The 57,671-nt window shown below is 42.5% G+C and carries 58 protein-coding genes and 4 tRNA genes (2 of these 62 cut by a window edge); 25 read left to right on the forward strand and 37 right to left on the reverse strand.

Features of this window, described 5'->3' with window-relative positions; all coding sequences use genetic code 11:
- On the forward strand, nucleotides 1-166 hold the 3' end of the coding sequence (gene rpoH, locus OPS28_RS11030; protein ID WP_265609507.1) for an RNA polymerase sigma factor RpoH. 728 nt of this gene lie to the left of the window's left edge; the window shows 166 of its 894 coding nt (coding positions 729-894); its start codon lies off the left edge, out of view; its stop codon occupies nucleotides 164-166.
- A gap of 519 nt (nucleotides 167-685) precedes the next feature.
- Here the strand turns inward: rpoH and OPS28_RS11035 are convergent.
- Nucleotides 686-2,749, reverse strand: coding sequence for an NAD(+) synthase (locus OPS28_RS11035; RefSeq protein ID WP_265609508.1), 2,064 nt, complete (start codon nucleotides 2,747-2,749; stop codon nucleotides 686-688).
- Complete coding sequence (locus OPS28_RS11040) at nucleotides 2,746-3,327, reverse strand: cysteine hydrolase family protein (protein WP_265609509.1); 582 nt, start codon at nucleotides 3,325-3,327, stop codon at nucleotides 2,746-2,748. The genes OPS28_RS11035 and OPS28_RS11040 overlap by 4 nt, the downstream gene beginning before the upstream one ends.
- Nucleotides 3,328-3,630: 303 nt before the next feature.
- On the opposite strand from OPS28_RS11040, the gene OPS28_RS11045 reads away from it, so the two are divergent.
- On the forward strand, nucleotides 3,631-4,059 hold the full coding sequence (locus tag OPS28_RS11045) for a DUF892 family protein (protein ID WP_265609510.1): 429 nt from the start codon (nucleotides 3,631-3,633) through the stop codon (nucleotides 4,057-4,059).
- A gap of 602 nt (nucleotides 4,060-4,661) precedes the next feature.
- Here the strand turns inward: OPS28_RS11045 and OPS28_RS11050 are convergent.
- Nucleotides 4,662-5,141, reverse strand: a complete 480-nt coding sequence (locus OPS28_RS11050; RefSeq protein ID WP_265609511.1) for an Hsp20 family protein — start codon at nucleotides 5,139-5,141, stop codon at nucleotides 4,662-4,664.
- A 2,211-nt stretch (nucleotides 5,142-7,352) separates the two neighbouring features.
- Here OPS28_RS11050 and OPS28_RS11055 point away from each other — a divergent pair.
- Nucleotides 7,353-9,311 (forward strand): hypothetical protein, encoded by a 1,959-nt coding sequence (locus OPS28_RS11055; RefSeq protein WP_265609512.1) that lies wholly within the window; start codon nucleotides 7,353-7,355, stop codon nucleotides 9,309-9,311.
- A gap of 84 nt (nucleotides 9,312-9,395) precedes the next feature.
- On the opposite strand, the gene OPS28_RS11060 is transcribed toward OPS28_RS11055, so the two are convergent.
- From OPS28_RS11060 to egtB, 3 genes are all read right to left on the reverse strand, one after another.
- On the reverse strand, nucleotides 9,396-10,388 hold the full coding sequence (locus tag OPS28_RS11060) for a YihY/virulence factor BrkB family protein (RefSeq protein ID WP_265609513.1): 993 nt from the start codon (nucleotides 10,386-10,388) through the stop codon (nucleotides 9,396-9,398).
- A gap of 98 nt (nucleotides 10,389-10,486) precedes the next feature.
- Entirely contained in the window at nucleotides 10,487-11,461 is a 975-nt protein-coding gene (gene egtD, locus OPS28_RS11065) for an L-histidine N(alpha)-methyltransferase (RefSeq protein WP_265609514.1), read from the reverse strand.
- Nucleotides 11,462-11,485: 24 nt separating this feature from the next.
- On the reverse strand, nucleotides 11,486-12,766 hold the full coding sequence (gene egtB, locus OPS28_RS11070; RefSeq protein ID WP_265609515.1) for an ergothioneine biosynthesis protein EgtB: 1,281 nt from the start codon (nucleotides 12,764-12,766) through the stop codon (nucleotides 11,486-11,488).
- Between the two features lie 256 nt (nucleotides 12,767-13,022).
- On the opposite strand from egtB, the gene OPS28_RS11075 reads away from it, so the two are divergent.
- Entirely contained in the window at nucleotides 13,023-13,379 is a 357-nt protein-coding gene (locus OPS28_RS11075) for a hypothetical protein (protein ID WP_265609516.1), read from the forward strand.
- A 34-nt stretch (nucleotides 13,380-13,413) separates the two neighbouring features.
- Here OPS28_RS11075 and OPS28_RS11080 read toward each other — a convergent pair whose 3' ends face one another.
- From OPS28_RS11080 to OPS28_RS11100, 5 genes are all read right to left on the reverse strand, one after another.
- The gene (locus OPS28_RS11080) at nucleotides 13,414-13,770 is read right to left on the reverse strand and encodes a diacylglycerol kinase (protein ID WP_265609517.1); all 357 of its coding nucleotides are present in this window, start codon (nucleotides 13,768-13,770) and stop codon (nucleotides 13,414-13,416) included.
- A gap of 172 nt (nucleotides 13,771-13,942) precedes the next feature.
- A complete protein-coding gene (gene asnB, locus OPS28_RS11085; RefSeq protein ID WP_265609518.1) occupies nucleotides 13,943-15,952 on the reverse strand; it encodes an asparagine synthase (glutamine-hydrolyzing) in 2,010 nt (669 codons plus the stop codon).
- A 30-nt stretch (nucleotides 15,953-15,982) separates the two neighbouring features.
- Nucleotides 15,983-17,056: an aspartate/ornithine carbamoyltransferase family protein gene (locus tag OPS28_RS11090; protein ID WP_265609519.1), complete on the reverse strand. Its 1,074-nt coding sequence runs from the start codon at nucleotides 17,054-17,056 to the stop codon at nucleotides 15,983-15,985.
- A 119-nt stretch (nucleotides 17,057-17,175) separates the two neighbouring features.
- Nucleotides 17,176-18,588: a sodium:solute symporter family transporter gene (locus OPS28_RS11095; protein ID WP_265609520.1), complete on the reverse strand. Its 1,413-nt coding sequence runs from the start codon at nucleotides 18,586-18,588 to the stop codon at nucleotides 17,176-17,178.
- Between the two features lies 1 nt (nucleotide 18,589).
- Nucleotides 18,590-19,009 carry a hypothetical protein gene (locus tag OPS28_RS11100; protein WP_265609521.1) on the reverse strand — a complete coding sequence of 140 codons (420 nt, stop codon included), beginning with the start codon at nucleotides 19,007-19,009 and terminating at the stop codon, nucleotides 18,590-18,592.
- Between the two features lie 141 nt (nucleotides 19,010-19,150).
- Between OPS28_RS11100 and OPS28_RS11105 the strand changes: the two genes are divergently transcribed.
- Nucleotides 19,151-20,389 (forward strand): Zn-dependent hydrolase, encoded by a 1,239-nt coding sequence (locus OPS28_RS11105; protein ID WP_265609522.1) that lies wholly within the window; start codon nucleotides 19,151-19,153, stop codon nucleotides 20,387-20,389.
- 2 nt (nucleotides 20,390-20,391) lie between these two features.
- Here OPS28_RS11105 and OPS28_RS11110 read toward each other — a convergent pair whose 3' ends face one another.
- On the reverse strand, nucleotides 20,392-22,050 hold the full coding sequence (locus OPS28_RS11110) for an FMN-binding glutamate synthase family protein (RefSeq protein ID WP_265609523.1): 1,659 nt from the start codon (nucleotides 22,048-22,050) through the stop codon (nucleotides 20,392-20,394).
- Between the two features lie 318 nt (nucleotides 22,051-22,368).
- Between OPS28_RS11110 and OPS28_RS11115 the strand changes: the two genes are divergently transcribed.
- The 3 genes from OPS28_RS11115 (at nucleotide 22,369) to bfr (OPS28_RS11125) (ending at nucleotide 25,035) form a co-directional block, all read left to right on the forward strand.
- Nucleotides 22,369-23,952: a cation:proton antiporter family protein gene (locus OPS28_RS11115; RefSeq protein WP_265609524.1), complete on the forward strand. Its 1,584-nt coding sequence runs from the start codon at nucleotides 22,369-22,371 to the stop codon at nucleotides 23,950-23,952.
- A 139-nt stretch (nucleotides 23,953-24,091) separates the two neighbouring features.
- Nucleotides 24,092-24,568, forward strand: coding sequence for a bacterioferritin (gene bfr, locus OPS28_RS11120; protein WP_265609525.1), 477 nt, complete (start codon nucleotides 24,092-24,094; stop codon nucleotides 24,566-24,568).
- Nucleotides 24,568-25,035, forward strand: coding sequence for a bacterioferritin (gene bfr / locus OPS28_RS11125; protein ID WP_265609526.1), 468 nt, complete (start codon nucleotides 24,568-24,570; stop codon nucleotides 25,033-25,035). The genes bfr (OPS28_RS11120) and bfr (OPS28_RS11125) overlap by 1 nt, the downstream gene beginning before the upstream one ends.
- Here the strand turns inward: bfr (OPS28_RS11125) and OPS28_RS11130 are convergent.
- Nucleotides 25,032-25,430, reverse strand: coding sequence for a hypothetical protein (locus OPS28_RS11130; protein WP_265609527.1), 399 nt, complete (start codon nucleotides 25,428-25,430; stop codon nucleotides 25,032-25,034). The two genes, bfr (OPS28_RS11125) and OPS28_RS11130, sit on opposite strands and share 4 nt — an antisense overlap.
- A 299-nt stretch (nucleotides 25,431-25,729) precedes the next feature.
- Between OPS28_RS11130 and ccoN the strand changes: the two genes are divergently transcribed.
- From ccoN to rssA, 10 genes are all read left to right on the forward strand, one after another.
- Nucleotides 25,730-27,163, forward strand: a complete 1,434-nt coding sequence (gene ccoN, locus OPS28_RS11135) for a cytochrome-c oxidase, cbb3-type subunit I (protein ID WP_265609528.1) — start codon at nucleotides 25,730-25,732, stop codon at nucleotides 27,161-27,163.
- An 11-nt stretch (nucleotides 27,164-27,174) separates the two neighbouring features.
- Entirely contained in the window at nucleotides 27,175-27,780 is a 606-nt protein-coding gene (gene ccoO, locus OPS28_RS11140) for a cytochrome-c oxidase, cbb3-type subunit II (protein ID WP_265609529.1), read from the forward strand.
- A gap of 1 nt (nucleotide 27,781) precedes the next feature.
- A complete protein-coding gene (locus OPS28_RS11145; protein ID WP_169211595.1) occupies nucleotides 27,782-27,955 on the forward strand; it encodes a cbb3-type cytochrome oxidase subunit 3 in 174 nt (57 codons plus the stop codon).
- 4 nt (nucleotides 27,956-27,959) lie between these two features.
- Nucleotides 27,960-28,916, forward strand: a complete 957-nt coding sequence (gene ccoP / locus OPS28_RS11150; RefSeq protein ID WP_265609530.1) for a cytochrome-c oxidase, cbb3-type subunit III — start codon at nucleotides 27,960-27,962, stop codon at nucleotides 28,914-28,916.
- Nucleotides 28,917-29,004: 88 nt separating this feature from the next.
- Nucleotides 29,005-29,484, forward strand: a complete 480-nt coding sequence (locus OPS28_RS11155) for a FixH family protein (RefSeq protein ID WP_265609531.1) — start codon at nucleotides 29,005-29,007, stop codon at nucleotides 29,482-29,484.
- Between the two features lie 6 nt (nucleotides 29,485-29,490).
- Nucleotides 29,491-31,857, forward strand: a complete 2,367-nt coding sequence (locus OPS28_RS11160) for a heavy metal translocating P-type ATPase (RefSeq protein WP_265609532.1) — start codon at nucleotides 29,491-29,493, stop codon at nucleotides 31,855-31,857.
- Between the two features lie 9 nt (nucleotides 31,858-31,866).
- Nucleotides 31,867-32,058, forward strand: coding sequence for a cbb3-type cytochrome oxidase assembly protein CcoS (gene ccoS / locus OPS28_RS11165; RefSeq protein ID WP_265609533.1), 192 nt, complete (start codon nucleotides 31,867-31,869; stop codon nucleotides 32,056-32,058).
- Nucleotides 32,051-32,716, forward strand: coding sequence for a sulfite exporter TauE/SafE family protein (locus OPS28_RS11170; protein ID WP_265609534.1), 666 nt, complete (start codon nucleotides 32,051-32,053; stop codon nucleotides 32,714-32,716). The genes ccoS and OPS28_RS11170 overlap by 8 nt, the downstream gene beginning before the upstream one ends.
- A 268-nt stretch (nucleotides 32,717-32,984) precedes the next feature.
- Entirely contained in the window at nucleotides 32,985-33,911 is a 927-nt protein-coding gene (gene ttcA / locus OPS28_RS11175; protein ID WP_265609535.1) for a tRNA 2-thiocytidine(32) synthetase TtcA, read from the forward strand.
- A gap of 2 nt (nucleotides 33,912-33,913) precedes the next feature.
- Nucleotides 33,914-34,816 (forward strand): patatin-like phospholipase RssA, encoded by a 903-nt coding sequence (rssA, locus tag OPS28_RS11180; protein ID WP_265609536.1) that lies wholly within the window; start codon nucleotides 33,914-33,916, stop codon nucleotides 34,814-34,816.
- A gap of 4 nt (nucleotides 34,817-34,820) precedes the next feature.
- On the opposite strand, the gene OPS28_RS11185 is transcribed toward rssA, so the two are convergent.
- The 14 genes from OPS28_RS11185 to uvrY all read right to left on the reverse strand — a co-directional run bounded on the left by OPS28_RS11185 (nucleotide 34,821) and on the right by uvrY (nucleotide 44,486).
- Nucleotides 34,821-35,453 (reverse strand): DUF2987 domain-containing protein, encoded by a 633-nt coding sequence (locus OPS28_RS11185; protein ID WP_265609537.1) that lies wholly within the window; start codon nucleotides 35,451-35,453, stop codon nucleotides 34,821-34,823.
- Nucleotides 35,450-36,241, reverse strand: a complete 792-nt coding sequence (locus OPS28_RS11190; protein WP_265609538.1) for a glucosaminidase domain-containing protein — start codon at nucleotides 36,239-36,241, stop codon at nucleotides 35,450-35,452. The genes OPS28_RS11185 and OPS28_RS11190 overlap by 4 nt, the downstream gene beginning before the upstream one ends.
- Nucleotides 36,234-36,989, reverse strand: coding sequence for a hypothetical protein (locus OPS28_RS11195; RefSeq protein ID WP_265609539.1), 756 nt, complete (start codon nucleotides 36,987-36,989; stop codon nucleotides 36,234-36,236). The genes OPS28_RS11190 and OPS28_RS11195 overlap by 8 nt, the downstream gene beginning before the upstream one ends.
- A gap of 103 nt (nucleotides 36,990-37,092) precedes the next feature.
- Nucleotides 37,093-37,731, reverse strand: a complete 639-nt coding sequence (locus OPS28_RS11200; RefSeq protein WP_265609540.1) for a LysE family translocator — start codon at nucleotides 37,729-37,731, stop codon at nucleotides 37,093-37,095.
- 3 nt (nucleotides 37,732-37,734) lie between these two features.
- Nucleotides 37,735-38,511, reverse strand: coding sequence for a Sir2 family NAD+-dependent deacetylase (gene cobB / locus OPS28_RS11205; RefSeq protein WP_269468670.1), 777 nt, complete (start codon nucleotides 38,509-38,511; stop codon nucleotides 37,735-37,737).
- Entirely contained in the window at nucleotides 38,450-39,289 is an 840-nt protein-coding gene (locus OPS28_RS11210) for a sulfurtransferase (protein ID WP_265609542.1), read from the reverse strand. Before OPS28_RS11210 ends, cobB begins: the two co-directional genes overlap by 62 nt.
- 67 nt (nucleotides 39,290-39,356) lie before the next feature.
- Nucleotides 39,357-40,004 (reverse strand): MarC family protein, encoded by a 648-nt coding sequence (locus OPS28_RS11215; RefSeq protein ID WP_265609543.1) that lies wholly within the window; start codon nucleotides 40,002-40,004, stop codon nucleotides 39,357-39,359.
- Nucleotides 40,005-40,073: 69 nt separating this feature from the next.
- Entirely contained in the window at nucleotides 40,074-40,739 is a 666-nt protein-coding gene (locus OPS28_RS11220) for a hypothetical protein (protein ID WP_265609544.1), read from the reverse strand.
- Nucleotides 40,740-40,859: 120 nt separating this feature from the next.
- Nucleotides 40,860-40,946, reverse strand: a tRNA-Leu gene (locus OPS28_RS11225).
- A 60-nt stretch (nucleotides 40,947-41,006) separates the two neighbouring features.
- Nucleotides 41,007-41,080: transfer RNA gene (locus OPS28_RS11230), tRNA-Cys, on the reverse strand.
- 4 nt (nucleotides 41,081-41,084) lie between these two features.
- Nucleotides 41,085-41,160, reverse strand: a tRNA-Gly gene (locus tag OPS28_RS11235).
- A gap of 193 nt (nucleotides 41,161-41,353) precedes the next feature.
- Nucleotides 41,354-41,932 (reverse strand): CDP-diacylglycerol--glycerol-3-phosphate 3-phosphatidyltransferase, encoded by a 579-nt coding sequence (pgsA, locus tag OPS28_RS11240; protein WP_265609545.1) that lies wholly within the window; start codon nucleotides 41,930-41,932, stop codon nucleotides 41,354-41,356.
- A gap of 85 nt (nucleotides 41,933-42,017) precedes the next feature.
- Nucleotides 42,018-43,835 carry an excinuclease ABC subunit UvrC gene (gene uvrC / locus OPS28_RS11245; protein ID WP_265609546.1) on the reverse strand — a complete coding sequence of 606 codons (1,818 nt, stop codon included), beginning with the start codon at nucleotides 43,833-43,835 and terminating at the stop codon, nucleotides 42,018-42,020.
- A 6-nt stretch (nucleotides 43,836-43,841) separates the two neighbouring features.
- Entirely contained in the window at nucleotides 43,842-44,486 is a 645-nt protein-coding gene (uvrY, locus tag OPS28_RS11250; protein WP_265609547.1) for a UvrY/SirA/GacA family response regulator transcription factor, read from the reverse strand.
- A gap of 171 nt (nucleotides 44,487-44,657) precedes the next feature.
- Between uvrY and chaB the strand changes: the two genes are divergently transcribed.
- Entirely contained in the window at nucleotides 44,658-44,885 is a 228-nt protein-coding gene (gene chaB / locus OPS28_RS11255) for a putative cation transport regulator ChaB (RefSeq protein ID WP_265609548.1), read from the forward strand.
- A gap of 23 nt (nucleotides 44,886-44,908) precedes the next feature.
- Here chaB and OPS28_RS11260 read toward each other — a convergent pair whose 3' ends face one another.
- The gene (locus OPS28_RS11260) at nucleotides 44,909-45,367 is read right to left on the reverse strand and encodes a hypothetical protein (RefSeq protein ID WP_265609549.1); all 459 of its coding nucleotides are present in this window, start codon (nucleotides 45,365-45,367) and stop codon (nucleotides 44,909-44,911) included.
- A 531-nt stretch (nucleotides 45,368-45,898) separates the two neighbouring features.
- Nucleotides 45,899-45,990 (reverse strand) — tRNA-Ser (locus OPS28_RS11265).
- Between the two features lie 242 nt (nucleotides 45,991-46,232).
- Here OPS28_RS11265 and OPS28_RS11270 point away from each other — a divergent pair.
- Genes OPS28_RS11270 through OPS28_RS11290 form a run of 5 tightly spaced genes read left to right on the forward strand, consistent with a single transcriptional unit; the run spans nucleotide 46,233 to nucleotide 48,302 of the window.
- On the forward strand, nucleotides 46,233-46,898 hold the full coding sequence (locus OPS28_RS11270; protein ID WP_265609550.1) for a Bax inhibitor-1/YccA family protein: 666 nt from the start codon (nucleotides 46,233-46,235) through the stop codon (nucleotides 46,896-46,898).
- 57 nt (nucleotides 46,899-46,955) lie between these two features.
- Nucleotides 46,956-47,348, forward strand: a complete 393-nt coding sequence (gene tusD, locus OPS28_RS11275; RefSeq protein ID WP_265609551.1) for a sulfurtransferase complex subunit TusD — start codon at nucleotides 46,956-46,958, stop codon at nucleotides 47,346-47,348.
- A complete protein-coding gene (gene tusC / locus OPS28_RS11280; protein WP_265609552.1) occupies nucleotides 47,348-47,698 on the forward strand; it encodes a sulfurtransferase complex subunit TusC in 351 nt (116 codons plus the stop codon). The genes tusD and tusC overlap by 1 nt, the downstream gene beginning before the upstream one ends.
- A complete protein-coding gene (locus OPS28_RS11285; protein WP_265609553.1) occupies nucleotides 47,698-47,958 on the forward strand; it encodes a DsrH/TusB family sulfur metabolism protein in 261 nt (86 codons plus the stop codon). The genes tusC and OPS28_RS11285 overlap by 1 nt, the downstream gene beginning before the upstream one ends.
- The gene (locus OPS28_RS11290; RefSeq protein ID WP_265609554.1) at nucleotides 47,958-48,302 is read left to right on the forward strand and encodes a TusE/DsrC/DsvC family sulfur relay protein; all 345 of its coding nucleotides are present in this window, start codon (nucleotides 47,958-47,960) and stop codon (nucleotides 48,300-48,302) included. Before OPS28_RS11285 ends, OPS28_RS11290 begins: the two co-directional genes overlap by 1 nt.
- Nucleotides 48,303-48,304: 2 nt before the next feature.
- Here OPS28_RS11290 and serS read toward each other — a convergent pair whose 3' ends face one another.
- The 6 genes from serS to lrp form a co-directional block, all read right to left on the reverse strand.
- A complete protein-coding gene (gene serS / locus OPS28_RS11295; RefSeq protein ID WP_265609555.1) occupies nucleotides 48,305-49,606 on the reverse strand; it encodes a serine--tRNA ligase in 1,302 nt (433 codons plus the stop codon).
- Nucleotides 49,607-49,616: 10 nt separating this feature from the next.
- Nucleotides 49,617-50,000: a fluoride efflux transporter CrcB gene (gene crcB, locus OPS28_RS11300; RefSeq protein WP_265609556.1), complete on the reverse strand. Its 384-nt coding sequence runs from the start codon at nucleotides 49,998-50,000 to the stop codon at nucleotides 49,617-49,619.
- 1 nt (nucleotide 50,001) lies between these two features.
- The gene (locus OPS28_RS11305) at nucleotides 50,002-51,315 is read right to left on the reverse strand and encodes a replication-associated recombination protein A (RefSeq protein ID WP_265609557.1); all 1,314 of its coding nucleotides are present in this window, start codon (nucleotides 51,313-51,315) and stop codon (nucleotides 50,002-50,004) included.
- Nucleotides 51,312-51,929 (reverse strand): outer membrane lipoprotein chaperone LolA, encoded by a 618-nt coding sequence (gene lolA, locus OPS28_RS11310; RefSeq protein ID WP_265609558.1) that lies wholly within the window; start codon nucleotides 51,927-51,929, stop codon nucleotides 51,312-51,314. Before lolA ends, OPS28_RS11305 begins: the two co-directional genes overlap by 4 nt.
- 46 nt (nucleotides 51,930-51,975) lie before the next feature.
- Nucleotides 51,976-54,423 (reverse strand): DNA translocase FtsK, encoded by a 2,448-nt coding sequence (locus tag OPS28_RS17080; protein WP_332017798.1) that lies wholly within the window; start codon nucleotides 54,421-54,423, stop codon nucleotides 51,976-51,978.
- Nucleotides 54,424-54,630: 207 nt separating this feature from the next.
- Nucleotides 54,631-55,116, reverse strand: coding sequence for a leucine-responsive transcriptional regulator Lrp (gene lrp, locus OPS28_RS11325; RefSeq protein WP_265609559.1), 486 nt, complete (start codon nucleotides 55,114-55,116; stop codon nucleotides 54,631-54,633).
- A 130-nt stretch (nucleotides 55,117-55,246) separates the two neighbouring features.
- Here lrp and ald point away from each other — a divergent pair, with 130 nt between their 5' ends.
- Nucleotides 55,247-56,374, forward strand: coding sequence for an alanine dehydrogenase (gene ald, locus OPS28_RS11330; RefSeq protein ID WP_265609560.1), 1,128 nt, complete (start codon nucleotides 55,247-55,249; stop codon nucleotides 56,372-56,374).
- A 40-nt stretch (nucleotides 56,375-56,414) separates the two neighbouring features.
- Here ald and pyrF read toward each other — a convergent pair whose 3' ends face one another.
- Nucleotides 56,415-57,113, reverse strand: a complete 699-nt coding sequence (pyrF, locus tag OPS28_RS11335) for an orotidine-5'-phosphate decarboxylase (RefSeq protein WP_265609561.1) — start codon at nucleotides 57,111-57,113, stop codon at nucleotides 56,415-56,417.
- Between the two features lie 3 nt (nucleotides 57,114-57,116).
- Nucleotides 57,117-57,671, reverse strand: partial view of a lipopolysaccharide assembly protein LapB gene (lapB, locus tag OPS28_RS11340; RefSeq protein ID WP_265609562.1) — the 3' end only. 615 nt of this gene lie beyond the right edge of the window; 555 of the gene's 1,170 nt are visible here — the last part of the coding sequence; its start codon lies off the right edge, out of view; it ends in the stop codon at nucleotides 57,117-57,119.

Below are 57,671 nucleotides of genomic sequence, written 5' to 3' on the forward strand. Positions count from 1 at the left end.
GATAATTCGACGCCGCTTTTTAGTCGATAGTGCACAACAGGCAACGCTACAGGAGTTAGCTCAAGACTTTAATATCTCCCAAGAGCGCGTTCGACAAATTGAAGTTAAGGCTCTACAGAAGTTGAAGACGGCATTGGCCGAAGATAGCTTGTTTACTGCGTTCTAGGCTAAGCATGCCCGTTTAACAAGAGCCCTGTTTTAGTTTGAATCAAGCTTTTATGCTATGCCCAGCTGTGCCACAACATACGCAGTAGCAAATGACGCTGCTTTGTCGAGTGCATCATCTGGTGGATTTTTCGTCTAGTGGGTGCTACCCCTCTTTCGGGGCGGTTTAATAAAGGGGTAAACTTCTTATCTTGGTTCGCTTCTCGACGTTGCATTCTAGGATTATGCAATCGTTCATTGATTCAAATAAACCTGCTCTTGCTTGGTCTCTTGGCCGCTGGGGTCGGTGTTTGTCACGCTCGCGCTATTAAACCTCGAAGAATTCCTTACAGGAAGCATTATCTCCACAATGACCAACCGCACTCATACCACTAATGAGTTTGTGTTTTTTAGCTGAGGCTGATAATCACTCCTGGTACTATGAACTGCGCCAAGTCACCGTTCAATTGACATAGAACGTTTAAGGTCGCGAATAAAGGACAATGAGTTATTCAAAGCCCTTAGATTCGGGAGAGAAATATCATAGCTTAGATGGGATGTTTTCAATATCAGCCAGCCACACTTTGGCTTCCGCGTCACTGGGTGCGCGCCAGTCCCCCCGTGGAGACAACGAACCGCCAGACCCCACTTTCGGCCCATCCGGTAGCGCAGACCGTTTGAATTGACTTATTTTGAAAAACCGGTAACAAAAGATCTCTAACCAATGTTTTATCTCATCTAGCGTATATTCTTTTCGGTTTTCCACCGGAACGGTATTAGGCCAATCGCCCTTATCTTTATCATGCCACGCATGATATGCCAGGAATGCTACCTTTGATGGCCTGACTCCGAAGCGGGTTATCCAGTATAAGTTGAAGTCCTGTAACTCGTAAGGACCTACTTTGTCCTCAGTCTTTTGTGCGGGCTCATTCGATTCTTCTTTTCCAGGGACAAGCTCAGGTGAAATCTCAGTATTGACGATATCGGTCAATACGTCCCTCGTTGCGGTACTAAATTCGTCTTTACTGGCTATCCATCGAATTAGGTGCTGGATAAGTGTTTTGGGAACACTACTATTAACATTATAGTGCGACATATGGTCACCTACACCGTAGGTCATCCAGCCCAAACCAATTTCTGACAAATCACCTGTCCCGAGCACTAACGCATGGTTTTGGCCGGCGAGCCTGAATAGGTGAGAGGTGCGCTCCCCAGCCTGAACGTTTTCAAAACTTACATCAAATTGCTCTTCCCCTTCTGCATAGGGGTGTTGGATGTCTTTTAACATCTGGTCGCATGATGGCGTAATATCTATTTCTCTTGAAGTGACTCCCAAACTTTCCATCAAAATGTGGGCATTGTCCTTCGTTTTTTTGCTGGTTGCATAGGCAGGCATGGTATACGCTAAAATATTTGAGCGAGGCAGTTCCAGCCTGTCCATTGTCTTCGCTGCCACTATTAATGCATGGGTCGAATCAAGACCTCCGGACACTCCAATCACCAGTTTAGTAAACCCGGTTGCTTTTAAACGCTTTGCTAAACCATGGATCTGAATGTTATATGTTTCATAACATCTTACATCTAAATCGTCAGGTTTAGAGGGAACAAAGGGATAACGATTTGCTTTACGAATAAGTGGTAGATCGGCTTTCGGTGGATTAAGCGTGAAATCTACTCTTCGTATAGTAGAAACTGCATCTTTGTAAGCGGTAACCGAATCATGAAAGCTGGTTAATCGCATGCGATCTTGTGCGAGTCGTTCTAAATCTATATCAGCACAGAGCAGATCTGCTTTTGGCGTAAATCGTCCGGACTCGACTAACAATTCGTCGTTTTCAAAAATAAGTCCATGCCCATCCCAGGCCAAGTCAGTAGTTGACTCACCCGGCCCGGCAGCAGCGTAAAGGTAAGCAGAAATGCACGCACCTGACTGACGAGCGCATAAATCTCTCCGATAGCGTGCTTTATCAACAGTAATGTTACTGGCAGACAAATTAGTTAATACCGTTGCCCCAGCCAAAGCCGCATAAGTGCTGGGTGGGATAGGGGTCCACAAGTCTTCGCAAATTTCTGTATGGATTCGTAGATGCTCCACATCTACCGCGTTGTAAATAATATCTGCACCAAAAGGAACTTTCTTACCCAGCAGGTTTATCTCTTTGAGTAAACAATCGCGGCCCGAACAAAACTGCCGTTTCTCATAAAATTCGCGATAATTGGGTAAGAAAGTCTTAGGGACAACTCCTAGTATTTTCCCCTGATGAACTGTTATCGCACAATTATAAAGCGCCCCTTCAATTTTAAGCGGAGCACCTATAAGTAACAAAGAGGGAATAGACGTAGAACGTTTTACGATTTTTCTCAATGCAGTTAAGCACGCATCGAGTAAAGCGTCCTGGTGAAATAAGTCGCCGCAAGAATAAGCGCTTATTCCTAACTCTGGGAAAAGACATATTGCTGCGTTCGCGTCAGCCGCTTGTTTTGCTAAATCAAGGGTTTGCTCACTATTGAATTCAGGATCGGCCACTTTAACTTCAGGTATGCATACAGCTACACGAACGAAGCCGTGACTATAAATATTATTGAAGGATTGGTCTTTTTTCACAGATAATCGTCCAGTTCAATGTTGGTAGAAAGCGGTATTTCAGCTTTGCAGGTTCGGGTGAGTTGGTTAAGTGCGGTATTTTTAATTTCATCATCCTTACATACCACTAAGTCCGGTGGGATAATGAGATTAAATCGTCTCATGTATGCATCTTGCGCTGTAAATTGAACACATATATCGCCTGTTATTCCCGCTAGTATCAGGGTATCCGCCTCTAGGTGCTCCAGTAAAATTTCGAGTGTAGTACCGTAAAAGCCAGAATGGCGGGTTTTAATAACGAAGTAATCTTCCTCATCGGGGGTTAACATTTCGACAACTTCTTTGCCCCTGACATTGTCTTCAAGTGAATGCGCCACAAGTTGACGAAAGTCTGATCGCCATTTACCAAAATTATCATTTACATATATTGTAGGTATGCCGTTTTCGGCAAGGCGCTTCTTTAACGTCGAGATATGGCGGGCAGCTTCAATGGCCGGCTGCAACATTTGTTCACCATCGTCAAATTCTAAATCATTTATCATGTCGATAATGATAAGTACAAGCCTGCTTTTGTCTGGAAAGTCCGCAGGTTTATTCATACAAGATTTCTCCTTGTGAAGCTATGCATCTCCCTGAGTTAATGAAGAAGGTGACGTCAGGATTTAAACGGAAAGTGTTCGATTTATGTATGGGTAAATAATTGCTATGGATCATCACTATATTTTATGGCTTTAGAAAAAATGAAATACTCCCTTAGCAGCGAGATGGTGCATTCCATCGTCAAAGAACTTAGAAATTGACCATAAATGGCAACATTAAATTTGTGAAAACGTTAAACCTAGACTAGTGATTTGGGTATAGAAAATAGAAAGTAAAATCCCATTGAACATTAGGAAATTAACATGTCTAGTAAAACAAAACTATTATCTGAGTTATGTCATCTTGATTATGATGCGGTTGCGGCGTACGAAGCCACATTAGATAGGATTGAAGACGACAATCTTAAAGTAAAGATAAGAGAATTTTGCAACGACCATAGAGATCATATTAAAAGTTTAAACGAATTGCTTATACAAAACGGTGAAGAAAAAGTAACTGGCACCGATATGAAAAAGATATTAACGAAAGGTAAGGTGGTCATTGCTGATCTAATGGGAGACAGCGCTATTCTTAAAGCGATGGTGGCTAACGAAAAAGTAACCTCGGAAGCGTATGAGAAAGCCCTGGAGAAGGACGACTTGACGCCGAATGAACGCTCAGTTATTGAGATACATTGGCAAGATGAGAAACGCCACAAACAGTGGTTCGAGGAAATGGCGTCCGCCTATTGATACTTCCTAAACGTTAATAATACCCCATACTTTGGGGGGAACAAGGGGAGTAGAATACTCCCCTTGTTAATGACTATTTCACCAAAGATACTTCAATAAAATCCCTTTGCCCGCCTAACCTAAGATGTTATTAATTCAAGTTGCGCTAAAGGGAGACGAGCTTTACGTGAAGTTTCAGGGGATAAGGTAGAGCAGGGGGACAATCGGGGTTCTCGTAACGTATCCTATTGTCTAGTATTAACCCATTTTTGTTGAGAATATTTTTACTAACCTTTTGTAATAGGCCTAAATTCCACCTAATTCTATATAGGGTAAGCGCAGCGCTTCCTACTCAACTTTAACACCCACCATACCGCTGACAGTATTACTAGCCGTTACCAGTAGCCGAACCTGGCGCTCTGGTATTTTGCTGTCATTATTACTCCATTGATGAAAAAAGGGCGAGGGGTAGGGTATGAATAATTATCAATGTAAAACAGTTAGTTAATAATCTAAATGTTATATACAAGACCATTCTTTTTAATAAAGACTAGCAAAGTTTGGTAGATAAACCGTGATGCAAATAAGGAAGGGGCGAATTCATGTCGCCCCTTTTAGCTAAGTTACGAATCCTTTTTGGATTTATCTTTACTATCTTCAGACTTGTGCTGAAGGATATTACTGTCACCGTTTATCGAGATAGTTCTAGGCTTCATGGCCTCGGGGATTTCTTTAATTAGCTCTATTGTGAGTAGACCGTTGGATAGTTCTGCACCGGTTACTTCTACATAGTCAGCTAAGTTAAACTTACGCTCGAAAGAACGGTTTGCAATGCCTTGATAGAGATAAGTACTTTCGTCTTTCGCCTCCTTATTGCCTTTTACAGTAAGGACACCTTTTTCTACTTGCAATTGAAGGTCGTCCTGCGAAAACCCAGCTACTGCCACAGTTATCGCATACTTGTTTTCATCTAGCACCTCGATGTTATAGGGGGGGTAGCCACCAGAAGTGCTATCACCGGTAAGCGCACTATTTACCAGTGACGCAAAACGGTCAAAACCTACACTGTTGCGATAAAGTGGTGATAAATCAATTGTATTCATGATTATATCCTCCATAGAAGCAATATAAATAAAAAACAATTAATGGTGAAAGGCTCTAGTTAGACATCCTTTCACATAATTTTTTAGGGGCGTTTTAATCATTTTTCAAGAGCTAGGTTGAATATTTTTTCAACATATTTTTCGCTTTTAAAGTCTGTCAAAGGTCGTGGGTAGAAAGTAGAAAGTAGAAAGTAGAAAGTAGAAACACCGTTATCTAGAAAAGCGAGGAACTGCTTTGGTTTATCAATGGTAATTCAGAGTCACCGCAACTAGGCAGTTACAATTCATATCGCAAAGCATTTAAACCGAAACTTTGGACCAGCAATTTAGTTTAGTCAGGCTGTGCAGTCCCGATGCAATCACTTCGATATGTTTGGTTCGTCTATCGTAAACGGTAAAGATAATGATTCTCGCAAAGTTCGGTTAGCGAACATACAAACTAGATTCTGGAGAAAGATACCCAGGAAACTAAAGCTGCATTCTTAGCATTTCGCCATCTCCACGTTTACGCTAACTTCTTAAACAAACATCGGGTGATGTTTTTGTTGTCGGTCCTTAAAAAGCCACAGTTACTATTGTTATTTGTTATAAGACCAGACGAAGAGCACGGTAGTGCTGTAGCCATAATATAGGAATAAGTGCTGTAGCCATAATATAGGAATAAACACCGGTGAATGCGCCCTCATCTGCCTAATAGTTAATTGCGCATAATGTATATTATGTTAAATAAAGCGTTGGGTTAGTTGTAGTCTGTGTTATACCGTTCTTGTGGTTTGTCCCTTGTCCGTTGCCCGTTTTCACCTTTTCGCTTTAATGTTTATAAGACATAAACCAGATCACCTGCGCATTTGCAAAGTTCGTTATTGCGTTTAACTTTCACCCCGCAGATTTTAGTGTCTTTGCGAACTGCTGCGCTCGTTTAAGCAAGAGTAAAGTGTCGATGGCAAGAGGTCATGTCGGCGGTGTTCTCACAATGCTAATAAATCTATGTTACTTTTACCTAAGGCACCCAGTTTTTAGTATCTTTATGCTGATCGATAGTCGCTCGCTAAGCCCACGTAAGTTGCTGTCACTACATATTTTTTCACTTCCAAACCACGTACAAAACTTGATAGACCTGTTTGATACTACCTACCATCCTTACCTTATTAATGCGTTCGTGGCGCCTACTTATGAGATAACGGCATAGTATTAGACAAAATCAACGAGCGTCGGCGTCAATGAGTTGAAGCACGCTACTATTTCTAGCTGAAATAAAATTGGGTGAACGTGTGTGCTTATTCGGTAAAAAGTAATCATACGCAGGAGATGCTCCACAACGATAAACGTAAATAATGCCTACCCTTGACGGTATGACTTTACAATGGTCAGAATCGCATTATGAATTCATGGTTTCGATGTATTGGTTATCTCCACTTCGTAGAACTACTGAACCGTTAGAGACAAAGTTTATTCTGTGAAAAGCCAAGCTGAGATTTACCTAGACCTATTTATTGTACGGTAGCAGCTTGTTTATGTGATTGCTCGATGCTGACATTGCCAAAAATGGCAACAAAGTCGATGTGCACTCGGTAATTTCTGAAGGATTGATTTATAAACAACGCTCGTTAGCGGAGGTAACTACCCTCACCTTTTCACCTTCTCACCTTTTCACCTTTTCACCTTTTGCATGGTCTAAGTTGATTACGTTCTTGTTAAGGCCGTAGTTGCTGATGTGACACAAACCTCCGAAAATACCGGCACACAAACCCGAAAATAGGTGGTCCGTGACACCTACTCTCCAAATACCCCTTAGTTGGTGGCCCCTTGGATATTCTAGTTATACGGTAGAAAGGTATCATAGCGGTTGATTGTATTGGCGTGCAAAATAAGTCAAGGATTGGCTTATGGAAAATTCACTGTCAGCTTGAAAGTTCACTAATTCTTAATTACCGCGCCCCAAACAAAATCTGTTACGCAATTGAGCGAGGGTAAAGTTATAGATTCTCTTTCGTGTGATAACAATAATCATGATGTAGCTACAAGCCATATGGGCCTTCAGATGTTTAAAACAAAAGAATACAACTTGACTGGTTACGCGTAACCAAAACAACAGAGGATGAATTATTATGCAGCTGATTTAATCCGGATACTTTTGTCTCATGTAACTATGCTTAAGCTATCACTTATCACTTATCACTTATCACTTTAATAACTTGGAGCTTTAAGGCCATGGAAAGTAAACTGTTAACGCCTTTATCTATCATCTTTTTTGTTAGCGCATGTGGCGGAGGTGGTTCAGATAGTTCCTCTTCCCCCGAACCCGAGCCTGGAAATTATACTGTGAGTACAGAGGTGCAGGAGGGTGGAAGTATTTCGCCAACGTCTGCGATCGTTTTACCCAGTGCCTCCACTTCTTTTACAATTACCCCCAGTGACGGCTTTATAATACGGAGTGTGTCGGGCTGTAGAGGAACGCTTACTGGTAATACTTATACTACAGCGGGCATAAATAGTAATTGTACGGTCAAAGCAATGTTCGACCCTATACAGATTAGCGTCTCAGGATCGGTTTCAGGATTAAATGGTGAATTAGTAATAAAGTTGAATGATACAAAAAATCAAACTGTTTCAGAAGATGGTACGTTTGAATTTACGGTAGATCAAAACTCAGAAGTGAACATAACCTTAGGCCGAACGCCCGAAAGTCAGAATTGTGCTGTTGAAAATGGCACCCAAACGGCCTCTGAGCCTATTACAAACGTTGAAGTAACGTGCGAGAATCGGGTTACTGTAGCTGATGTTATTGAAACTATTTCTGACGTAGCTTTTAAAGCATGTTTACGCGAAACGATTGAAGAAACCTATGCATCTGAAGTAACGACAATAGAATGTGCGGGTCGCAACATCTCAAGTCTAGATGGGCTTGAGGGGTTTGAATTTCTTACAGAACTGAATATTGAGTCGAATCAATTAACTACGTTAGATCTATCGAAAAATCGTCGTCTACTCGTGGTCAACGCATGGTCCAATCAAATTGAACAAGTAGACGTTACTCGGAATCGAGGGCTGGAGACGTTAAGACTAAATGAAAATCAACTGACAACCATAGATCTTTCATCGAATAGCCAATTAGAAATTTTAAATTTGTCAGATAACCTTTTTGCTGAAACCCCAGTCGATTTCCTCCTTAATAATGTTAACTTGAAAGAATTATCTCTTTCGAAAAATCAGTTTACCGACTTAGATTTATCTGCCAATACTGAACTTACTTTCCTTCACATCGGCGCAAATTTATTATCAGCAATTAATGTAACACAGAACACTTCATTGAGTACATTATATGTTTCTGGAAACCAGTTAACTGAACTAGATGTTTCTGCTAACACTGAGCTAACCAACTTAAGCGCTAGTTCCAATCAGCTTACTTCTCTTTCTTTGTCAGCAAACCCAAAATTACAAGGGCTTAAATTAGCAGGCAATAACCTAAGTTTGATTAATTTAGCAGAAAATGTGGCCCTTAACACTGTCGAGATCCCTGATAACAATCTAACCAGTATCGATTTATCTTCTAAGCCTGGTTTAGCGATGGTGAATTTAGAAGGTAATCAGCTGACTTCATTAAATGTTCAAGGGAGCAGCGCATTAACGAGTCTAAATGCTGGTGAAAATAGACTTTCGGGTATGGACTTGTCTTCAAACATAGCTTTGAGAGATTTACAGCTCGCTAATAACAGCATTAGCAGTCTTGATTTGGCGGCTAATACAGCACTTGAAACGCTCAATTTATCAGGTAATTCTTTATCTGGGGTTAATACTACATTAAATACTTCATTAATTAATTTGGACGTAAGCTCAAATTCTATTTCTGCTATCGATGTATCTAATAATTCAGCTTTATTAACACTTAATTTATCGAATAACGCGTTAACGGGAATTGATATCCTTGGCAATAACCAACTTACAGAACTTGATGCAAGTGCAAATGCGCTCACCAACATCGATGTATCTAGTAATACCAAACTAAGTTTGCTAAACCTTCAAAGCAATCAGCTAACGGAAGTGCCCGTCGGCATAGTTAATATTGCCGACGCAGAGGCTGCGATAGATTTAACCAGCAATAATTTCTCAACCTCAGCTCAAAATGAACTTACCGATTTGCAAACAGATTATCCAAACCTCGTTTTCTAATTCGCGTAAGTTTTACTTTTAATAAAAAGACCCCCAGTAATTGATTAGTTCAACTATTGGGGGTCACTTTACAATAGCCCTTTTTTATTGTGCTTTTTGAATCTTATTATCTTCAGACGGCGGCGCTTCGCTGTCGTTGGGCGAGTGGTCAGCAACGTACGCTCCCCTCTCCCCTTTTGGTTCAGCTTCCCCTGTCGTACTGTCCTTTTCCGTCTGGTATTCCATAGCTGAGTTAAACTCCGCGCCCAATAGTATGATGTACGCACTTAAATAAAACCACATTAGCAATATTATGATCCCGCCTACAGAACCATAGGTTTTGTTATACGACGCAAACTCGCGTAGATAGTATGAAAAAGCAAATGAAAAGATAATCCAAAATATGGTTGCAACCGTTGAACCCGGCGTGACCCAGCGCCATTTAGCGTTGGCTCTATGCGGACTATAGCGATATAGTGCTGCCAGACCGGTGTTAAACATGACGAGTAAAATAGGCCATGTTATCCAGTTAGCGACGCTATCGGACAATTTATACCCTGACACTATAGTTATCAGCTTCGGTAACACCGTAATAAAAATAAGCGCTACTATCACCGCCACAATAATTGCCACCGTCAAAACTAGTCTAGCGATAATTGAGCCTAAAAAACTTCGCCCTTCTGACTCTGAATACGTTATATTACATGCTGTAATAAGTGCATTTGCCCCTTTACTGCTGCTCCAAATTGTCAGCATAAAACTTACAATGACACCTGTCCCCAATGCGCCACTGGTATTGCTGATCAAATGTTCTAGTTGTTCCTGTAGAATATAACGACTTTCTTGCGGTAAGAAGTTAATTAAGAACGTCATATGAGCGGAAAGTTGCTCCGGGGTCACGATCAATCCGTAGAGAGAAATCACACCTGCAAGGAAAGGAAATATTGCTAATAAGAAGTAAAAGCCAACACCTGCGGCAATCAAAGGCAAATTATCTTTTTGCATTTTGAAATATGTTCGCTTACCTATTCGCCACCAGGCTGAGATAGAAAATTCAGCTGCCGACTGTGCGTTAGTTCCAGACTTATTTTTACCCATAACTACATCCACGTTTGTGTATCTATTTATATGAAATCGTTACGGACCGTATGTCCAAATGGCCTTATAAAAATATTTAAATTAATGTCAAACGACGATCATCTAAATTTAAGTAAGTGAATACTGAATAGTTGATTCACATCCTGCCACACTTTTACTGAGTCGAAGTTTGCGCGAGACGCGAGCTTGGTAAATTCATCAAGCGTATATTTATAAGAATTTTCAGTATGGATAGATTCCCCCTCCAGTAAGGTAAACTCCTTCCCATCTATACTTACCGTTTGCTCGGCATCGCTAACTAAATGCATTTCAACGCGGCTTTCTGCCCTATTCCAAATAGACTCATGGTGAAACGCTTCCACGTTAAAATTAGCGTTTAACTCTCGATTCAACCGTACTAAAAGATTTTTATTAAAAGTGGCTGTGATACCTTGGGCGTCATTGTAGGCTGATTCAAGTGTCGACCTATCTTTCTTCAAATCAATACCAATGATTAATTCACCGCCCTTCCCTACTAAATGGCCTATTTGATTAAGTAATTTGATAGCAGCGTCGGGAGTAAAGTTACCCAAGCTGGAGCCAGGAAAAAAAGCCGTGCGCTTACCTTTAAGATGCATCGGCAATTGCCAGGGTAAAGAAAAATCCACACAGACAGCGTGTACTTCTAGCCATTCATAATCTTCAGCTAATACCGTAGCAGCGTTAATTAAATGTTCTTTGGAAATATCCATCGCTACATAAGCTTTCGGTTTTAAAGCACTTAATAACGTGCGGATCTTAAGGCTGCTGCCACTGCCTAATTCCATTAAAATTGAATCTTTCCCTATTAAAGAGGCGATCTCTTCTCCATGTTGTTCGAGTAAATCAATTTCTGTTCTGGTGACATAGTATTCGGGCAGTTCACATATTTGATCGAATAATTGCGAACCTTTTTGATCGTAAAAGTATTTAGGTGACAGGGCTTTCGGAGTGGAAGATAATCCAGAAATAACATCCGATTTGATATCGCCCATGGGGGGATGAAGATCGTAAAACTCTATGATCGGATTGGGTTGCAATGCTTGTGATTTCATAGTGTACTCACATCTTATGACATGTTAATCGACAAGGCGGATACCGCTGAATTGCCATCGGTCTTTTGGATAAAAAAAGTTTCTATAACTACGTCTGATATGATCGTGAGGCGTGGCGCACGATCCTCCTTTCAATACCATTTGGTTACACATAAACTTCCCATTATATTCTCCTACTGCACCGGGCAAAGGTTGATAGCCCGGATAAGGTAAATATGCTGATTGAGTCCATTCCCAGCAGCTTCCGAACAGTTGAGATACATTTTCATTGGCATTGGCTGCAGAGGGATGGAATACGTAATTATTGTGTTTGATCAATAGGTGACTTTTATCCGCCTGATTACACGATTTTGCGAACTCCCACTGGGTCTCGCTGGGCAGGGCTTTACCCGCCCAACGAGCAAAGGCGTCCGCTTCATAGTAACTGATATGGGTAACGGGCAAATTTAAGTTTAATGAGTGTAGTCCATGAAGTGTAAATTCTTTCCAGTCGCCATCGATATACCGCCAATACAGGGGTGAAGACCAGTGGTTATGGTTTTTTGCCGCCCAGCCATCAGATAGCCATAGAAGTGGGTTATTATAGCCCCCATCCTCAATAAACTGTAAAAATTCTTGATTGGTAATGAGCCTATTAGCCATTTTAAACGGATGGACAACTACTTCATGGGCCGGCGTTTCGTTATCAAAATGAAACCCTTTTCCGGCAAAGCCCTGAGTAAATTGATGTTGCTCGAAAGCGATCCATTTTAGGGGGGCAACCGGTTCGTTTGTGTCCGCGAATGTGTTTTTCGAATACCTCGGAGATAATGGATTAAATGAAAAGTTATGCTTAATATCGGTCAGCAACAACTCTTGGTGTTGCTGTTCATGGTTGATACCCAACTCTACCAACTCAACGATCGCGGGTATATCTTCGCTAGACTCTAAAAGTACTAAAATATTTGCATCTACATGCTGGCGATACACTTCTATTTGCTCCAGCGTTGGCCGGGACAGCAATCCCCGAAGAGGTCTTCCAAATTGTGGGCCTACTCCTTGATAGTAAGAATTAAATAAGTGCTCAAACTCCGGATGATATACCTGATAGTCGGGCTGGTATCTTTTTAGTATAAAGGTTTCGAAAAACCAGGTTGTATGAGCAAGATGCCACTTGGGAGGGGACACTTCTGGAACAGCCTGCAACCCATAGTCTTCAATTAATAAAGGTTTACATAGCCACAAAGATAATTCTCGCACCCCTGTGAAACGTTCCGCCAGTAATTGAATAGCAGTGGGCTTGGATGAAGAAACTGTTTCGTTCATGCTTTATATTTTTTAACTTATTGGTTATCGGGTGTGCGTGCAACTATTGGCTGATACTTCAAGAAAAGCGCATGAGCTCAATAGTCATTGAGTCCTTTAAGATGCGCGCGCTGTCACTAAGCATGGTGCATTATTTTAAAGTTGCAAATTAATCTGCAGTGTATTTCTACTTTATGACAGAATTAAGATAAGTGCCCAAACTTTTTGTATGAGCTAATCGTATGAGTTTTCATTCACGCTTATTGGAGGAACGACTATGGCTTGTGAAATCAAAGAAAAGCATGCAAAAACGTTAATTGAGGTTATGGAACAAACTAGCAGCTGGAAATTACATCCAGAAAAAAAGCCTGCGTTTGGTTCAAGTAGCGAAGCGAAAGAATATGTTGAAACACATAACGAACCCTTATGCATAGAAATACCCGTGGTGGGCGCAGATAAAAAACTATCGGTCAAAGTAACCTCTAGCGGCGAAGATATGGTATTTAGCCATATTAGCTTTGACGAACCAGTTGAAACTAAAGTCCACAGCTCGCATTTAAAGCTTATATCCAGCTCTGTGGCTGATATGCTAAATGCAAAATTACCTGAAGGGCAAAAAGTCGCTTCTTTTTAGTATAAAAAGCGCCAGTCACAAAGCGAACTGGCGCTTAAAATAATATTACTCCCCACACTATTGCCGCCAAGATCAGACTGACAAACACCGCTGCAGATCCTATATCTTTTGCTTTAGCAATAAGTAGGTGAATTTCCGTACTCACCCTATCTGCCAGCGCTTCAACCGCGCTGTTTAATAATTCTGCAATCAACACTATAAATAAGCTTAAAATAAGTAACAACCTTTCAACCGTCGTTACATCTAAATAGCAAGCTATCGGAATGAGAACCAACATAGCTGCGAGCTCTTGCCGAATCGCCGCCTCACTTTTAAACGCAGCTTTTAATCCTTTTAGGGAATAGAGAGTGGCAAAGTATAACCGAGGAAAACCAGTATGTTTTGAGGTCATTGACGTGATCAAACCGCATTATTTAGAGTGTATGAACTGGCATTAATGTTATTGCACTTTAACGCCAGTTTGTGAAAAAACTTACTTTAATCGTAGGCGTTATAGCAGGTCAACTATGTATCGCAAGATATACACGAAAAAAGGCGGGCATAGTTGACCAATAGTGTGGTCGTTATACTACCCAACCTAATGACTGAGCTTGGTCGTAAGCATACTTGGGAACGTCTCTGTCAACAAAGTAATGGTGTAATAACATTACGCCTAACGCATGATTAAGAATCGCGTCGATCTGTACTTTATCTGAAATCGGGGTATCGCTTGATGCTTGTTTAACAATCAATGACTCCAGGTAGTCGGCGTCCAATAACCCAGCCTTTTCAACTTTCTCGCGGCTGGCGAATTCGTTTAACAGCCGTTTTAGCTTCTCCCACTTCGCAGCATCGGTATGGGCTGGCGGGGCCATAAAAGCAAACTTTTCGCGTTCGTATAACGTTTGTGGCAGTACGCCTTTCATCGCCTCACGCAGCACGTACTTTTCTTTAGACCCTTTTATACGCATCTCAGGTGGAATAGTTACCGCAAACTCGGCGAGTTTGTGATCCAGGAACGGAGGACGGGCTTCCATTGAATTAGCCATATCTACCCTATCCCCCCCCCAAGTCAGAATTTGACCCTCTAACATGGTTTTAATCCACACGTATTGTGCTTTATCCAAGGGATGACGGTCAGTGAGTTGGGAAGGATCTAGTTTTTCAGCAATCGCTGCGCCGGGTTCGTAATCTTTAATGTTCTCGCGATGCTTAGCGTGAAGAAGCTGTCGTGCATGTTCAGAACACCCAAGCCACGGTTGTAAACAACTGGGTGTAAAACCTATTACATTATTTAGATCGTTCGATACGTATTCGTCTTTCGGCAACATCGCACCTTTGAACAACTCATTTGACGTTTCTAATGAGTCCTTCCATTCAGTAGCTTGGTCTGCATTTAATCCTTCCATACCATGTAAAAACATGTCCTTACGAAAAGCAGGATAACCCGCGAATAGTTCGTCTGAACCTTCCCCGGTTAACACCACCTTATAATTTACGTGACGAACTTGCTGACTCATCATTAATTTAGCCACGGCCAATGTATTGTAAATTGTGCGTTCTGTATGCCAGATGGTCCTGGCAAAATTGTTGTAGAGTAACTCGGCATTAAGGGTGAGGATTTCGTGATCTGCTTGCACCGTTTCAGCCATTTCAGTGGCTATCTCGGTTTCATCATATTCGACATTATCAAAGCTGATTGTAAACGCTTTTAACGGGTATTGAGAATAGCCTGAGGCAAGCCCCAATATAGAGCATGAATCTATCCCACCCGACAGATAACATCCAACAGGTACATCTGCATTTAGCCTTAGCTGGACCGCATTGACTAATTCTCTGCGCACGCCTTGAACATAAAAATCTTCAGTGTGCTCTTCGCGTTCACCGACCGTGGGGAATGTCATATCCCAGTATTTTTTTGTTTCAATATTTAGCTTGCCATCGTTGCGGGTGATTTTAAGCATATGACCCGGTTCAACCTGATGAATTCCTTTAAATGCTGTGGTACCTGGAACCATTACTTGTATGAGTTGGTGGAATAGTCCTTCCGAATCCAGTTCAGCTTTTACATCTGGGTGAGCAAGAATAACTTTTACTTCCGACCCAAACACCAGAGAATCATTTGTTTCAGTCCAATAAAGAGGTTTGACTCCAAAGCGATCTCTGACCAAGTACAGACAATCTTTGTGTTCATCGTATAAAGCAAACGCAAACTCGCCACGTAATTTGGTAAGTGTTTCTTCCATGCCAAAACACTCATACAAAGCGGGTAGCACTTCAGAATCACTTTTACTGGTAAATGGTTTCCCTCGTGCCAGTAAGTCGGTGCGGAGTCGTTGATAATCATAAAATTCACCATTGTGTACACACATGGTTTGTCCGCCATGCAACCAGAAGGGTTGGCGCCCACGGTTTTGGTCCAAATCTATGATAGAAAGACGCGCATGACTCATCCCTACTCCCATTTCCGCTGGATTACAGTATCCATAACTGTCGGGCCCACGGTGATGCATAATGGCAGCCATGTTCACTAAAGTTTGTGAGTCAATCGCGTGCTGCTTGGTCGCACTAAAAATTCCGGCAATACCACACATAAGTTTTTGATTCCCCTTAGTGAATTTGAGTTAAACGATATCTAATACGCGTTCAGCGCGCTGCACTAGACAGGTCAGAAGTGCTTGCCGTAAAAATACGGCCCCCCTGGCCTGAGAGAAATACCAATTATGTTCAGTGCCATCCAAGCTGGAACAAAGCTCTGCGCCTCGTGCTAACGGGTGCAATATTATGGCGCTTTTCTTTAGGGGGGAGTCGCTGGTGATATGAAAATTGTTTCCATATTGATTAAATGAATTACCTTCCCACGCTATCGCATTGATGTAGACCACGTCCGCTTCGGGTAACACATCATCTAATCGATCGCACGTTTGCAGTTCGATACCGGCTGTAATCAACTGATTCGCTTGACCTTCATCGAACATAGTTTCCCAGTTTTGATCATTAACAATAATGACTTGATTAAAGCATTCAGGAAATAGTGAAACTAATTTAAGTAGACTGCGTACTGTGCGCATTTTTGAAGGTAAACCGACGACACATAAATTGATTTTTTCTTTACCTTCTGACGTAATCAGCTTAGGCATCCACTTAAAAATGGTATAGAGATCGGCCATCGCTTGTGTGGGATGTTCGTCCGTGCCGTTACCTGCGTTGATAATGGGGATACGCAACGCACCCATCATATCGCGCACTGAGTTTGCGTTAGTATCGCGCAAGACCACGCAATCTCCATAGTTGTTGAACATTTCACCAACGTCAGTCAGACTTTCTCCTTTAGCTATACCGGTTGTAGATCGATCGGTAATTGACATAATGTCACCGCCCAGTCTATGCCAGGCGCTTTCAAACGATAAACGTGTCCGGGTACTAGGTTCATAGAATGCCGAGATCAAAATTTTTCCTTGCAAAGACGTGCCGAAGCGATCGGGGTTGGCTTCGTACTTAGCCGCCAACCGAAACAGTTGCAATAGTGAATCTCGCTCAAATTGGTCGATGGAATAAATATGGCGACTACTTAGTTTGCTTAAATGATCACCATCTTCCTGGATTGCCCGAAGTAAATTTTTGGGATGCGCATTGCCATAGACATCGGGCCGTTCCCGATTAAATTTAACCACCGCCTCTAGGTCGGCTTTTACCATAACGATTTACCTTTAATATCTTTGATAAGCCAGTACAACAGAAGTAACGGACTTACACAGCTCGTTATAAAACAAACATAAACTAGAAAAGTAAGCACAGATTCGGATAAATACATGCGTTACTCCTGAAGGCTATGCCACGTAAAAATAGATTGGCTGCGCCATATGCCAATGCGACAAATAGCTAATGAAATAGCGCATGAGGTAATGGCCGCCACGTAAAACCCAATTGTAAAATACCCGATCAACCCAGCGGCGGTGCCGAATGCCATGGCAAGTGCGGCATAACCACCGCTGAGTTTTGGCTGATAGATACCATAAACTATAGGCCAAATCGTGGCTGCGACGAATGCCCCAGTAAAGTTTAATAACGCACCTAATGTAGTGAGCTTTAGTGCAGCTACACACCATGTTGAAAGTCCCAATCCAATAACGATTAGCCTATTGATTTTGAGAAGTTGATTGGACGATGCTTTGGTCATAAACACTCGCTTGGCGATATCCTGGGTTAGGAGATCCGAAGTTGCGGCGAGTAAGGAATCCATACTGGATGCTAATGCTGAAAATACAACGATAAAAATAAACACTGCACCTATTTTGCCCAGTAGCGCAGCAGCTACCATAGGACCAACCATATCAGCGCTAGGGGGCGACACGTTTAGACTGCTCGCCGCCAATGCAATGAAACCAGTAACAATTGGAATGGGAAGCCACAGTAATCCGGCGGTTAAATAAGACTTCTTACCAATTGACGGGGCGAACGCGAATGCTCGCGACCACCAAACATTGGAGTGAAATATTTCGCCGATGCCGAAAAATACATTATTAAAGAAAAACATGATGGCCGCGGGGAAAAGCAAATTTAATAGTTCTGGCTGACTGGCAGTAAGATTGCTGTGAATGGCAGTAAACCCAACTTGGTCTATACATACCCAGGCGATAAAAACTACACCAACAATAATCACGATAGACTGTACAAAATCGGTAGCGATAACTGCTTTGAGCCCGCCCAACAGCGTATAGACCACACAAATAACTAATATAGCCGTCATGCCGGTATAATAATCCAGCTCGCTCAACGAAGATAATAACAACCCTCCAGCCATACCTAGACTGACTAGCCAACCTAGGGCGTAACACAAAGAAATCACCATAAACGCAATCCAGGATGCTTTACCGTAGCGTCGATAAATAAAGTCGCCACTGGTAAACCCGTTGGGGAGGAGCGCTTTAATCTTCGCTGCTAACGGCGCAAACAGGATTAATCCTAATGCGGCCATGCTGTATCCCAACATACCCCAGATACCAAACTGATAAGTTAGCTGAGGAGCCACCAACGTGGTATTGCTCGTGATCCATGTGGCCATAGCGGTTGCAGTCGCCATAGCGAATCCGACGTTTCTGCCGGCTAATGCGTAATCGTCAATAGTTCGATTGTTTCTGCCCAGATACCATCCCCATACGATCCAGACGATACCAAATATTATAAGGATACCCAGCGCATTTGATGAAGCCAGTGTGAATTCAGTCATCTTAGGCGCGGGTCCCATTCTGCTTGATCAAGGTTAATACGAGGTAAGCAAACATCAATGCACCGAGCGCAAATAGTATGAAGGCAATTTTTAGTGAGTAATGGCGAACTTCAACAGTTCCGATTAGATAGTTTTTATGTTGATGAGTTAGCTGCACTTTATATTGGCCGTTAGCCAAACCACTCACTACCCATCCCTGCTCTGCTATGACTGGGTAAGATACTTGAACCTGGCCATATTTATCAATAATTTGAAACTGGGTGAAATTACTGAAGTCTGATTGCCACGATATCGTAAGGGTACCGTCATTGGAGGTAAAGCTCTGGGGACCTTCAGCCGCAATTACTTGCGCTGTAAATATTAAAATCCCAGCGAAAAGTATAAAGTAATTGCTCGTAAAGCACAGGTTTTTTGGCTGCATTCGTTCCCCTTTCCGATACTTTAAATTAGCCTACTAATAATTTGCACTGAATTCAAAGTCAAACTACCTTCTATGTATTTGGTGGTCGTTCAGATCTTGTGACGAGTGAATTGTCGCTGGCTTTTTTGCTAAAGGATTATTATGTCATTACCCGCTGTAAACCTAGATAGATTGCGGTCAGACCTATTTTCTTTATTTACAATAGGCTATGACCCTAAGACTAAAGGAGTAACCCGCTTAGGCTTTACTAAAGCAGATAGCGAAGCGAAGAAATGGTTAATAAATAGATTTGAGAACGAAGGGTTTTGCGCAAGTATCGATCATGCTGGAAACGTTCGTGGTCGTATGGACAATAAAATAGTCAATCAAGTTGTCGCTACAGGATCGCATATCGACACAGTGATATCGGGTGGGATGTTTGATGGAGCGCTGGGTGTATTAGCTGGCCTGGAAGTGATGCGAGTTGTTAAAGAAAACAATATTGAGCTAAAAATACCCTTGGAGGTATTCGCGTTTGCAGAAGAAGAAGGTCGATTTGGTGGCATGATGGGAGTACAGGCTCTTATAGGCGAACTCACACCACAATGGATTTTAAAGGCACACGATGTGAACGGTGTGATGCTGGAAGAAGAGCTGAAAAAAGCAGGTCTTGATCCGTTAAGTGTACTTGATGCAAGGGTTGAATCCGACTACTTCAAAAGCTTTATTGAATTGCATATAGAGCAAGGCCCCGTGTTGGATACAATAAAAAAACCTATTGGCGTAGTGTCATCTATCTCTGGCGTATACAAATGGATAGTACGGTTAATCGGAAAATCGAACCACGCCGGAACAGCGCCAATGAATATGCGCAGCGATGCTTTTATGGGGTTGGCTAACTTTGCAAATGAGATCCCTCGAATTATTGATGAAGAAGGTTCGGATAAAAGTCGCTTAACAGTAGGAAAAGTCGATTTAAAACCAGGCCACGCCCATACGGTACCTGGCGAAGTGGAATTTACATTAGTTGGCCGCGACGTGGATACTGAAGTTATGCGCGCGCTAGCCGATAGTTGCCGAAAGGTGCTGTCTGCTATCGCCAGAAAACATAAACTCATGTTCGAGTTTGAGCAGATGAGTTGGCTTGATCCACAACCTATGTCTGACAAAGTGATCAGTTTAATCAAAACAGAAGCCCAGAATCTCGAATTGCCATTTGAGATTATGCCCAGCGGGGCTGGACATGACGCACAGCATATGGCAAAAGTTACTGAGGCGGGGATGATATTTGTTCCATCAGTAGCTGGCGTCAGTCATGCACCTGACGAATGGACACACTGGCAGGATATTGAAAAAGGCGCTAACCTGCTGCTGCGTTCTTTACTGCAACTAGCCCGCTAATTTTATGCGTGCTCCTCTTTAACGCTATGTTTATCTACTGCTTCCGTGGACTCCTCTACTTCCGCTAAATGACTGGCTGGCATAAAGGTTTCAGCAGTGGCTTCTTTAACATGAATTGCAAAGGGTTTTGGCACGTTATCACCTAGCAAACTGCCTTTGCGAATGAGAGGAAAGAGTTCATCGTAGCGTTTAATAGTGGCTTGGTCGACTCGCCTAAATATATGCGTTCGGTTTAACTGTTCAACTGATGGATGACCCGTGGATGACAGAATATCTACTAACGCATGCATGGTTTTTCGATGAAACTGGTAAACTCGTTCGTATTTGTCTTCCACACTAAGCCCTCGCGCTAACAATGGGTCTTGCGTGGCTACACCTGAAGGACAGCGGTTGGTATTACAAGAAAGCGAATGTATACATCCTAATGCCAGCATCATCCCTCTGGCACTATTGCAAATATCAGCGCCTAAGCTTAGGTTCTTAATTACGTGAAACGCAGTAATAATCTTTCCGGACGCAATAATTCTAATATCATTACGCAAGTTGAATCCTACAAGACAGTCTTCAACGAATGCTAGAGCTTCCCGAAGTGGAAAACCAATCGAATTAGTATATTCAAGAGGTGCCGCACCTGTACCCCCTTCGCCTCCATCTATTGTAATAAAGTCGGGCTTGATACCAGACTCATGCATCGCTTTACATATGGCGATAAATTCACTTTTGCGTCCCAGGGCCAGCTTTATGCCAATCGGTTTACCCCCAGAGAGTTCTCGCAACCTTTTGACAAAATTGAGTAGCTCAATTGGCGTAGTAAAAGCAGAGTGTCGCGCAGGGGAATCGACTTGAGTATAAGGCTCTACCCCTCTAATTGTGGCAATCTCTGGAGTGTTTTTATCCGCGGGTAAAATCCCTCCATGACCCGGCTTGGCGCCCTGAGATAACTTAATTTCAATCATCTTCACATTTTTAAGGTTCGCCTTTTCTTCAAATTTTTCTGCAGAAAAGGTGCCATCGTTATTCCGGCACCCAAAGTAACCTGTGCCTATCTGCCAAACTAAGTCCCCCTCGCCACTTAAATGATAAGGAGATATCCCGCCTTCCCCTGTATTATGATAAAAATTCCCTTTTTTTGCGCCGCGGTTTAAAGCTAGTACGGCATTCGCGCTTAAGCTACCGAAACTCATCGCAGAGATGTTTAAGATACTAGCACTATAGGGCTGTTTGCAGTCGGGCCCTCCCACTACAATGCGCGGGTCTTTATCCATTTCTTCAACCCCCATAGCCGAAAGCGAGTGTCCAATCCATTCATAACCATCGCGATAGGTATCCATCTGGGTTCCAAAGGGTATTGTTTCCCGAGCTTCTTTAGCCCGTTGATAAACAATCGACCGCATCATACGACTAATGGGTTTCCCGGAGGTATTATCCTCTATCAGATACTGTTGAATGTAGGGGCGCAGGCTTTCTATCGTCCAGCGAACGCGTCCTATTAAAGGAAAGTTTCTTAAAACGGTATGTTCTTTCTGAATGCTGTCAAACGTGGCTAGCAGCAAGAGATACCCTGTCAACAATAATAATATCCAAGCGGGTTCCCACAAATAGCCAAGACCAATATTGACTACAACGAGAAGGATAAGAAAAGTAAGAATTCTTAAACGCACAATTGAATCCAGTCAGGAATTTCAATTGAGTATGGCTCAAAAGACGTGTTAGATCAGACAAATACAAGTAATTATTACTTTCTCGTTAAAATTAGCCTGCTATTAACTATTTGTATCACGTTATGTCCCCCCCTTCAGACTGGTTACGCGTAACGAATTGATGCAGGGAATACTCGGGCGAACTAGCAAATGAGCGTAATTTTTAACCGATTAGCATGGAGTTTATAAAAAGTCCCGTAAAGACGTTTTACATTACCTTCAACTTGTCGCATTCTAAATCCAAACCCGATTGAATCCGTTTATGGAATTTCGTTATTTATGGAATACTCGTTTTTATTGTTTGCATTTGTTTGTGGTTTAACAGTAAAGCTTTTTGGTATTCCCCCTCTCGTTGGTTACCTCGCCGCTGGCTTTTTACTCAATTTTGCCGGATATTCGTTAACAGAACCCCTTACTGCCATAGCTAATCTTGGCATTACCATCATGCTTTTTACTATTGGCTTAAAGTTGAACTTTCGAGACCTAAGTAGATCTGAAGTGTGGGCTACCAGTGCGGCGCATACGTTACTTTGGTCTGCGATAATCGGCGTGTTATTGTTTTTCGCCACAATGGTGCTCACCGCCTATATTGGCGCAGTAGATTGGCAAAGTGCCGCTCTTATCGCTTTTGCGTTAAGTTTTAGCAGTACTGTTTGTGTCATCAAAGTACTTGAAGAAAGCGGAGAAAGTAAAACTCGTCATGGCCGTCTTGCTGTCGGTATATTGGTCATGCAGGATGTTTTTGCAGTGATATTTTTAGTGGTTGCTACAGGTAAAATTCCATCTATCTGGGCCTTGGCACTACTCACCGTGATCCCTGCATTACCGTTAATAAGCAGAATAATTAACCAATCAGGACATGGCGAATTACTCCCTCTTACTGGTTTTGTCATCGCTCTTGGGGGATATCATTTATTCGAGTTGGTTAATATAAAGGGTGATTTGGGTGCATTGATAGCCGGATTATTAATAGCTCAACACACTAAGTCCACAGAAATGGCTAAATCACTTCTCAGTTTTAAAGACTTGTTCCTGATTGGCTTCTTCTTGTCTATTGGTCTAACCGCACTACCTGATTTACCGATGTTATTACTTGCGTTAGGCTTATGCTTACTATTACCTATTAAAGCTGGTCTCTTTTTCTGGCTGTTTACAATGCTTAAACTGCGCGCACGCACGAGTTACCTAACTACGCTGGTATTAAGTAATTTCAGCGAATTTGGTCTAATCGTAGGTGCAATGGCGGTGTCGCTTAATATGTTAGCGCCTGATTGGCTGATCATTATTGCAATTGCTGTCGCTATTTCATTTGTCTTTACCAGCATTATGTACCGCTCATCGCATTCTCAGTATCACCAATTCAAAAGCGTGATCAAGCGTTTTGAACGAGATGAGCGCCTCGCCGCCGATATTTACCCTGTAATAGATAGAGCGCGATTTTTGGTTGTGGGCATGGGACGTGTGGGCTCCGGCGCATTTCAATCGTTAGACAAACTTGTTCACACGAATGTATTTGGTATGGATGCCGATCGCGCCAAGGTAAAGAAACTTCGTGAAGAAGGAATGAATGTTATTTGTGGCGATGGCGAAGACGTGGACTTGTGGGACAATCTTGATATCAGCTCAGTGAAACTAATTCTTCTTGCCCTACCCTCTATAGAAGATGTCAGCAATGTGACTAAACAGCTCAATAACGCAGGCTACAAAGGAAAAATTGCAGCCATTGCCCGGTATGAAGATGAAGTAGAATACTTATTGAATCATGGCGTAGATAAAGTCTTCAACTTCTTCACAGAAGCGGGCTTAGGTTTTGCAGAAGAAAGTCTTGCTTTCATAGGTGAAGAGTCGCGTAGTCACGCATGATCAACTGCCGCTAACTTAAATAGGAACAAAGGCTTGATTGATAACCATTACTGTTTGTATGTATATGTTTTTTCTGCATTTTTTGACATAACATAGTTCAGCTTCTATAATCTGATTATACTGTTCAAATAGGATGTTTATGAAAGGCGACAAAAAAGTGGTAGCCAGGCTAAACGAGGTGCTTACCAGTGAGCTTACGTCGATCAATCAATATTTTTTACACGCTCGCATGTTTAAAAACTGGGGGCTTAATGTTCTTAATGAGAAAAATTATAAAAAATCCATCAAAGACATGAAACAGGCCGATGTTTTGATCGAGCGCATTTTGTTTCTCGAAGGTCTTCCAAATTTGCAGGCTCTTGGCAAACTCTATATCGGCGAAGAAACTGAGGAAATGTTGAAGTGCGATGTTAAATTTCAGCTCGAACAGATACCTTTGTTAAAAGATGCCATTGAACTATGCGAACTGCAACAGGATTATGTTAGTCGTGACTTACTTGAAGATATCCTCGCATACGAGGAAGCGCATTTAGACTGGTTAGAAACTCAAGCGTATCAGATTGAAAATATGGGCATCGAAAATTATCTACAAGCACAAGTTTCAGGAGACGAATAATGAAAGGTAATAAAAATATCATCAAAGCGTTGAACGAGTTGCTTGCATACGAATTGGCAGCCATGGATCAATATTTTATTCATTCAGAAATGTACGAAGACTGGGGTTTGCGTAAACTTTATGAACGAATCAATCATGAATTTGACGACGAACGCGGGCATGCAACAAAATTAATCCAGCGCATTCTATTTCTTGAAGGCACACCGGATATGACCATACGTACCGGCTTTCAAGTCGGTAAAGAGGTTCCTGAGATGCTGGAAAGTGATTTGCGCGTAGAGTACGAAGTGGATAAGAAATTACGTGAAGTGATTGCTGTGTGCGAAACTGAGAAGGATTATGTTACCCGAGATATGCTCGTTACGCTGCTTGATGATACAGAAATGGATCACGCCTACTGGTTAGAAAAGCAGTTAGGGTTGATTAAGCGGATTGGCCTGGAAAATTATTTGCAATCTCAAGTCTAGCTTCCTGTACTAAATAATAGTAAGGCTGGCTCAGGCTGGCCTTCAAATTGAAGTGTCATTTTCCATTTCATTTTTGGCTCACTGCACGCGCCTAACATAAACCACCCCCGCCATTTCTTAGCAGTGACTTTTTCCTGTATAATAGGCAACGTTCCCATGTACATGTTAATGCCTTCTATTACAGCTCGCTCAAGCTTGAACGCCTGTTCTGAACCTATTAACAATTCAACCCGTTCTTCAATAACAGGCATTGTTGATAACGTTAGGTGAAAAGCCTGATTTCCCAGTACAATTTCGCATTCAGAATTGACAAATTGGCAGTGATTGCCTAGACCGTTAGAAGATAGATTGTTTGATACTTTTTCCTGAGGTCGGGGTTTATTAATTAGGATCAAAAGAATCACTATGAAAATGAGTACTATGAGGCTCAATATTTGTAATGACTTTGTTAACTTAAGGTGTTTCATTAGGCTTTTTCGTAAATAGCGCGTTACATTTTAAATTATAAAGAATCCGCATTACTTTTAAGGTTTCTTTTTGAGGGTAAAAACTTTATCATCCGCGTTCCGAAAAGACCGTAATTATAGCTTTTTGTGACTTTATAATAAAGTTTAAACCGTGGATTACTTTACACGAAAGAACAAGACTTTACATTTGAAAACCCTCTTATCGCTGAAGTGGAAGATTCATAAAAATGAGTGAAATTAGCCAAGCACAGCCAAACTACAATTATAAAGTGGTTAGGCAATTTACCATTATGACCATAATATGGGGCATTGTTGGTATGGGCGTTGGAGTATTTATTGCTGCGCAATTATTTGCCCCGGTGCTGAACTTCGATACTCCATGGCTGACGTTTTCGCGTCTACGTCCATTACACACTAACGCAGTTATTTTTGCTTTTGGTGGCTGCGCCCTGTTTGCTACATCTTACTACATTGTACAACGAACCTGTCAGGTGCGATTGTTCAGTGACAAACTGGCGGCCTTTACGTTCTGGGGCTGGCAGGCGGTGATTGTCGCTGCCATTTGTACGCTTCCATTCGGTATCACTTCAAGCAAAGAATACGCTGAATTGGAATGGCCTATTGATATCCTAATTGCACTGGTTTGGCTGGCTTATGTAATTAACTTTTTCGGAACGTTAATTATTCGAAAAGTTTCGCATATATACGTTGCAAACTGGTTCCTTGGTGCATTTATGCTTACCGTTTTGGTACTACATATCGGTAACAGCATGGTTATTCCCGTTTCATTTACTAAATCATATTCCCTGTATGCGGGTGCGGTAGATGCAATGATGCAATGGTGGTATGGCCATAACGCAGTAGGCTTCTTTCTAACAGCTGGCTTCCTGGGCATGATGTATTACTTTGTACCCAAGCAGGCAGGCCGCCCTGTTTACTCTTATCGTTTATCGATTGTCCATTTTTGGGCGTTGATTTCACTGTATATTTGGGCTGGTCCTCACCACCTCCATTACACTGCGCTACCTGATTGGACACAGTCGTTAGGAATGGTGATGTCAATCATTCTGTTCGTGCCCTCCTGGGGAGGCATGATAAATGGTATTATGACCTTATCTGGCGCATGGCATAAACTTCGCACAGATCCAGTTCTGCGCTTCCTTATTGTGTCACTTTCCTTCTATGGTATGTCTACCTTTGAAGGGCCCATGATGGCAATCAAAACCGTAAATGCGTTGTCGCACTACACGGACTGGACCATCGGCCACGTACATTCAGGTGCATTAGGCTGGGTTGCAATGATATCTATTGGTTCGGTATACCACCTTATTCCAATTTTGTTTGGCCAACCCGGAATGTACAGTACACGTTTAGTGAACGTTCATTTTTGGTTAGCTACCATAGGTGTAGTGCTTTATATCGTAGCAATGTGGATGTCTGGTGTTCTGCAGGGCTTGATGTGGCGCGCAGTTAATGCGGACGGTACATTGACTTATAGCTTCGTAGAGTCGCTTGAAGCATCTATTCCGTTTTACATTGTTCGCTTCATTGGCGGTCTTTTTGTGGTCACTGGTATGCTAGTAATGGCGTACAACACCTATAAAACGATTCGTGCACCCAAAGGCACGTTAGCCCCCGATCCTGCCACTCAAGCAGCATAAGGAGTCAGGACATGAAAAATACACATGAGTTAATTGAAAAGAACGTCGGCCTGCTAACTGTTTTAATTTTGGTCGCTATTAGTTTAGGTGCGATGGTGCAAATTACGCCATTAATGTTTCAACAACAAACAATGGAACCGGTTAAGGATTTACGTCCTTATACGGCTCTAGAGCTTGAGGGGCGGGATATTTACATCCGTGAAGGTTGTGTGGGTTGTCATAGCCAGATGATTCGGCCGTTCCGTGCTGAAACAGAACGTTATGGTCATTATAGCGTTGCGGGTGAGTCGGTTTGGGAGCATCCCTTCCTGTGGGGCTCAAAACGTACTGGTCCAGATCTGGCACGTGTTGGTGGCCGTTATAGTGATCAGTGGCATATCGTCCATTTGCGTAACCCGCGCGACGTTGTGCCCGAATCTAACATGCCTGGTTTTCCTTGGCTTGATGAAAACGTGTTAACTGGCGAGCTAACGGCTAAGAAAATGGAAGTTTTCAAAGGGTTTGGCGTGCCATACACCGATGAAGATATCGCCGGCGCTAAAGAGGCTGTAAGGGGTAAAACCGAAATGCAGGCTTTAGTTGCTTACCTACAGTCCCTTGGCACACATTTGAAATAATATGGATCAGGGTACTGTTGGCACAATTTTTACGTTGGTAGTTTTTGTTTGCTTTATTGGGGTAGTGCTGTGGGCCTTTAGTAGTCGTAATAAAAAGAAATACGATGAAGCCGCCAACCTGCCCTTTGCAGATGAAGAACAAGATAAGATAAAAAAAGATAATCGGGAGTCGTGAGCTCATGACCATGTTTTGGACAATCTGGATTTCAGTTATCACACTGGGTTCCATTATTGGTTGCTATGTTTTATTGCGCTGGTGCTTAAAAAATAACGCGGGAGTACCAGAAGGTGAATCGATGGGCCACGAATTTGATGGCATTGAGGAGCTAAACAATCCTCTGCCAAAATGGTGGACCTACTTATTTTATGTGTGCATAGTTTGGGGTTTCATTTACTTAGCACTATTTCCTGGGTTAGGCAGTTTTGATGGTTTACTAGGCTGGAAGAGCTCCCACCAAAACATCCAATCTTTAGAAGAGTCTCGTCAGAAAAGCCAGGCTGCGAAAGAATCTGGGGCACTAGTTAAATACGACCGAGAAATGAAGTTTGCTGAGGAAAAATATAATCCTATTTTTGAAGAATATGCGAAAGTACCAGTTGAAGAGCTAGCGAAGGATCCCAATGCATTAAAGGTTGGTCAGCGTTTATTTGCGCAAAATTGTTCTCAGTGTCATGGTTCCGATGCACGCGGCCAAAATGGCGGTTTTCCGAACCTGACTGACGACGATTGGTTATATGGTGGTAGCGGTGACAAAATTAAAGAAACGTTACTTAATGGACGAAAAGCTGCAATGCCAGGCTGGATAGATGCTATGGGCGAGCAAGGAATTAAAGAAACGGTGGCGTACGTGCTTAGTTTAAGTGGCCGGGACACTGATCAACAGCTACGTAAAGCAGGTAAAGCGCGTTTTGCAGCTTGTGCAGCATGCCACGGCCAGGATGGTAAAGGTAACCAAATGCTAGGTGCCCCTAATCTTACCGATAATATCTGGTTATACGGTGGCAGCGAGCGTGCAGTGACAGAAACGCTTACTCACGGAAGAAACGGTGTTATGCCCTCATTCAAAGACACGCTGGGTGAAAACAAGATCCATGTCGTAGCGACTTACGTGTACAGTTTGTCTAACCCGAATTAATCAGATTGACATGATTAAGTAAAAAGCCTCGTTAACCAGAGGCTTTTTTTATATATAATTCCATTGATAGTTTTACTGGATATTCGATATGCATTCCCCTTGGTACAAACAGTTCTGGCCGTGGTTTTTGATCGCCATTCCGTTAGCGTCTTTCGGTATGGGATTTTTAATCCTTCATTTGGCAACCAACACTACAGATAGCTTGGTAGTGGACGATTATTACAAAGAGGGTAAAGTAATTAATGCTCGGCTGGATAAAATAGAACAGGCGCGTAAAAAGGGAATTAAAACTACGCTTTTAATCAATGATGGATCTATTGCCTTGACCTTTACTTCAGGCATGCCCAGAGATGGTCAGGCGCTGAAACTTAGCTTTTATCATGTCACATTAAAGGCCAGAGACGTTTCATTACTATTGAGTCAAGATGCAAAAGGCGTTTATCGAGGATTTACTGAAGCACCGTTAGATGGTAAATGGAAAATTTCTGTAATGCCTGTAGATGAAAGCTGGAAAATCCAACAAACTGTCACCCTTCCCCATTCCGGCGAGTTTATTTTCAATCCATAGGTTTGTATGTCTTCTACTTGCTTTCATTGCGGTCAGGCTAACCCAGCTGATACACCTTTTACAGTTACGCTTTTAGGGCAAAAGCGCGAAGTGTGCTGTCCCGGCTGTGAAGCCGTCGCAACAGCAATCAAGGAAAATGGACTTGAAGATTATTATCAATTTCGCACTGAAAAAGCGACTAAGGGTGATGAATCTATTTTAAGTAGATTAGATAGCCTTAGTGTATACGACGATCCCGACCTTCAGGAGGATTTTGTTTATCAAACCGAAGACGTTAAACAAATACAGCTGACAATTGAAGGAATCACTTGTGCGGCTTGCGGATGGCTTATAGAAAAGCAGCTCTCTAAAGTAACGGGTATACAGCAAATAGCCGTTAACATTGCAAATCGTAGAGCATTAATTAGTTGGCATACGAAAGACATATCTTTAAGCCAGATTCTAAAAACGCTACAAAAAATTGGGTACAAAGCATTACCTTTTCAGCCTGATGAGCATGAAAAGTCGTTCAAAGCTGAAAATCATCGCTTTCTAAAGCGTCTGGGCTTAGCCGGTTTGATGACTATGCAGGTGATGATGCTCATGGCGGCCCTGTATTTTGATTGGTTTGGCAATATCGATTTAGAAACAAAACAGTATTTCTACTGGGTGGCATTAGTGTTAACCACCCCTGTAGTGTTTTATTCGGGTAGTGTTTTTTATATTGGTGCGTTAAAAGCACTTTCTGCTCGCACTGTAAATATGGACGTACCCATATCCATTGCGGTGTTAGCGACGTTTTTTGCCGGTCTCAAGTCGACTCTATTTTCCCAAGGCGAAGCCTATTTCGAGTCGATTTGTATGTTCATTTTTTTATTACTACTCAGTAGGTATCTGGAACATCGTAGTCGGTATCGAGCCGCGACCATCTCGGCCAATATGCAACAGTTTGTGCCCGTTACAGCGAACATATTAGATGAGAATGATAAACATGTTCGTGGTTTAGCAAAATCGCTTAAGATGGGTCAGCGAGTTCTAGTTAAACCTGGCGAAACAATCCCCATCGATGGCGTTATTATTGAAGGCAGCGCCGATATAGATGAATCGATGCTTACTGGTGAGTTTGAGCCCGTTCACAAACGCGTTGGCGATTCTGTGTACGGCGGCACAGTAAACCGTGTCGGCAGCGTTATCATTGAGGTAGAAAAAACCTTAAAAGAAGCGTTGGTGAATCAGATCATTCGGATTCAGGATGCAGCCATGGCAGTCAAACCTAAAGCTGCTCAGATGGCAGATACTTTTTCCCAATATTTTGTAGTGGCGGTATTGCTCATAGCCTTAGGTAGCTATTTGTATTGGTCGATCATTGGAAGTGAACAGGCGTTTTGGATTGCTATTGCAGTATTAGTTGCGACTTGTCCATGTGCGCTTGGGTTAGCGACCCCAACTGCCCTAACTTGCGCTATGGCTAAACTTAATAAGAACGGCATTTTACTCAAACGGGCCGAAGCGTTAGAACAAGTCAACTCAATTGACCTTATAGCACTTGATAAAACTGGTACGTTAACGGAAGGTAAATTCTCAATACAAAACAGTTGGGTTGAGCAAGGTATCCACGTTGAGCATGCCCTGACAATCGCAGCCACGTTGGAATCTCGCTCTGAGCATCCCATCGCCAATGCTTTTCGTGTCAATCAACTTCTCAGATTAAATGACTTTAGAGTGACGCCAGGATGTGGCGTCAGCGGAACAATCGACGGTAATAACTATAAAATAGGCTCGTATGCTTTTGTATCCGCGGAAAATGACCACCGCCCCATTCAAGCGAATGTATATTTGAGTCGCAACAATACGTGCATCGCCTGTTTTGAAGTGACAGACCAGTTAAAAGATGATGTAAAAGAAACGCTTAGCAAATTCGAGCAGCAATTAATCATTTTAAGCGGCGATCACAATCGTCAAGTAGAACAGATTGCAAAGCGAGTAGGTATTTCTGAATTTTACGGTGACCATACTCCAGAACAAAAATATCAACTGGTTCAATCACTTCAGCAACAGGGCCGTAAGGTTATGATGCTAGGTGACGGCATCAACGACACCCCCGTACTGGCAAGTGCAGACGTGTCCGTTGCGGTTGGCAACGCAACGGATATTGCTAAATCTACCGCCGATGTTATTTTGCTGAAGGACAAAATAAATTTGCTACCAACACTATTCAGTGTGTCAAAACAAACAAAACGCATAATACGACAAAATATCATGTGGGCAGTAGGCTATAATTTGTGTATCTTACCGTTTGCGGTAAGTGGAATATTAAGCCCGTGGATGGCTGTGATCGGAATGTCATTAAGCAGTATTATCGTTGTTTCAAACTCAACCAGAATCTTAAAATAGTCTTCATCAATGAGCATTATATACGTACTTATACCGCTGGCGGTCGTTATTATTGCAATTGCAATTGCGGTATTCTTTTGGGCGGTAAAATCCAATCAATTTGAAGATTTGGATCGCCAGGGTTACAACATTTTGTTCGATGATGACTTATCTCCAGAAGAAAAAAAATTAGCCGAAGAAAGAAAAAAACGGAATGAATGAGCTCAGCCTGACCTCAGCATTTCTCATAGGTTTAGCTGGCGGTGTGCATTGTTTAGGGATGTGTGGTGGTATTGTCGGCGCTTTTAGAATGCTTAGCCCCTCGAATGAAAATATTGGTTGGTATTCTCTATCCTATAATGTGGGCCGGATAAGTAGTTATACAATAGCGGGTATTATTGCAGGCACCATGAGCAGCTTATCTGTGGCCGTCATGCCAGGGTCGAAGCTGATTCTATTTATCTTAAGCGCCTTCATGTTAATAGCGATGGCGTGCTATCTTGGCCAATGGTGGAATGGATTGGTAGCTATTGAAAAAGTGGGGAGTAGAATTTGGACAATCGTGCAGCCATGGTCGAAACGATTCTTACCGTTTAAAACACCATTGCACGCCCTTCCCTACGGTTTCATCTGGGGCTGGTTACCTTGCGGATTGGTATATTCCACGCTGACCTGGGCGCTTGCTTCAGGCAGCGCGGTTTCTGGCGGCCTGATCATGTTGTTTTTTGGTTTAGGCACCTTGCCCACTATGTTTGCCGCTGCGATTGGCATAGAGTGGTTGATGAAAGGTTTAAGACACCCTATTTTAAAACAAGTAATCGCAATCAGCCTTGCCTGTTTTGGTTTGTTCCAGCTATATTTTGCCACTCAACATTTCTAATCATAATTCAGTTGATATGGTAGAGGCTATTATGATGCAACTATTATCCAATAATCTCTTATTTATAACGTTAGTCCTACCGCACGGATGAGAGAATTACGTGGCCCGATAATCGCCTAATGATAAGACGAACTAAGAAGGAAGGGTGGTAATCGATGTAAATCCTACTGAAGCTGTTTACTGAAGCTTTCTGCTATAAAATTCAACAGCAAAGATTAATACGCTCTAGTATAATACCCCTCTGAATTTTTTGAGGTACACCGTTAATATGTCTTCAGTAGTTGCAACCAACTCAGCTGCATCGCAAAGTAAAGCGAAGTATAGTTTCAACAAACTGCAAAAACGTTTGCGCAGAAATGTCGGCAAAGCGATCGATCAATTCTCTATGATCGAAGATGGCGATAAAGTCATGGTGTGTGTTTCGGGTGGTAAAGACAGTTACACATTATTGGATATATTACTCTACATGCAACGTATCGCACCAATTAGCTTCAGTATTGTCGCTGTTAATCTTGATCAAAAACAACCTGGATTTCCGGAACATGTTCTTCCGGACTACCTTTCGGCGTTGGGTGTAGCATACAAAATTGTTGAGGAAGATACATATTCAATCGTTAAAGAAAAAATTCCTGAGGGCAAAACGACCTGCTCACTCTGTTCACGCTTACGTCGCGGCATTTTGTATCGCACCGCTACGGAACTAGGCGCCACCAAAATAGCGCTAGGCCACCATCGTGATGATATGATCGAAACGTTGTTCTTAAACATGTTTCATGGCGGGAAATTAAAAGCGATGCCCCCTAAACTGGTCACGGATGATGGTAAACATATCGTAATTAGGCCTTTAGCACTTTGTTCAGAAAAAGATATTGAACGCTACTCTCACGAAGCTGATTTCCCGATTATTCCCTGTAACCTGTGCGGTTCACAGGAAAACCTGCAAAGACAGAACATCAAGCACATGCTACAAGATTGGGACAAGCGTTTTCCCGGTCGGATAGAGTCAATGTTCAGAGCAATGCAGAACGTTACGCCCTCTCACCTGGTTGACGGCAATCTTTATGATTTTAAATCAATTACTACATCAAATGGACCAGTAGTAGATGGCGATATTGGATTTGACGCGCCAGATATGCCACCCTCTAATTTGAATGACGAAGATAACATTGTACAGATAGTAAATATAACGGACTAACAATGAAAATTGGCTTAGCGCTTGGCGCTGGTGCAGCGCGTGGTTGGACACATATCGGGATAATTGAAGCACTTGAAAAAATAGGTGTGCAAATTGATGTTGTCTCTGGTTGCTCTATCGGCGCTTATGTAGGTGCCGCTTATACCAGTGGTCGATTACAAGAGTTAAAAGAATGGTCTTCCTCTTTAACTGAATGGCAAGTACTTTCGTTAATGGGTGTGGGTTGGGGCCGCGGTGGTTTAGCCACCGGAAATAAGGTGTTTAAAAAGCTCAGTGAAGATCTATGCGCACCTACATTTGAAGAGATGAATAAACCTTTAGCCGTTGTAGCGACGGACTTGTACTCGGGTCGAGAAGTGGTTTTTAAACGGGGAGAAGTGGGTAACTCTATTCAGGCTTCGTGTGCTATCCCAGGTTTATTCAGCCCAGTTGCATATGGGGATCGCTGGTTAGTGGATGGCGCGGTTGTTAATCCCGTCCCAGTAAATTTATGTCGCCAGATGGGTGCTGATTTTGTAATTGCTGTGAATTTAGATTCAGATTTTCGTCCCCAACGTTTAAAAAAAGAAGTAGAGGAACACGAAGAAGCACAGCGAAAGACCGATACTTTTTTGAATAAGGGACATAACGCTGTACGCCAATGGTTCTCTCCCGAGCCCAAAGAAGACAAACTTTTGCCTCCCAGCATTTTTAGCGTGATTAGCAGTTCCCTAGAGATCCTGCAAGCGCGAGTGACCCGATCGCGTTTAGCTGGCGAGCCCCCCGATATCCTTATCGAACCCCGCTTAATAGATGTCGGTTTGATGGAATTTCACCGCGCGGCTGAAATGTGCGAAAAAGGCGAAAAAACAATTCAACGGTTAGCTGAGCAAATCCGTTTTCAATTGATGTTGGAAGCAGACTGATTTTTTACTTTGATGCGATTGCAGTAATTCGGAGTGGTTTAACGGGTAAATTCAACCCTTTACCATGCTCAAACCAATCTTTATCAAGACGAAGCATACCATTTTGAATATGCGGCTCTTCTTTAAAAACGTGATCCATATAAGGGTCTTCAAATTGGATATTCAATCCTTGCACCGTCGGCATCATAAACGACAAAAAACTACCCATTTCGTTGAAAAACGCTGTGTATTGGTCCAACAATAGCTGTAGTTCTTCATTGCTATAACTTTTCTTTAGGTAGGCTGGCTTTGTTTCAAGCTGAACAGACATATCGCAGACATTCGCAGGTTCTGCTAATGAAATTTCTACTACCGCATCAGCCAATTTGAGCGCTTTTTCGTTTTGTACAGTAAATCTATATTCGTCAGTAATCTTTAATGGCATCGTTTGTTTAGGCGTTACGATTTGTGCCGCAGTAATATTACACAACCGGCCCTCACCTACCCTTAAAAAACCGAAAGCGAATTGCAAAGCGTTAGTGTCTTCAGAGTTGAGCTTACGGATGTGACTATAGAAGCGACTGTACTCAACCTGTAATGTCTCTGCGAAGATAGGAAATGAGAGGCATCCTAATAAATAAATTATTACTGCTTTCATTCTGCCATATACTCCTGGTTGAAGTTGATCATTGATTGTAGTTCTTCCACGTACGCAGCGCCGCGTTCAGAATAATTAAGTAACCCTTCAGCAAGCGCATAGCCGGTAATAGGCAGTTGATTTTTACGCAACCGTGCCCTTATCTGGCGAAGCTCTTTGTATGCGTAATGACGATTTAGGTTACGCATATAAGTATAGGTTGCTCGAGACAAGTTGGGGAATTTAGCAACTTCATGGGCCGCTCCCTCATTGCGTTCTGCAGGAACAAAACCACAACCACGTTTAAAACACCACAAACCAAAAAAGTTGTACCCTTGCTGAGCAAACCGTGAGGTTCCCCATGCCGATTCATTCGCTGCTTGAGCCATAACCAAATCGGCTGGCAATATGTCAATTTTAAGCAATAACGCTTCAAGTTGCTCTGGTAGCATCAGATCTTTAGTTATTCGATACTCTTTCACCAACCAAGCTACTCTCTCGCTATCTTCTTCATTTAAGGTTTTCCCGCTGCTTAGCTGTCTTTGCAATGTTTGAATATAGTGCCTAAGGGTCAACAGATACTCATTTTGTTTTTCCACTTCAGGCTTTAGATAACTAAAGAAAGCGGCTTTACGCTTTTTAACATTTTCAAAAGCTGAAAAATCCGGAACCGGTTTTTCAGCTTGTTTAGTTTGTGGTACGTCAAGTAAATCAGGCTCTTTGTCAGTAAATAACCACGCATTGAAAACGATAATTATCAATACACCGACCGCAATCAGGATAATTTTTAGGGTTTCCAATTTATGCATTAAAATTGGCCTCTTCGTTGTCGTCGATATTAATCTCATCGTCTGAAGGTGAGCCAAATAAATCGTCGTATAACAAGGCCAGTGTGACATAGTAGAAAGGCATTACTACTATCAGGGCTATACCAAAAGTCAGGATAGTTAGGAAGAAAAGGACAGTGAACAATCCGAATAACGCAAGGAAGCCTGTGAAATACTGATTTACCATTTTACAGGACAACACCAACGCGTCTGCTACCCTTAATTTTTTATCTACAATCAAAGGTAAAGTAAATGAAGTGGCAATAAACAAATAAACGCCAGGGATAATGAACAGAGCAAGTCCAATTTGCACGAAGGTAGAAATAACCAGTTGCGCCAACCCTAGTACCAATCCGAGCGAGAAATAGCTGACAATCTGAGACGGATGCGCGGCCTGACCGCGAACGCAACGAATACATATCATCCACAGTCCCGCGATTAAAGGAGAAATAACAAATATCCCAACTACATCTAGAACAGATTGTTGCACAGCAGTTAATTTTTGTACCGCTTCAATACCGACAAAATTAAGTAGTATGAACACTAAGGAAGCAATCACAGCGATTAGCATCAAGCATGCACGGAATACTGTAGAAAACCGCTTTTTACATATTGACGCAGCACGTTTAATTAGTTCGGTTAAATCGAATTTATATTGTCCTTTAAGCGACCGAGCCATATGCTCATTACTACCAGGCTTATCATCTTGTTGTTGGTTGCTTGCTGACACCAAAAACCTCATCACTACTTAACATCGCGACGCAGTATACCTTATCTAACAGATAAAACGTAAATGTTCATAGTTCTAGTCTATGCGGGTAAAAAGCAGTCGGCTAGGTCCAAACCAGCTTAGCTGCCAGGCCAATAAGTAATACGCCCATGATACGGTCAAGCCAGTAGCCTTTTGTCCCAATTAAAGTTGCTACCTTATTAGTGCTGAGCAAAAAAGAAAGAAAGCAAAACCAGGCACCAGTAGCAAATGCTAGATAAACACCATAAAATGTCTTAACCGATAGCGGTGTTTCCACACTGATAATTGCGGTGAAAAGTGACAGGAAAAATAAAGTCGCCTTGGGATTGAGCCCGTTCGTTAGAAACCCCATCCAGAGCGCTTTTTTGAGGCTTATCGCATCGTCTGATTTCCCTTGTTGCAATTCATTTTGATTAACAGATTGCCGATTATTTGGACCACTTCTTATCGCCCCATATGCCAGGTAAAGTAAATAAGCTGCAGCAAGATAACTGATTGCTGCGTATAGCCAAGGTGTCGTTTTGATTACAACGCTTAGCCCAACCAATGAATAGGCAACGTGCAGCAGTATGCCCAAACCGATACCAACGCTAGTCCACATAGCAATTTTACGTCCATATGCCACACTGTTTCGGACGACAACCGCAAAATCAGGCCCCGGGCTTGCTACCGCCACCAAATGTACTAAAGCTATTGTGATAAATTCATCAAGCCACGGCATAGGTTACTGGTCCTTAATTGGTTTTAGAAATTCTTTGACAAATTCAGGGACGACGGTCGAGGCTTTGCCGTGAATTGAGTGTTTGAAGTTTGTATGTTGATAGCTTGGCTCCAGATTCAGTTCTATCGAATCAGCGCCGAATTCGTTAGCGATATCGACGAATCCAGCTGCTGGATAAACTTGACCTGATGTACCTATAGATATAAATAAATCTGCCTGACTTAACAACTGATGGATCTCTTCCATAAACAGTGGCATTTCACCGAACCAGACGATGTCAGGCCGTAAACCATTTTTCGGCATACAGCAACCACAACGACTATTTAGGTCAAGGTCGTCGTTCCATACTACTGCCGCATGGCTTTTTAAACACCTGGCCGATCGTAATTGCCCATGCATGTGGAATACGCGCTGACTACCCGCTCGTTCATGTAAATCATCAACATTCTGTGTAATCAGCGCAAACCTATCACCTAAAACCCCTTCCAGTTCAGCGAGCGCGTTATGCGCGGCATTCGGTTGGATTTTTTCATCCCGAAGTTGCTGGCGGCGCATATTGTAAAAGTGATAAACCAAGTTAGGGTTGGCAGTAAAAGCCTCCGGGGTGGCAACGTCTTCGATCCGAAAATTTTCCCATAAGCCGCCGCTATCGCGAAAAGTTTTGAGGCCAGATTCGGCAGAAATTCCTGCACCGGTAAGTACCACAACCCTTGGAAAATTAGCCACCGACGGCCTCCACCGGGCATTCTTCGCAGCTTCCCCACTCAGTCCAAGAGCCATCATAAACACTAACTGCATTGGCGCCACACATTAATGCGGCCATACCCACGATACAGGCCGTGACTCCTGACCCGCATAACACAATCAAGGGGGAGCTTAAGTCAATTTCTGCTTTCGTAAACTCTTGTCTTAACGCCACTGTTTCTTTAAATCTATTATCTTCGAGCACTCTGCTGAAGGGTAAATTTTTAGCCCCTGGGACATGTCCGCTTACTACACCATCTCTAGGTTCCTTCGTTTTACCGAAAAACCTTTCCGAACTTCTCGCGTCAATAATTTGAATAGGTCCAGATATAGCTTCTAAAACAGTAGATTTGTCAACGAACCAATTTGGCTGTGCATTCGCTTCATAAAGGCGATTACGTCCCGGTGACGCAGGCTCCGCATTTAACGTAAGGCCTAAATCCTTCCAAGCCGGTAAACCACCATTTAAAACACGTACGGACTCATGGCCTAAAGATTTTAACATCCACCAAACACGCGCCGAGCTAAAAATACCTTTATCGTCGTAAACCACAACAGGCGTGGTTAAAGCTACTCCGAGAGAACCAAGATAATGACTCAGTTGGTCAATAGATGGCAGAGTGTGCGGCAAAGATGAATTACGATCACTACCCTGTCCATCCAGATTGAAATTTCTTGCCTGCGGCAAATAGTCGTGATTCTCTATTTTTTCAGCGTCGCCAAAAGGATCTCTCATTTCAGCGCGAAGTACCACTACACGTGTGGAAAACAGTTCATCATTTAATTGTTCTGGATCAATAAGGAATGGGTTCATAACAGTTTCAGGCTATATAGTTTTTATTCGTCAATCATACAATCGATACAACCTGGCTGTATAGTGATCAACTGGCATTAAGCTGGAGCGATATATCAAAGATGATAGGTTTGATACCGGCAATGATGAACTCTACTGCAATAACCATGATAATCAACCCCATCAAACGCATCATAACTTTGATCCCAGTATCACCTAATAATTTAATTAATGCGCTGGCGAAATACAGCACCCAATAGGTGATGAATAAAACCAGAAATACCACCGAAAACAAAATAATTTGGCGTTGTAGGTCGAAAGCGTCGTCCATTAATACTATTGCATTGGTTAACGCTCCTGGACCACAAATCATAGGTATTGCCAACGGAGTCACAGAAATATCTTCCACATAACTTTTTACGTCATCTTTACCCACTTTGACGCGAGATAAACGCGCTTGAAGCATATCCATACCCATAATTAGAAAGATAATACCGCCTACTATGCGAAAACTATCAACTGAAATGTGAAAAAAAGCGAAAAGAAGCTGCCCACCCAATGCGAAGCAGGAAATGGTGATAAAAGACACCACCAATGCCTTACGAGCAGTTTTGATTCTTTGTTGCGCGGATAATTCAGACGTTAACGTCATGAAGATAGGCATAACACCTAGTGGATTAATTAACGTAAAAAAGGACGTGAAACATAGTAATGCATAGGGCAACAAGTCTTGCATGACAACGCCTGCGAATGAATGATGACAATTATGAAGAAGTGTAGCAGTTATGCTAAATAGCTGAAATATTTATTGTAGTTGGGCGCTGAGATTCTCTTTGTAGACGACTTCCGGTACGCGAAGGTATAATCGAGGAGACCAGTTGGTACGTTCTTGTTTGGCCGAAAATACACCTTTTGGCACGACGCTGGGGGGCTGCTGTGGAACGATACTCAAAATACCTCTTTCATCACGCTTTAACGTAAACTTATTAACCTGAACTGCATCACCACCATCAGTATTTAACGCTACATATACAGCAATTAACGCGCCCTCTTCCATGACACACGTCACTTCGGGTGTTGCACTATGCTCATCATAAAAAGGAAATACATAAAGGGATTTATACAAATAATGCTTTTGAATATAGTCACTATCTACAAAAAGAGTCAGCTCTTTATTTATCTGCGTAACCTTTTTCTCATTTAGCGCATCTTGTTCATGATAGGTCGCTTGTGCAAAACGTTGTATAAAATTAACCGCATCATCAGCGGACGCATTAAAAGCACACGAGTATTTTTCTTTGACGCTAGGTCGGTGATTGACTACTTTAGATGATGAGTTTTGCTCAGGGGCTGGTACTTTATTAGCTTTCGATGTGTTAGGAACACTAGTTTCAGGCACCGCCCACTCTTTGAACTGAGTAAGCGAGCAGGAACAAATAAGTAATGCTGATAGTAAAACACAAAACCTCATTAATATCCCTTCGAATTAGCGCATAAATCTTTCTATTGCAATATCACAGGTTACGTTACGCTAACCAGCATTATTGTCAATATTCACAAATAAACTGAGGTATGAGGAAGTATAAGTAAATGGTGCCCGGGGCCGGACTTGAACCGGCACGCTGTTACCAGCGAGGGATTTTAAATCCCTTGTGTCTACCAATTTCACCACCCGGGCATGGGTTTGTCTTTCGACAATGAGGTGCGGCCTGGAAGCCGTTTATGCTCAGCAAAATATTGGAGGCGGAACCCGGAGTCGAACCGAGATCCACGGATTTGCAATCCGCTGCATAGCCATTCTGCCATTCCGCCGAATTGGAGCGGGAAACGAGACTCGAACTCGCGACCCCAACCTTGGCAAGGTTGTGCTCTACCAACTGAGCTATTCCCGCAATCCTTTTGTAGTGAAAGTCACATCGAATGTGCCTTCCTCTACATCATTTGAGCTAATTATCAATTAGGTAACCCGCTTCAAATGTGGGGTGCATTCTACCGTTACCACTTGAACTGTCAACACAAAAAAACGATTAATTTCAGCTTTCTTAACTGTTTGCTAATTTTTTATTCAGATTGATTGAAGAAGCATCAATTTTGCGCCGTTCCCCCCGACTTAAGATGTTTACCTGCAGCAGCCGAGTAAACGACCATAGACCACAACGATAAAATAGCGGCGAGATATAATAAGATGTGTCCCAATGTGACCCAGTAAATTGTAACGCCCATGAATGTTTCTAATTCAGACAACAAACCAATTAGCGCTAACATCTGCGCCATGGTTTTCGCTTTCCCTATGAATGAGACTTTTACCTGTTCACTCATGCCGATTTGCCCCATCCATTCCCGTAAAGCGGAAATATAGACTTCACGCACCATCAAAATAATGGCGGGTATGGTGATCCAAACAGATTGATAAGTGTGAGTGATCATTAGTAGGGCAGCCGCAACAATAAGTTTATCCGCAACCGGGTCTAAAAAAGCGCCAAATGGCGTACTTTGTTGGAGCTTTCTCGCCAGATAGCCATCAAACCAATCGGTTATAGCTGCTAACCAAAAAATAAACGCACCAGCTTGTTTAGCCCAATGCCAGTCTAAGAAATACACTACTACAAATACAGGTATAAGAATAACGCGAAATAATGTGATGAGATTGGGTACTGTCCACATAGTCAGATCTTCGTCAGCTTCAATGGCTGTCCTTATTTTTGTTCTCTTTTCAGATTAACGTAATTTTAATTTCATCTATAGTTATTTATAGATGCAAATGATCATAAATTGTTTCAGCGAGCTCGTTACTTATGCCTGGCACTTTTGCAATTTCCTCTCTACTCGCTTTTTTGAGGCCCTGAAGGCCCCCCATAAATTTCAGTAAGCTTTGGCGTCTTTTGGCACCAATACCCGGAATTCCTTCCAAACTGGATGTAGTTTTAACTTTTTGCCGGCGGTTACGATGTCCACTTATAGCAAACCGATGTGATTCATCACGAATATGCTGTATTAGATGGAGGCCTGGAGAATGGGAATCCAACGCTAGGGTTTCATGTGAACCAGCCAGTATTAAAGTTTCCAAACCTGGTTTCCGCGTAGTGCCCTTTGCAACCCCTATCAATAGCGGTCTAGATTCTTCAGGCCAGTCATCAAAAAAATTTTCAGCCTGAGCTAGCTGCCCCTTCCCCCCATCAATAAATAAGATATCTGGGATATTACTGACATCTTTTACATTTTTATAACGACGCTTAAGGGCCTGCGCCATGGCTGCATAATCGTCTCCCGGTGTAATTCCCTCTATATTAAAGCGTCTGTAATCGCTCTTCAGAGGGCCTTCACGGTTGAACACCACGCATGAGGCTACAGTTTGTTGTCCTGCTGTATGACTAATATCGAAACATTCCATCCTCTGAATGGGGAGATCGCGCTCTAAGGCAGACTCTAAATCAATATAGCGGGCTAATATCGACTGTTGTTTACCAAACTGTGCTTCCAGGGCAGACTCTGCATTTTTTTGCGCTAACTGAAGGTAGCGACGCTTCTCTTCTCTGGCGCCTCTAAAAATTTTCACCCTGTGTTTAGCTTCATGTGAAAGTAAGTCGATTATTGCAGGCTCATCAGAAAGTACTGAATTGAGTACAATTTGCTTTGGAATAATTTTATTTCCAGCAAGATAAAACTGTAAGAAGAATGACTCAAAAATTTCGTTGTGCGCAGTATTTACTGGCACTTTAGGAAAATAAGCTTTGCTACCAAGTAACTGATTATCACGAATAAACAATACCTGGATACATGCCAACCCGCCCTTAACAGCGAATCCGAAGACGTCCATTTCGTCCAGCGTGCCGGATACCCATTGGCGCTCCTGCACTTTCCTAAGCACATTGATCTGGTCGCGGTAACGAGCGGCTGCTTCAAAGTTTAATGATTCACTGGCGTGTTCCATTTTTTCAACCATGGTCGCTATGACCTGTTGGTTTTTGCCCTGTAAGAATAAACGAGCCATTGACACCTGCTCCTGATATTCTTCGTCACTCACGTAACCTTCGACACAGGGTGCTGAGCATCGTTTCATCTGATACTGCAAGCAGGGTCTACTCCGCGCGCGGTAATAACTGTCTTCACATTGGCGCACGGGGAAAATACGCTGGATGGAACGCAGGCTTTCTCGTACCGACCATGCACTGGGATACGGTCCGAAATATTCGCCTTTTTTCTTTTGTGGTCCGCGATGGAAAGCCAGCCTGGGATGTTCATGAGCTGAAAGAAAAATAAAAGGATAGGACTTATCGTCTCGCAGTAGCACGTTGTAACGAGGTTTGTACTTTTTGATAAAGTTATTTTCGAGCAAAAACGCTTCCGTCTCACTATTAACAACGGTTACATCCATGTTAGCAATTTGGCTGACAAGCGCGCGCGTTTTGGCGTTATCCACCTTCATCCTGAAATAACTGGAAACCCTGTTTTTCAGGTTTTTCGCTTTCCCCACGTAGATAACATCACCTTCCTGATTGTACATTCTATACACGCCAGGTTGGTTCGAAAGGTGTTTTAAAAATTCGTTAGCGTCGAATTCTGACATGCTTTTTTACAACAAATTTGGATCGATAAGTTTATGTCGCAAGGCAAGATGGGTCAGCTCAACATCTGTAGAAATGCCAAGCTTTTCAAACATACGGTAGCGGTAGGTATTGACGGTTTTTGAATTAATGCTTAGTTCTATCGCAATCTCCGGTACTTTTTGCCCACGGGTTATTCGCATAGCTATATTCAGTTCACGAGTGGATAGTCCGTCAAACGGATTGTTATTTGCTGGCGCAAGTCTACTAAAAGCTATGCTTTGCGCTATATCAAAAGGTAAGTATTTCTGGCCAGCTGATACTTTATAGATGGCACGAATCATTTCATCTGGCTCTGCATCTTTTGTAATGAATCCGTATGCCCCCTGCTGCATAACCTGTGAAGGTATCGGGTTTTCTTTGTGCATTGACAAGCAAATAACGCGTGTATTCTCAGACATACGCACTACTTTCCTAGTTGCTTCTAAGCCTCCCATGCCTGGCATATTTACATCCATCAGTACCACATCGGGGGCATTTCGACGACATAACTGAACTGCTTCTTCACCGTTTTTGGCCTCGCCTATTACCGAGAAGTCACTAACATCTTCAAGAATTCTGCGAATTCCGTTACGAACCAGATCATGATCGTCTGCAAGGAGTATTTTGATCACATTTAATGCTCACTATATCGATAGTGTTTTAACTTCGCTTGGCATCATATCACGATAGCGAATACTGTGAAGACTTTACCCTTAGACTTTTGTCTTAATTTATAAAAAATTGATTTTTGAACAAAGAGAACATAAACAAAGTACTAAAGAATTCGAGGAGGATAAAAGCCAATGCCCTACAAAAATAAACAAGATTTACCCGATTCAGTTAAGGATAACTTGCCTTCACACGCACAGGATGTTTTTAAGGAAGCGTTTAATAGTGCCTGGGATGAATATAAAGATAAAGACGACCGTCGTGGAGATGACAGCCGTGAAGAAGTAGCCTTCAAAGTCGCCTGGTCAGCGGTAAAAGAAGTGTACCATAAAAACGCCGATGGCAAATGGGTAAAGAAATGATGTACAGCGTTGCCTGATGAGTATCAACGCCTTGTAGGTTTTCTTACATAATATAATACTACCCATGCTGCGGTTGCAGCTGCGAGACCTGTCAGTTTTGGGTTAATTTCTTGAAAATTTATAAACAACAAGGCGTGCATAATTAAATAGGTGAAGAGACAATAAAATCCATAGCTTTGTCGTTTGATCACTCCAAGTACTCCTAATAACAATATCAGGCCCATAGCAAATATATATAGAAAATAAACCGGCGTAGTAAAGCCGACTAGCTGATCACTTTTTCGCTTATCGATAAATGCCTGGGTTTCGTGTACCACTTCTTGCAGAGGCTGTAATGCAAGAAATGATTCTGCTTGCAGAAATAATGCGCCACCCACCCCAACACGAACCACCCCAAATAAGAAAAAGCTCAATATTATAAGCCAACCAAGACTCGTCCCGATCTTCTCAATAATTGAATTATTGCCGAGTATGTTCATCATCGCCTCCTGAAATTCTTATTGTGAACGGTAGCACAGGCTCTAAATAAAAAAATGGATGGTACATAAGCCGTAACATTTAAAGGCGATTTGTTACAGCTATCTAAAACCATCACGGGCATCGAATAGTTTTACGTCCTAACAGTATTGCAATGAAAAACGCATTCGATTTTAAAAAAGGAAAAAAGCCAACAACGAATAAGCGAATTTAGAGCAGCGGAATCGCAATATCCATAGCATTAGTGTTTACCTATATGGACAATGTCATTCTACTTTTAGAACGCCTTTAATTTGCTTTAATGTTGCGCCGTTAGACGTTCACAATATCAACGTATTAAAAGCGAGGAGTATGTTCGTGCCAAGAGAGCTTGAATAACCTCGCAGGGCTATATATTGAAAAGTACAAAGTGAAAAGTACAAAGTACAAAGTACAAAGTACTACTAAGATAGACTTTTTAAGGGAAATAGCTGCACCACAGATGATGGCTATAGAAAGCAAAAAAAAACCGCACTATTGTGCGGTTTTTTAGAATGTGGCGGAGAGTGAGGGATTCGAACCCCCGGAAGGTTTGACCCTTCGCCTGATTTCAAGTCAGGTGCATTCAACCGGACTCTGCCAACTCTCCGTGAAGTGAGGCGTATCTTAATGATATTTTTCAGCCTGTAAAGGGTTAATTTAAAAAAAATGTTCAACTGCGCGAGATTTAACCACAACGATTATTTTTACAGCTTGTTACATAAATATTTTCGTTTTAGCTGTTGCTACTTGTCGAAAAGACTTGAAAAAAGTAACCAAAAGCCATACAAATGAAGTAATAAAATAAATAGACCATTGTGGTCGTTTTCATGTGTCCAGTTGGAGAATATAATGGATCAACGTTCGATGTATGCAAGTGCATCTCAGACATCTGTACTGCAAACTAATAAGGTTTTGCGTAACACCTATATGTTACTTGCCATGACGCTGGCATTCAGTGCTGTGTGTGCAGGTATCGCAATGGCTGTTGGCATTACTCCTATGATGTCTTTGGTTATGACCATCGGTGCATTTATCACCCTTTTTGTCGTTCATAAAAAAGCGGATACTGCATCAGGTATCTATTGGGTGTTCCTTTTCACAGGATTAATGGGAGCGTCCCTTGGATATACTCTTAATTTTTATTTGGGTGTAGCGGGTCCCGGCCTAATTATGGAAGCACTAGGTGCCACCGCATTAGTCTTCTTTGCCCTATCCGGCTATGTATTGACGACTAAAAAGGATTTCTCATTCCTGGGTGGCTTCTTGATGGTCGGTTTGGTAGTCGCGATTATAGCGGGGATTGCCAATATCTTCTTTGCTATACCAGCGGTGAGCCTGGCACTAAGTGCAGCAATCGTATTTATCATGTCTGGCTTAATATTGTTTGATACGAGCCGTATTATTCACGGCGGCGAAACTAACTACATCAGAGCGACTGTATCGCTTTATTTAAACATTTATAATTTATTTGTTTCTATGCTGCATTTACTTGGCGCATTCGGCGGTGATGACTGATAGCGTTAGTAGCTTTAATTCGGAGAAACACCCCTTTTAGGGGTGTTTTTTATTTATATGCATTCTTATTCAATGCTAATTACCAGCGCTCCATATGAAGGTGAGCGTATCTATAACGCGCAACAATTTGCACAAAGTCTGTTGGACAATCCCGGTACCCATTTAGTTAATATATTTTTTTATCAACAAGGGGTATTGAATGCAAACTGTCTTGGCATATCTGTTTCGGGACAACGTAATTTGTATAAAGGTTGGTGCGACATTGCTTCAAATAGTGATGTTTCTTTGCAGGTCTGTGTCACTGCTGCAGCCAGACGCGGAATAATTAGTAAGCAGGAGCAGGAAGAAAACGCCCTTCCAGGCTTTACGCTACGATCGCCCTTCGAGCAAACGGGATTGTCAGATTTCTTTGCTCAATTACACTCTACTGATCGTTTGGTACAGTTCTAATGTCGACTATTCTTATTCGAATGACGAAACCGCCCTACGGCTCTTCCGATGCTCATGAAGGGTTGGATTTTGCAATTTCAGCAACTAATTATGGCCACGACGTTCAATTGTTGTTTGAAGGTAACGGTGTGTATCAATTACTTCACAACCAGCAACCTGATAGCCTCAGTAATCATGCAAAGCGATTAAACGCGCTACCGTTTTATGACATCGAGGCATGCTTTGTTTGTGAAACAAGTATACATTCTTTCAATATTTTACCGTCGAACTTGATTAGCTTAGTCTCTCCTGTATCAGATAAGAAAAAGCACGCTTTATATGCACGAGCGGACCATGTGGTGACATTCTGATGCTTTATACTATTAGACACGCACAATTAGTAGCATGGCAGAAATCGATACTTGAAAAGTTGACGTCTAACGATTGTGTCATCTTCGCCGAAGATGGGGTCTATTGTTTACGCGAAAAAGTACTAAGCGGTAACGCTAATGTATACGCCATCAAACAGGACTGTGTCTCACGAGGCATTGATACGTCCAAAGCTGAACTCATAGACTATGATAAGTGGGTTACCTTAAGTACGATACAGCAACATTGGTTAAATTTATAATGCAAGAATCTCATTTTTTCACGTGGCAGAATCAGCAGATAGAGGTGGATAAAGCAGGATACTTGCTGAATTACAGAGATTGGCAAGAAGAGATGGTTCCTGCTTTAGCAGAACAAGAGAATATTTCACTATCTGAAGCTCACTGGGAAGTTGTGCGCTTTGTAAGGGAATTTTACATAGAATATGAAACCAGCCCGGCTATCAGAGTGTTGGTTAAAGCCATGGCAAAGAAATTTGGACCTAAAAAAGGAAACAGCCGCTATTTACAACGATTATTTCCGAAAGGTCCGGCTAAACAGGCGACAAAATTAGCGGGCTTGCCTAAACCCGCTAAATGTCTTTAATGCTATTTAGTTGAAGTACGAAGCTCAGTAATCCCACCCATGTAAGGAAGTAACACCTCTGGCACTTTAACCGAGCCGTCAGCTTGCTGATAGTTCTCGAGAACGGCAACTAATGTTCTACCCACAGCTAACCCAGAGCCATTCAGAGTGTGGAGCAAGTCAGGTTTTTTAGTAACGGGGTTGCGATACCGACCCTGCATTCGACGCGACTGGAAATCCAACATGTTTGAGCAAGACGAAATTTCCCGGTAAGTATCTTGCGCGGGTAACCATACTTCCAAATCATAGGTTTTGCATGAGCCAAAGCCCATATCCCCTGTGCAAAGCAACATTTTACGATAGGGTAAGTTAAGTTTTTGTAAAATCACTTCGGCATGGTTGGTGAGTTCTTCCAACACATCAAAGCTTGTACTTGGCTCAACCAGTTGCACCAGCTCTACTTTGTCAAACTGATGCATTCTTATCAAACCACGGGTATCACGGCCGTATGAACCTGCTTCACTTCTAAAACAGGGAGTGTGCGCAGTCATTTTTACCGGAAGGTGTTTGGCTTCAATAATTTCATCGCGAGCAACATTGGTTAAAGGGACTTCCGCTGTAGGAATTAATGACAGACGCTGTCCCTCTTCAGTTGCCGGTTCGGTATGAAATGAGTCTGCAGCAAACTTTGGTAATTGGCCGGTTCCAAGCATACTGTCCGTATTAACTAAATACGGAACGTAATTTTCTTCGTAACCATGCTCTTGGGTATGAACGTCTAACATAAACTGCGATAGTGCACGATGTAACCGAGCTATCTGGCCACGCATTAGAACAAATCGGCTACCCGAAAGTTTTACGCCGGTCTCAAAATCGGCGCCATTATCCAATTCGTGGGCAATATCGACGTGGTCTTTTACTTCAAAGTCAAACGCGGCTGGTTCACCCCATCGATATACTTCTTGATTGTCTTCTTCGTCTTTACCAACAGGAACTGACTCATCAGGCAAGTTAGGTATCCCCAGAGCAATTTCCTGCACTTGTTCTAAGACTTCTGACAACTCTTTTTTCGCGACGTCTAATTCATCACCTAATTTACTTACTTCAGCAAGCAGTGGTGCGATATCCTGCCCTTGTGCTTTGGCTTTACCTATCGACTTACTGCGTACATTGCGTTCGTTTTGCAAGTCTTGTGTTTTAATCTGTAAGCCTTTACGCTTTTCTTCCAGCGCTTTTAATTGCTCCACGTCCAACGTAAAACCGCGGCTTGCAAGTCGCTTTGCAGTGTGTTCAATATCTTCTCGTAAACACTTAGGATCTAACATGAATCTTCTTTTATCCTTTAACTAATTTGATTGCCATCCAGCCAGCTAACAGGCAGACGAATACATTCAGCAGTATGTTCAGTACTGCTTTTTCCCATAAACCATTTTCAAGTAGAGTTAGCGTTTCCAGGGAAAAGGTCGAAAAAGTGGTAAATGCACCAAGCAGCCCTACCCCAACTAACGCGCGATAGGGAAATTCTGCCCAACTACTTTGCTCAATTAAACTGTACACTATAATTAGCAAAAAAGAGCCCACAACATTAACCGTGAGTGTACCAAATGGAAAATGTTTTCCAACCCACGAATCAACAGTATTGGTAATAAAAAAACGCAGACAAGCCCCCAACGCACCACCTAAGGCAATATAAATATACATTGCGAGTGTGGAATTCACGTTAATACCTTTTATCGCTGCTGTTTCTATTCAGTTCATCAAGGTAATCGCGCTTCGCTTTTAAAGACTTTTCTAAGCCCCGTTCATTAGGATGATAAAACCGTAACGAGGCTAACTCTGAAGGTAAATAACACTCACCCGCAGCAAAAGCATTTTGTTCATTATGAGCATACCGGTAACCTTTACCAAAGCCCTGCTCTTTCATTAAATTGGTCGGTGCGTTACGTAAGTGATTAGGAACAGGATAATCTGGCGTTTTTGACACGACAGCTTTGGCTTCGTTGAATGCTTTATAAACCGCATTACTTTTCGCCGCTAACGCGCAATATACCGTAGCTTGGGCGATCGCTCGTTCTCCCTCAGCTGGTCCGACTCGTTGAAATGTATCCCAGGCATTCAAGCTCAGTTGTATAGCACGGGGATCCGCGTTACCAATATCTTCTGATGCAATGGCTAAAAGCCTTCGAGCGACATACAGCGGATCTCCCCCGCCATTCAAGATGCGTGCGTACCAGTATAGTGCAGCATCAGGATCAGAACCTCGAACTGACTTATGAAATGCAGAAATAAGATCGTAAAATGCATCCCCTTGCTTGTCATACGAAGCAACTTTTTGACCTATTGCGGCTTCCACTTCTTTAAGGTTAATCGCGCTATTTTCAGCAAAATCAGCAGCCAATTCTAAATAAAACAACATACGCCGGGCATCTCCAGCGCAGGCTATTAAGAGAGCCTCTCTGGCGTTATCCTCTAAGGTTAAAGATAACCCTCCCAGCCCTTTTTCCACATCTGTTAATGCCCTATCCAATAAATCGGATAAGGCTTCATCCGTTAACGATTGCAGTATGTAAACTCTTACCCGTGAAAGTAATGCTTTGTTAAGCTCAAAGGAGGGATTTTCGGTAGTTGCACCTATTAAAGTAACAGTCCCATCTTCTACAAACGGCAAAAAAGCATCCTGCTGACTCTTATTGAAGCGATGTATTTCATCAATAAACAAAATAGTGCGTTGCTGATAGCGTGCATCCTGTGTAGCTTTTTCCATGGCCGCGCGCACTTCCTTAACGCCAGAAGTAACCGCAGAAAGTTGGATTACACTCGCTTCGCAATACTGGGAGATAAGTTGTGCTAGCGTCGTTTTCCCAGTCCCTGGCGGCCCCCACAAGACCATTGAATGACACTGACCAGCCAGCAACATTTTTCTTAATGGCTTACCTTCTCCGAGAATATGATTTTGGCCTACATACTCTTCAATTTTCTGCGGGCGGAGTCTTGCTGCCAGAGGAGTATGAGGCTGAGAAAACTGACCGCTCACCGCTGATCGTCGACCGTGAATGTTTCTGGAAAAGTAGGATTGAACATATCATCCACCACCGAGAACTGAGTTTCGATATTCGTAAAACGCAGTTCGCTGGTTTGTTCTTGAGCATCTCTCATGGTCAAACCAATAAGTTGATTGCCCTTGAATTTCAGAATTAAACGTTTGATTTGACCTTTGTCGGCTTTGGGCGTTACCACGAATTTTTCTGTGTCAGCTAGCTTTGTGATTTCAAATTGAGACCATGCTTCTTCGCTGGTATTCGTTAACAACACAAAAGGGTTGTCAGCAATAATTAGACGTTGGCTCATTATGGTTACTTGTTCGACGAAGCGGTCGATATTCCAAACTTTCTCACCGTCAGCTATTAATAATACTTCATCAGGGCTATCTGTCTGCCAACGAAGTTTATTAGGTCTGGCCATTACTAAGCGGCCTGTAGATTGATGTACCACCTCATCACTACTGTCTTTTACTACCTGCTTGAATGAGGCACGATATTGTTCCATGTCTGCTAATTTCTGTTTAAGCAACATCTCATCTGAGTTTGCCAACACATTTAAACTTAGCGTCAATAGACTAAGACTCATAAATCTAAGCACTTTACCCATAACGTTCCTATTTAACATGCGCGTGTATATCCCAATTCAATTATAATCAATCGCGTGGTGCAGGAGGTGCCAATACTTCACGGTTACCATTATGGCCGGGTGCGCTGACTACTCCACTCGTCTCCATTTGCTCAACTAAACGAGCAGCGCGATTATAGCCTATACGGAATTTACGCTGAACACTGGAAACGCTCGCGCGCCGAGACTCGGTAACAAACGCTACGGCTTCATCATAAAACGCATCAACTTCCTGATCCGCTCCTTCTGGCTGCTCACCGGGAAGTAATACTTCTGCTGTCGCTTCGCCATTTAGAATTTCATCTATATATTCTGGTTCGCCTCGTTTTTTCCAATCTGCTACCACGGCATGTACTTCATGGTCATCCACGAAAGCACCATGTACTCTGGTTGGAACGGGGCTACCGGGTGGTAAATACAACATATCACCCATACCGAGCAATGCTTCTGCACCTTGTTGGTCTAATATAGTGCGCGAATCAATTTTACTCGACACCTGAAATGCAATGCGCGTTGGGATATTTGCTTTTATCAAACCGGTGATAACATCTACTGAAGGACGCTGGGTCGCTAAAACCAAATGGATGCCAGCGGCTCTCGCTTTCTGTGCAATACGGGCAATGAGTTCTTCAACTTTTTTGCCCACAATCATCATCATATCAGCAAATTCGTCAACGACGACGACTATAGCGGGGAGTTTTTCTAAATCAGGCGCTTCTGCTTCCATACTATCTTCTGAACGCCATAATGGGTCTTTAATCGGTTGGCCATCAGCAATAGCTTGCTTAACTTTCGCATTATAGCCCTTTAAATTCCGCACACCCAAGGCAGACATAAGCCGGTAACGGCGTTCCATTTCACCTACACACCAGCGTAAAGCATTGGATGCTTCTTTCATATCAGTCACCACCTCCGCTAGTAGATGCGGTATACCTTCATAGACTGATAATTCAAGCATTTTAGGGTCGATCATGATCATCCGTACATCTTCAGGTGTCGACTTATACAACAAGCTCAAGATCATAACATTCACACCCACGGATTTACCTGCGCCAGTCGTTCCTGCCACGAGTAAGTGCGGCATTTTTGCCAAATCTACTACTACTGGTTTACCACTAATATCGGCTCCCAGCACCATCGTCAGAGGTGAATTGTTAGATTGAAAGGTGTCACAACTGATAACTTCACTCAAACGCACCATTTCGCGTTTTTTGTTTGGAAGCTCTAAGCCGATAACCGACTTGCCTGGGATCACTTCTACAACACGCACCGCTATGGCGGACATTGCTCGCGCTAAATCCTTCGATAAGCTAGTAATTTTGCTTACTTTTACACCAGGGGCTAAATCAAGTTCAAACCGAGTTATAACCGGTCCTGGAAATACTCCTACCACTTTCGCTTCAATATTAAAGTCAGCCAGTTTCTCTTCTACTAAGCGTGAGACAATATCTAATTCTTCTTGCGAGATGGGGTTTTCGTGTTTATCTGGGCGCTCCAAAAGATCGAATGACGGCATTGGCCCGTCAGGAGTATTACTTTGTTCAGTTGTAGGTTCAGTCTCAAGCTGCCCTGCCCTATCTTCGCGAATCTTTTCATCTGTCTGAGCAGTTTTCGCTTTATTTTTAAATGGATTACTAAATTTCGTAGTTTCCGCCTTGGGAGCAGGTTGTTCATCTACGACAAAAGGAGGTGCATCTTCTTCATTGTCATCGAAAACCTCATCAGGAATATCAAACTTCGGCTCTTCTCTGTGTGACGAAGGCTTACTTTGTTCACTATATGGGGGCGGCTCTGCCCGAATACTGGTTATATCTAATTCAGAACTGGCCCCACTATTTCGTGAAGTTGAGCGATTAGGTAATGCAAGGGCAGGAAATTCTAAACCCATTAGCTGTTGGGGCATGGCCAAGGCTTTACGTCCAGACCACATGACGGCCGACCCTAGGCCATCAATAACGACTATCCAACTTATCCCAGTTAATAAGGTGAAACCAGTGAATAAGAAGCACAGAAATAATAATATGGTGCCAGCTATATTGAAATAAGGTATGAGAGCGGAACTAATGACATCACCTACAAAACCGCCCGCTGAAAAATTATAAAGCTCACTGACTTTCAGGCTTGCCAGACCGCAAGCTCCTAGCGAAATAAGCCCAATACCAATAATTCTTAGACCAATTGTAAGATAATCAAACTCTTCTAAGGTTTTTACATGCTGAAATAAAAACCAACCTAAAAAAGCACTACAAAATGGAAGCAAGTACGCTAGCCAACCAAAACTGAATAACAGTAAATCGGCTATCCACGCCCCCGAAGCCCCCATCCAATTGTGCACATCAAGTTGCAAGCCTGCTTGACTCCAGCCGGGATCCCCCGGATGAAAGGAAGCCAATGCTAACAATAAGTAAAATGCAAATACGCAGGCTATTATCATACCTGCTTCCAGCAACCGCTGGATACCTGAAAGTCGCGCCATACCCAAAAATTTATCTGTCCAATAACGTTGATTGTCCTATCAGGGAAAGAGTCTAGTTTACATTTACTATTACTATTTTACTCTTAACCAAAGCTGAATCAGAGAATGTCGTTATTTTAATAATGTGAAAACAAGTTATGCTCAAAGCCTACCACATCCCCTTGGCCTTACCTACTTTTTTACCTTTTAGATAATGGTGATAATTATTTACTTTAATTGGATTCTCAACGCTGACGTGCTTTTGACCTCCTCCATCACCACATAGGTTCGCGAAGCACTTACGCCTGGCAGTCGAAGTAAGGTATCTCCCAATAGACGCCGATAGCTAGACATGTCTGCTACCCTTGCTTTAAGTAGGAAATCAAAATTTCCCGACACCAAATGACACTCCTGTATGTCATCGTGTTTTTGAACCGCCGCAGAAAATTCGGCGAAGATATCTACCGATGTTTTGGCTAGCGTAATTTCCACAAACACCAACATTGCAGCGCCTAATTTTATCGGATCAACACTAGCGTGATATCCTTTGATATAACCTTGGGTCTCCAGTCTTTTAACTCTTTCCAGACAAGGACTGGGGCTTAGTCCTACTTCCTTTGCTAATTCGACGTTGGAAATTCGACCGTCTCTTTGCAGAACTATAAGGATGTTTCTATCGATTCTATCGAGGTGTTTCGGCGTCTTGACCAACATTACGTTATGCTTCCAAATTTGACTTTTAGGCTATTTTATATTGCTTATAGAAAATATTCAGCATACAACGCTTTTTTTATTTCAGTATACTGCGCTTCAAAATTGTTCACGACGTTTAAAGGAAGCGGTTATGTTAATCGGTGTACCAAAAGAAATTAAAAACCATGAGTATCGTGTGGGTCTTACACCTGCGGCCGTTAAGGAGTTCGTGACAAACGGACATAAGGTGGCAGTACAGACCACTGCTGGTGATGCTATTGGTTTTACCGACGCTATGTACGTTGAGGCTGGCGCACAAATCTTCGAAACGGCTGAAAAAGTATTTGCTGAAGCTGAGATGATCGTTAAGGTGAAAGAACCTCAACCAAATGAATGCCAGCAGCTAAGTAAGGGCCAGACGCTCTATACTTACCTTCACCTTGCTCCAGATCCGGTACAAACAGAATTGCTAGTGGCTTCCGGAGCAACCTGTATTGCATATGAAACAGTAACGGACGATCGCGGTGGTTTGCCATTACTGGCTCCAATGAGCGAAGTGGCAGGACGAATGTCTGTTCAAGCCGGTGCCCACTTTTTAGAGAAAGTTCATGGTGGCAGTGGTACTTTACTTGGTGGCGTGCCGGGTGTCGCGGCAGGAAAAGTGGTTATCATTGGGGGCGGTGTTGTAGGTATTAATGCGGCTAAAATGGCATTAGGCTTAGGTGCTGACGTCACCATACTCGATCGCTCATTACCGCGATTACGGCAACTCGATGATATTTTTAATGGTCAAGTCAAAACAGTATTTTCCACTGTAGATGCATTAGAGCACTACTCTTCTAGAGCTGACTTGGTAGTAGGCGCAGTACTGATCCCTGGTGCAGCTGCGCCAAAACTGTTAAGCCGAGATCACATTGCTGCCATGAAACCGGGGAGCGTGTTAGTCGATGTAGCGATCGATCAAGGCGGTTGCTTTGCCACATCAAAAGCAACGACCCACCAAGATCCAGTTTACATAGTTGATGACGTTGTTCATTACTGCGTGGCCAATATGCCTGGTGGTGTAGCGAGAACATCTACGATGGCACTAAATAACGCTACCCTGCCCTTTGGTTTAGCGCTTGCGAACAAAGGTCCCAAACAGGCAATGCTTGCTAATGAGCACCTGTTAAATGGCTTAAATGTACATGAAGGAAAAGTAACCTACAAAGCGGTAGTTGACGCGTTAGGTGACCAGCTGAATCTTACGTATGTTGATGCAAGAGAAGCATTGAAATAACGCATTTTTAAGTAAAAAAAGCGCCAATTGGCGCTTTTTTTTAAGAGATACTTTTATTAATGTGTTTCAGCGTCGCGAGAGGATTTTCAGACTGGGTAATTGGACGCCCCATAACCAGATAATTTACACCTCCAGCTACAGCCAACTCAGGTGTCATCACACGCTTTTGATCACCTTTCATACTGCCTACAGGTCTAATACCAGGGGTAACAAGTAAAAAATCTTTTGGAAAATTATTCCGTAACACTTTGGCTTCCTGAGCAGAGCACACTACACCGTCCAAACCTGCTTTATGTGTCAATGCAGCAAGTTTGTTGACCTGGTCAGCTGGACTTACTCCAGGTACTACCTGATCAAGCTGTTCGGTATCCATGCTGGTAAGAACCGTCACAGCGATAAGTTTTGTCGCAGGATTTGCACTCTGAGCTATAGCTTGCTTAGCTTTCTGCATCATTTCGAGCCCACCTGACGCGTGTACGTTTACCATCCATACCCCAAGCTCAGCTGCTGCTTTACACGCTTTAGCCACCGTATTTGGAATATCATGAAATTTCAAATCGAGAAAAACGTCGAAGCCTTTTGCAACAAGCGCTTTGACAAATTCTGGCCCGAACAACGTGAACATCTCTTTGCCTACTTTGAGTTTGCATTCAGTTGGTTCTAACTGCTCAATTAGCTGCAGTGCAGCGGCTTTATTGTCAAAATCAAGTGCAACAATTACTTTAGGATCTTGATTCAATGATTATTCTCCATCCAGACCTTTAATGGGTTTAACAGTATTCCACTTTTTACAAGAAGGGCATAACCAGTAAAGTTTACGCCCCGAAAAGCCACAACTCTGACAACGATATTTTGGCCGCTGACTAATTTGATCAGCTACCAACTCTTTTAGCATTTTTAAACTGTCGGTTGATGTCGTTTCGTCAATATTGTCAATATACAACCCCATTAACGTTTTGAACCCTTTCATGGTGGGTCTATCTCTTAATTGGTTTAACAGATAGTCGGCTGCTTTACCTGCTTCACCTTTCGTAACCAGCACCTCTACCATCGCTAGATAGGATGTTGCACATTGCTGCCAATGTACTTGTAGCTGTTCTTCAAATGTATCCCAATCGCCAGTTTCAACTGCAATAATTTTAAGTTTAGGTACAGCCTCACTAAACCAATTTATGTCTCGCTCTGCAACCTGTAGTAAATAAGTTTGCGCTTCGCTATACCGTTTTTGCTGCAAGGCTAACTCACCTAACATTAGCCATGGCCTAACAGCCCGTTCGTCAGCATTAACAGCTTTCTG

Origin of the sequence: Alteromonas sp. ASW11-130 (assembly GCF_026183735.1) — a bacterium.
Lineage (GTDB): Bacteria > Pseudomonadota > Gammaproteobacteria > Enterobacterales > Alteromonadaceae > Alteromonas.

Coding starts and splice junctions, on each gene's coding strand:
- OPS28_RS11040 (WP_265609509.1), bottom strand. CDS start 3,327: ATGAATAAACCTGCGGACTTTCCAGACAAAAGCAGGCTTGTACTTATC.
- OPS28_RS11045 (WP_265609510.1), top strand. CDS start 3,631: ATGTCTAGTAAAACAAAACTATTATCTGAGTTATGTCATCTTGATTAT.
- OPS28_RS11050 (WP_265609511.1), bottom strand. CDS start 5,141: ATGAATACAATTGATTTATCACCACTTTATCGCAACAGTGTAGGTTTT.
- OPS28_RS11055 (WP_265609512.1), top strand. CDS start 7,353: ATGGAAAGTAAACTGTTAACGCCTTTATCTATCATCTTTTTTGTTAGC.
- OPS28_RS11060 (WP_265609513.1), bottom strand. CDS start 10,388: ATGGGTAAAAATAAGTCTGGAACTAACGCACAGTCGGCAGCTGAATTT.
- egtD (WP_265609514.1), bottom strand. CDS start 11,461: ATGAAATCACAAGCATTGCAACCCAATCCGATCATAGAGTTTTACGAT.
- egtB (WP_265609515.1), bottom strand. CDS start 12,766: ATGAACGAAACAGTTTCTTCATCCAAGCCCACTGCTATTCAATTACTG.
- OPS28_RS11075 (WP_265609516.1), top strand. CDS start 13,023: ATGGCTTGTGAAATCAAAGAAAAGCATGCAAAAACGTTAATTGAGGTT.
- OPS28_RS11080 (WP_265609517.1), bottom strand. CDS start 13,770: ATGACCTCAAAACATACTGGTTTTCCTCGGTTATACTTTGCCACTCTC.
- asnB (WP_265609518.1), bottom strand. CDS start 15,952: ATGTGTGGTATTGCCGGAATTTTTAGTGCGACCAAGCAGCACGCGATT.
- OPS28_RS11090 (WP_265609519.1), bottom strand. CDS start 17,056: ATGGTAAAAGCCGACCTAGAGGCGGTGGTTAAATTTAATCGGGAACGG.
- OPS28_RS11095 (WP_265609520.1), bottom strand. CDS start 18,588: ATGACTGAATTCACACTGGCTTCATCAAATGCGCTGGGTATCCTTATA.
- OPS28_RS11100 (WP_265609521.1), bottom strand. CDS start 19,009: ATGCAGCCAAAAAACCTGTGCTTTACGAGCAATTACTTTATACTTTTC.
- OPS28_RS11105 (WP_265609522.1), top strand. CDS start 19,151: ATGTCATTACCCGCTGTAAACCTAGATAGATTGCGGTCAGACCTATTT.
- OPS28_RS11115 (WP_265609524.1), top strand. CDS start 22,369: ATGGAATACTCGTTTTTATTGTTTGCATTTGTTTGTGGTTTAACAGTA.
- bfr (WP_265609525.1), top strand. CDS start 24,092: ATGAAAGGCGACAAAAAAGTGGTAGCCAGGCTAAACGAGGTGCTTACC.
- bfr (WP_265609526.1), top strand. CDS start 24,568: ATGAAAGGTAATAAAAATATCATCAAAGCGTTGAACGAGTTGCTTGCA.
- ccoN (WP_265609528.1), top strand. CDS start 25,730: ATGAGTGAAATTAGCCAAGCACAGCCAAACTACAATTATAAAGTGGTT.
- ccoO (WP_265609529.1), top strand. CDS start 27,175: ATGAAAAATACACATGAGTTAATTGAAAAGAACGTCGGCCTGCTAACT.
- OPS28_RS11145 (WP_169211595.1), top strand. CDS start 27,782: ATGGATCAGGGTACTGTTGGCACAATTTTTACGTTGGTAGTTTTTGTT.
- ccoP (WP_265609530.1), top strand. CDS start 27,960: ATGACCATGTTTTGGACAATCTGGATTTCAGTTATCACACTGGGTTCC.
- OPS28_RS11155 (WP_265609531.1), top strand. CDS start 29,005: ATGCATTCCCCTTGGTACAAACAGTTCTGGCCGTGGTTTTTGATCGCC.
- OPS28_RS11160 (WP_265609532.1), top strand. CDS start 29,491: ATGTCTTCTACTTGCTTTCATTGCGGTCAGGCTAACCCAGCTGATACA.
- ccoS (WP_265609533.1), top strand. CDS start 31,867: ATGAGCATTATATACGTACTTATACCGCTGGCGGTCGTTATTATTGCA.
- OPS28_RS11170 (WP_265609534.1), top strand. CDS start 32,051: ATGAATGAGCTCAGCCTGACCTCAGCATTTCTCATAGGTTTAGCTGGC.
- ttcA (WP_265609535.1), top strand. CDS start 32,985: ATGTCTTCAGTAGTTGCAACCAACTCAGCTGCATCGCAAAGTAAAGCG.
- rssA (WP_265609536.1), top strand. CDS start 33,914: ATGAAAATTGGCTTAGCGCTTGGCGCTGGTGCAGCGCGTGGTTGGACA.
- OPS28_RS11185 (WP_265609537.1), bottom strand. CDS start 35,453: ATGAAAGCAGTAATAATTTATTTATTAGGATGCCTCTCATTTCCTATC.
- OPS28_RS11190 (WP_265609538.1), bottom strand. CDS start 36,241: ATGCATAAATTGGAAACCCTAAAAATTATCCTGATTGCGGTCGGTGTA.
- OPS28_RS11200 (WP_265609540.1), bottom strand. CDS start 37,731: ATGCCGTGGCTTGATGAATTTATCACAATAGCTTTAGTACATTTGGTG.
- cobB (WP_269468670.1), bottom strand. CDS start 38,511: ATGGCTCTTGGACTGAGTGGGGAAGCTGCGAAGAATGCCCGGTGGAGG.
- OPS28_RS11210 (WP_265609542.1), bottom strand. CDS start 39,289: ATGAACCCATTCCTTATTGATCCAGAACAATTAAATGATGAACTGTTT.
- OPS28_RS11215 (WP_265609543.1), bottom strand. CDS start 40,004: ATGCAAGACTTGTTGCCCTATGCATTACTATGTTTCACGTCCTTTTTT.
- OPS28_RS11220 (WP_265609544.1), bottom strand. CDS start 40,739: ATGAGGTTTTGTGTTTTACTATCAGCATTACTTATTTGTTCCTGCTCG.
- pgsA (WP_265609545.1), bottom strand. CDS start 41,932: ATGTGGACAGTACCCAATCTCATCACATTATTTCGCGTTATTCTTATA.
- uvrC (WP_265609546.1), bottom strand. CDS start 43,835: ATGTCAGAATTCGACGCTAACGAATTTTTAAAACACCTTTCGAACCAA.
- chaB (WP_265609548.1), top strand. CDS start 44,658: ATGCCCTACAAAAATAAACAAGATTTACCCGATTCAGTTAAGGATAAC.
- OPS28_RS11260 (WP_265609549.1), bottom strand. CDS start 45,367: ATGATGAACATACTCGGCAATAATTCAATTATTGAGAAGATCGGGACG.
- OPS28_RS11270 (WP_265609550.1), top strand. CDS start 46,233: ATGGATCAACGTTCGATGTATGCAAGTGCATCTCAGACATCTGTACTG.
- tusD (WP_265609551.1), top strand. CDS start 46,956: ATGCATTCTTATTCAATGCTAATTACCAGCGCTCCATATGAAGGTGAG.
- tusC (WP_265609552.1), top strand. CDS start 47,348: ATGTCGACTATTCTTATTCGAATGACGAAACCGCCCTACGGCTCTTCC.
- OPS28_RS11285 (WP_265609553.1), top strand. CDS start 47,698: ATGCTTTATACTATTAGACACGCACAATTAGTAGCATGGCAGAAATCG.
- OPS28_RS11290 (WP_265609554.1), top strand. CDS start 47,958: ATGCAAGAATCTCATTTTTTCACGTGGCAGAATCAGCAGATAGAGGTG.
- serS (WP_265609555.1), bottom strand. CDS start 49,606: ATGTTAGATCCTAAGTGTTTACGAGAAGATATTGAACACACTGCAAAG.
- lolA (WP_265609558.1), bottom strand. CDS start 51,929: ATGGGTAAAGTGCTTAGATTTATGAGTCTTAGTCTATTGACGCTAAGT.
- OPS28_RS17080 (WP_332017798.1), bottom strand. CDS start 54,423: ATGGCGCGACTTTCAGGTATCCAGCGGTTGCTGGAAGCAGGTATGATA.
- lrp (WP_265609559.1), bottom strand. CDS start 55,116: ATGTTGGTCAAGACGCCGAAACACCTCGATAGAATCGATAGAAACATC.
- ald (WP_265609560.1), top strand. CDS start 55,247: ATGTTAATCGGTGTACCAAAAGAAATTAAAAACCATGAGTATCGTGTG.